At 67.5% G+C, this 49,509-nt stretch carries 37 protein-coding genes, 4 pseudogenes and 1 riboswitch; of the genes and pseudogenes, 17 read left to right on the top strand and 24 right to left on the bottom strand.

Annotated elements, in window-relative coordinates; genetic code table 11:
- The 3 genes from AWC27_RS15750 to AWC27_RS15740 all read right to left on the bottom strand — a co-directional run.
- Nucleotides 1-464 (bottom strand): PE family protein (locus tag AWC27_RS15750; protein WP_139837034.1); only part of this gene is annotated, 464 nt, incomplete at its 3' end.
- Nucleotides 465-794: 330 nt separating this feature from the next.
- Complete coding sequence (locus tag AWC27_RS15745; protein ID WP_085671333.1) at nucleotides 795-2,969, bottom strand: VIT domain-containing protein; 2,175 nt, start codon at nucleotides 2,967-2,969, stop codon at nucleotides 795-797.
- Nucleotides 2,966-3,526: a helix-turn-helix domain-containing protein gene (locus AWC27_RS15740; protein WP_211281638.1), complete on the bottom strand. Its 561-nt coding sequence runs from the start codon at nucleotides 3,524-3,526 to the stop codon at nucleotides 2,966-2,968. The genes AWC27_RS15745 and AWC27_RS15740 overlap by 4 nt, the downstream gene beginning before the upstream one ends.
- Before the next feature lie 121 nt (nucleotides 3,527-3,647).
- On the opposite strand from AWC27_RS15740, the gene dacB1 reads away from it, so the two are divergent.
- Genes dacB1 through nagA form a run of 4 tightly spaced genes read left to right on the top strand, consistent with a single transcriptional unit; the run spans nucleotide 3,648 to nucleotide 7,710 of the window.
- Nucleotides 3,648-4,880: a D-alanyl-D-alanine carboxypeptidase DacB1 gene (gene dacB1 / locus AWC27_RS15735; RefSeq protein WP_085671332.1), complete on the top strand. Its 1,233-nt coding sequence runs from the start codon at nucleotides 3,648-3,650 to the stop codon at nucleotides 4,878-4,880.
- Between the two features lie 9 nt (nucleotides 4,881-4,889).
- Complete coding sequence (locus AWC27_RS15730) at nucleotides 4,890-5,216, top strand: PH domain-containing protein (RefSeq protein WP_085671331.1); 327 nt, start codon at nucleotides 4,890-4,892, stop codon at nucleotides 5,214-5,216.
- The gene (locus tag AWC27_RS15725) at nucleotides 5,186-6,589 is read left to right on the top strand and encodes a sugar porter family MFS transporter (protein WP_425437482.1); all 1,404 of its coding nucleotides are present in this window, start codon (nucleotides 5,186-5,188) and stop codon (nucleotides 6,587-6,589) included. Before AWC27_RS15730 ends, AWC27_RS15725 begins: the two co-directional genes overlap by 31 nt.
- On the top strand, nucleotides 6,586-7,710 hold the full coding sequence (gene nagA, locus AWC27_RS15720) for an N-acetylglucosamine-6-phosphate deacetylase (RefSeq protein WP_085671330.1): 1,125 nt from the start codon (nucleotides 6,586-6,588) through the stop codon (nucleotides 7,708-7,710). Before AWC27_RS15725 ends, nagA begins: the two co-directional genes overlap by 4 nt.
- Here nagA and yhjD read toward each other — a convergent pair.
- Nucleotides 7,694-8,722 (bottom strand): inner membrane protein YhjD, encoded by a 1,029-nt coding sequence (yhjD, locus tag AWC27_RS15715; protein WP_085671329.1) that lies wholly within the window; start codon nucleotides 8,720-8,722, stop codon nucleotides 7,694-7,696. The genes nagA and yhjD overlap by 17 nt on opposite strands.
- A gap of 7 nt (nucleotides 8,723-8,729) precedes the next feature.
- Entirely contained in the window at nucleotides 8,730-9,758 is a 1,029-nt protein-coding gene (gene trpS, locus AWC27_RS15710) for a tryptophan--tRNA ligase (RefSeq protein ID WP_085671328.1), read from the bottom strand.
- A 139-nt stretch (nucleotides 9,759-9,897) separates the two neighbouring features.
- Here trpS and AWC27_RS15705 point away from each other — a divergent pair, with 139 nt between their 5' ends.
- Nucleotides 9,898-10,695 carry an alpha/beta fold hydrolase gene (locus tag AWC27_RS15705; RefSeq protein ID WP_211281639.1) on the top strand — a complete coding sequence of 266 codons (798 nt, stop codon included), beginning with the start codon at nucleotides 9,898-9,900 and terminating at the stop codon, nucleotides 10,693-10,695.
- Here AWC27_RS15705 and AWC27_RS15700 read toward each other — a convergent pair.
- Nucleotides 10,688-11,917, bottom strand: a complete 1,230-nt coding sequence (locus AWC27_RS15700) for an NADP-dependent isocitrate dehydrogenase (RefSeq protein WP_085671327.1) — start codon at nucleotides 11,915-11,917, stop codon at nucleotides 10,688-10,690. The genes AWC27_RS15705 and AWC27_RS15700 overlap by 8 nt on opposite strands.
- Nucleotides 11,918-11,982: 65 nt before the next feature.
- A riboswitch (SAM riboswitch) is annotated at nucleotides 11,983-12,103 on the top strand.
- A gap of 36 nt (nucleotides 12,104-12,139) precedes the next feature.
- On the opposite strand from AWC27_RS15700, the gene AWC27_RS15695 reads away from it, so the two are divergent.
- The 3 genes from AWC27_RS15695 to AWC27_RS15685 are packed head-to-tail and all read left to right on the top strand — an operon-like array spanning nucleotide 12,140 to nucleotide 15,391.
- Nucleotides 12,140-13,504 (top strand): bifunctional o-acetylhomoserine/o-acetylserine sulfhydrylase, encoded by a 1,365-nt coding sequence (locus tag AWC27_RS15695; RefSeq protein WP_085671326.1) that lies wholly within the window; start codon nucleotides 12,140-12,142, stop codon nucleotides 13,502-13,504.
- A 13-nt stretch (nucleotides 13,505-13,517) separates the two neighbouring features.
- Nucleotides 13,518-14,660: a homoserine O-acetyltransferase MetX gene (metX, locus tag AWC27_RS15690; RefSeq protein ID WP_085671325.1), complete on the top strand. Its 1,143-nt coding sequence runs from the start codon at nucleotides 13,518-13,520 to the stop codon at nucleotides 14,658-14,660.
- Complete coding sequence (locus tag AWC27_RS15685) at nucleotides 14,657-15,391, top strand: class I SAM-dependent methyltransferase (protein WP_085671337.1); 735 nt, start codon at nucleotides 14,657-14,659, stop codon at nucleotides 15,389-15,391. Before metX ends, AWC27_RS15685 begins: the two co-directional genes overlap by 4 nt.
- A 32-nt stretch (nucleotides 15,392-15,423) precedes the next feature.
- Here the strand turns inward: AWC27_RS15685 and AWC27_RS33215 are convergent.
- The 3 genes and pseudogenes from AWC27_RS33215 to AWC27_RS32790 all read right to left on the bottom strand — a co-directional run.
- Nucleotides 15,424-17,814, bottom strand: a pseudogene (locus tag AWC27_RS33215) (PE family protein); the annotation flags it as partial.
- Between the two features lie 80 nt (nucleotides 17,815-17,894).
- Nucleotides 17,895-18,278 (bottom strand): BBE domain-containing protein, encoded by a 384-nt coding sequence (locus tag AWC27_RS32150; RefSeq protein WP_245847166.1) that lies wholly within the window; start codon nucleotides 18,276-18,278, stop codon nucleotides 17,895-17,897.
- Nucleotides 18,279-18,740: 462 nt separating this feature from the next.
- Nucleotides 18,741-19,340 (bottom strand): annotated as a pseudogene (locus AWC27_RS32790) (FAD-binding oxidoreductase); the annotation flags it as partial.
- Nucleotides 19,341-19,454: 114 nt separating this feature from the next.
- Here AWC27_RS32790 and AWC27_RS15670 point away from each other — a divergent pair.
- On the top strand, nucleotides 19,455-19,868 hold the full coding sequence (locus tag AWC27_RS15670; RefSeq protein WP_085671323.1) for a DUF732 domain-containing protein: 414 nt from the start codon (nucleotides 19,455-19,457) through the stop codon (nucleotides 19,866-19,868).
- On the opposite strand, the gene AWC27_RS15665 is transcribed toward AWC27_RS15670, so the two are convergent.
- Both AWC27_RS15665 and AWC27_RS15660 read right to left on the bottom strand, forming a co-directional pair.
- Nucleotides 19,865-20,158, bottom strand: coding sequence for a DUF3017 domain-containing protein (locus AWC27_RS15665; protein ID WP_085671322.1), 294 nt, complete (start codon nucleotides 20,156-20,158; stop codon nucleotides 19,865-19,867). The two genes, AWC27_RS15670 and AWC27_RS15665, sit on opposite strands and share 4 nt — an antisense overlap.
- The gene (locus AWC27_RS15660) at nucleotides 20,155-21,009 is read right to left on the bottom strand and encodes a bifunctional methylenetetrahydrofolate dehydrogenase/methenyltetrahydrofolate cyclohydrolase (RefSeq protein ID WP_085671321.1); all 855 of its coding nucleotides are present in this window, start codon (nucleotides 21,007-21,009) and stop codon (nucleotides 20,155-20,157) included. Before AWC27_RS15660 ends, AWC27_RS15665 begins: the two co-directional genes overlap by 4 nt.
- Before the next feature lie 39 nt (nucleotides 21,010-21,048).
- Here AWC27_RS15660 and AWC27_RS15655 point away from each other — a divergent pair, with 39 nt between their 5' ends.
- Nucleotides 21,049-22,254: an NADH:flavin oxidoreductase gene (locus AWC27_RS15655; RefSeq protein WP_085671320.1), complete on the top strand. Its 1,206-nt coding sequence runs from the start codon at nucleotides 21,049-21,051 to the stop codon at nucleotides 22,252-22,254.
- Here AWC27_RS15655 and AWC27_RS15650 read toward each other — a convergent pair.
- The gene (locus AWC27_RS15650; protein WP_085671319.1) at nucleotides 22,217-23,674 is read right to left on the bottom strand and encodes a TfuA-like protein; all 1,458 of its coding nucleotides are present in this window, start codon (nucleotides 23,672-23,674) and stop codon (nucleotides 22,217-22,219) included. The two genes, AWC27_RS15655 and AWC27_RS15650, sit on opposite strands and share 38 nt — an antisense overlap.
- Nucleotides 23,671-24,909 (bottom strand): YcaO-like family protein, encoded by a 1,239-nt coding sequence (locus tag AWC27_RS15645; RefSeq protein ID WP_085671318.1) that lies wholly within the window; start codon nucleotides 24,907-24,909, stop codon nucleotides 23,671-23,673. The genes AWC27_RS15650 and AWC27_RS15645 overlap by 4 nt, the downstream gene beginning before the upstream one ends.
- Nucleotides 24,910-25,514: 605 nt before the next feature.
- Between AWC27_RS15645 and AWC27_RS15640 the strand changes: the two genes are divergently transcribed.
- From AWC27_RS15640 to AWC27_RS15630, 3 genes are all read left to right on the top strand, one after another.
- The gene (locus tag AWC27_RS15640) at nucleotides 25,515-28,127 is read left to right on the top strand and encodes an FHA domain-containing protein (protein WP_085671317.1); all 2,613 of its coding nucleotides are present in this window, start codon (nucleotides 25,515-25,517) and stop codon (nucleotides 28,125-28,127) included.
- Nucleotides 28,128-28,145: 18 nt separating this feature from the next.
- Nucleotides 28,146-30,587, top strand: coding sequence for an ATP-binding cassette domain-containing protein (locus AWC27_RS15635; protein WP_085671316.1), 2,442 nt, complete (start codon nucleotides 28,146-28,148; stop codon nucleotides 30,585-30,587).
- Between the two features lie 75 nt (nucleotides 30,588-30,662).
- Entirely contained in the window at nucleotides 30,663-32,960 is a 2,298-nt protein-coding gene (locus AWC27_RS15630; RefSeq protein ID WP_085671315.1) for an ATP-binding cassette domain-containing protein, read from the top strand.
- Nucleotides 32,961-32,964: 4 nt separating this feature from the next.
- On the opposite strand, the gene AWC27_RS15625 is transcribed toward AWC27_RS15630, so the two are convergent.
- The 6 genes and pseudogenes from AWC27_RS15625 to AWC27_RS15600 all read right to left on the bottom strand — a co-directional run bounded on the left by AWC27_RS15625 (nucleotide 32,965) and on the right by AWC27_RS15600 (nucleotide 38,164).
- On the bottom strand, nucleotides 32,965-33,510 hold the full coding sequence (locus AWC27_RS15625) for a pentapeptide repeat-containing protein (RefSeq protein WP_085671314.1): 546 nt from the start codon (nucleotides 33,508-33,510) through the stop codon (nucleotides 32,965-32,967).
- 4 nt (nucleotides 33,511-33,514) lie between these two features.
- Nucleotides 33,515-34,105, bottom strand: coding sequence for a GTP-binding protein (locus tag AWC27_RS15620; protein WP_085671313.1), 591 nt, complete (start codon nucleotides 34,103-34,105; stop codon nucleotides 33,515-33,517).
- Nucleotides 34,086-34,451, bottom strand: a complete 366-nt coding sequence (locus tag AWC27_RS15615) for a DUF742 domain-containing protein (RefSeq protein WP_085671336.1) — start codon at nucleotides 34,449-34,451, stop codon at nucleotides 34,086-34,088. Before AWC27_RS15615 ends, AWC27_RS15620 begins: the two co-directional genes overlap by 20 nt.
- Complete coding sequence (locus AWC27_RS15610) at nucleotides 34,429-34,812, bottom strand: serine protease inhibitor (RefSeq protein ID WP_085671312.1); 384 nt, start codon at nucleotides 34,810-34,812, stop codon at nucleotides 34,429-34,431. Before AWC27_RS15610 ends, AWC27_RS15615 begins: the two co-directional genes overlap by 23 nt.
- Before the next feature lie 8 nt (nucleotides 34,813-34,820).
- A pseudogene (locus AWC27_RS15605) lies at nucleotides 34,821-37,364 on the bottom strand (sensor histidine kinase); the annotation flags it as partial.
- Nucleotides 37,365-37,558: 194 nt separating this feature from the next.
- Nucleotides 37,559-38,164, bottom strand: coding sequence for a class I SAM-dependent methyltransferase (locus AWC27_RS15600; RefSeq protein ID WP_085671311.1), 606 nt, complete (start codon nucleotides 38,162-38,164; stop codon nucleotides 37,559-37,561).
- Between the two features lie 67 nt (nucleotides 38,165-38,231).
- Here AWC27_RS15600 and AWC27_RS15595 point away from each other — a divergent pair, with 67 nt between their 5' ends.
- Nucleotides 38,232-38,696 (top strand): tRNA (cytidine(34)-2'-O)-methyltransferase, encoded by a 465-nt coding sequence (locus tag AWC27_RS15595; RefSeq protein WP_085671310.1) that lies wholly within the window; start codon nucleotides 38,232-38,234, stop codon nucleotides 38,694-38,696.
- A gap of 550 nt (nucleotides 38,697-39,246) precedes the next feature.
- Here AWC27_RS15595 and AWC27_RS31180 read toward each other — a convergent pair.
- The 5 genes and pseudogenes from AWC27_RS31180 to AWC27_RS15575 all read right to left on the bottom strand — a co-directional run bounded on the left by AWC27_RS31180 (nucleotide 39,247) and on the right by AWC27_RS15575 (nucleotide 45,886).
- Nucleotides 39,247-39,423 carry a hypothetical protein gene (locus AWC27_RS31180; RefSeq protein WP_169726804.1) on the bottom strand — a complete coding sequence of 59 codons (177 nt, stop codon included), beginning with the start codon at nucleotides 39,421-39,423 and terminating at the stop codon, nucleotides 39,247-39,249.
- 59 nt (nucleotides 39,424-39,482) lie between these two features.
- Nucleotides 39,483-41,048 (bottom strand): FAD-dependent monooxygenase, encoded by a 1,566-nt coding sequence (locus AWC27_RS15590; RefSeq protein ID WP_085671309.1) that lies wholly within the window; start codon nucleotides 41,046-41,048, stop codon nucleotides 39,483-39,485.
- Between the two features lie 5 nt (nucleotides 41,049-41,053).
- Nucleotides 41,054-41,697 (bottom strand): annotated as a pseudogene (locus AWC27_RS15585) (nitroreductase family protein).
- A gap of 37 nt (nucleotides 41,698-41,734) precedes the next feature.
- Nucleotides 41,735-42,571 (bottom strand): oxidoreductase, encoded by an 837-nt coding sequence (locus AWC27_RS15580; RefSeq protein ID WP_085671308.1) that lies wholly within the window; start codon nucleotides 42,569-42,571, stop codon nucleotides 41,735-41,737.
- 18 nt (nucleotides 42,572-42,589) lie between these two features.
- Complete coding sequence (locus tag AWC27_RS15575; protein WP_085671307.1) at nucleotides 42,590-45,886, bottom strand: error-prone DNA polymerase; 3,297 nt, start codon at nucleotides 45,884-45,886, stop codon at nucleotides 42,590-42,592.
- A gap of 151 nt (nucleotides 45,887-46,037) precedes the next feature.
- On the opposite strand from AWC27_RS15575, the gene AWC27_RS15570 reads away from it, so the two are divergent.
- The 3 genes from AWC27_RS15570 to AWC27_RS15560 form a co-directional block, all read left to right on the top strand.
- Entirely contained in the window at nucleotides 46,038-47,267 is a 1,230-nt protein-coding gene (locus AWC27_RS15570) for a wax ester/triacylglycerol synthase domain-containing protein (RefSeq protein ID WP_085671306.1), read from the top strand.
- 37 nt (nucleotides 47,268-47,304) lie between these two features.
- Complete coding sequence (gene otsB, locus AWC27_RS15565; RefSeq protein WP_085671305.1) at nucleotides 47,305-48,528, top strand: trehalose-phosphatase; 1,224 nt, start codon at nucleotides 47,305-47,307, stop codon at nucleotides 48,526-48,528.
- A gap of 59 nt (nucleotides 48,529-48,587) precedes the next feature.
- A partial coding sequence (locus AWC27_RS15560; RefSeq protein ID WP_085671334.1) for a PE family protein occupies nucleotides 48,588-49,509 on the top strand: 922 nt, incomplete at its 3' end.

The following is a 49,509-nucleotide window of genomic DNA, read 5'->3' as shown; positions in this document are numbered from 1 at the left end:
CCCGCAAACCCGCCGCCGGCCCCGTTACCGCCGTTGCCGATCAACAACCCGCCGGCCCCGCCGGCCTGTCCGGGCAACGTCCCATTCGCACCATTGCCAATCAACGGTCGTCCCAGCAGAAGCTGTGTCGGAGCATTGATCACCGCCAACACGTCACGCTCGAGCGTTTGCAGCGGCGTGGCCGCCACCGCTTCGGCCGAGGCATACGCTTTGGCGCCCACGGCCAACGACTGCGCAAACCGCTCGTGGAACGCCGCCATCTGCTCGCTGAGCTCCTGATACTGGCGCCCATGGGTACCGAACAACGCCGCAACGGCTACCGAAATCTCATCGTTACCTGCAGCGGCCACCACCGTCGTTGAAGCCGCCGCCGCGGCCCTCGCCTCATCCAACGACCTCCCCACAGCGGCAACATCCCCCGCCGCCTGCACCACCCACTCCGGGGCCACCGTTAAAAACGACATGACTACCAACCTCCGCTAAACCCGAATAAGACCCAGAAAATGCACAAATAACCCACCAAAAGCCTGCACTCGGCATTCAATATCGTCCAGACAGAAAATATGAAACAAACCCATCGACTCGACGGAATACCACGACAAGCGACTACCCGTAAATGCGTCAAATGCGCACTACAACAGAGAGCCTAGGCGTGCATCCAACGCAAGGAATCCTTGCAAGTTGTAAATTCCCGACCGCAAGGCAGTTGTTTATCGACCGACCCGCAATCGCTTATCAAAATCTGCAAATACCCTTGCAGCCGACGACGCAATTACGATCAGAATAGTTGTGACTTACCGCCAAAAACGCCGTTTCCGAACAAGACGCTGCACGGCGTCGACGGCCTGCATCACCTGCTGGGCCAGCTCCTCCGTCGAATTGCACAGGTAGCGGTTGAGCACGTCGCACAACACCGCCAAGGCGGCATTCAAGGCGGGATCCGAAGCCGCGTCGCGATGCATGACCAGCTCGGCCCACACCGCGGCGAGCCCCGTGTCAGCGCCGCCGATCCCCTGCCGCACCAGCTTGAGCAGGTCTTTGACGGATCGCTTCGGGACGGCCTGAGCACTGGCCGGGCGAATGGCGCCAACGACACTGCCCATCGCCATCGGGGCCGGCATCGCCGACGCAAAGGTCTGCGCCGGAGCCCAGCCCGACGGCATTTCGACCGGCTGCAGCACTTCTGTCAACGGGCCGGCATCTACACGCTCGGGGTCGATGGCGACGAACGCGGTGAACCTGGACATCACCCCGAACCGGATGGAATGCGCGACCAGCCGCGCGGCCAGCTCCTCGTCCGGGTAACCCGAGGCGTATTCGTCTTCCAGGTCGCGAACCACCGAGCGCGCCCAAATAGTCTGCACTGCAATAGCTTTCGGCGCTTCATAGGCTGGCACGGCGGCGGCGAAGGAATCGTTGGCAGCGACGTGGAACGTCACCGCACCATCCCGCCCGCGGTAGCGCCCGCAGATCACGCAGGGCACCCCGGCGAAGGCATCGGGTGATCGGTCGGGTGTAACAGTGCCTTCGATGATTTCGGCGCCCTCGGCACTCACCCGGATGTCGGTCAGCGCCGGGCGCCCGATGGTTCGCGCCAACCGGGTCATCGCCTCGTCGAGACGCTCCTCGGATTCGACGAGCTCGCTTCGTCCGTTTCCCAGCCGTGCGAGCCGGTCCAGAAAGCCGGCGTTGACGGCACGATCGATGCCCACGCAGTACACGCGGGTTCGGCCCAGCACCGGCGCCAACGTCGTCAGCAGGTGGTCCTCGCCGGTGATCTGGCCGTCGGTCACCAAAACCACACTGGCCAACCGGTTTTCATCCGAGGCGGCCAGCAGCTCGGCAGCCATGCGCAGCGGCTCGGCCATCGCGGTGCCGCCGCGGCTGTGCAGCGAACCCAGCCAGGACGCCGCAGCGAACCGATTTCGGTCGGTGGCCTCGACCAGCCCGGCGGGCAGGCTGGCGGGCGTATCAATCCGGTCGTCGAAGCCCAGCACGCTGAACCGGTCGACGGTGTCGAGCATGTCCACGATCCGCCCCGCGGCACGGCGCGCGGCAACCATCTTCCAGCCGTTCATCGACCCGGACCGGTCCAGCAACACGACGACGTCGCGCGGAGTCGTGACCGGCTCGGCGGGCGCCAGCACCGTCACCGACCAGGTGCCCTCGTCTCCCTCGGCGTCCGGAACCAGCAGCGCAGACGACGAAAGTTGTTGGTGCTCAATGCCGAAGCGCAGCACGAAATCCTGGTCGGCCCGGGCGCCCGGCTCGACGTTCAGCCGGGTCAGCCCGTCGGCCGCAGCGATCGTGACGGGCAACGACGCCCGCAACTGCGACACCGCCAGACCAGCACCATCTACCGTCACCGCGATCTCGAGGTCGGGTCGCTCGTCGCCGTCTTCGAGGCGAGGCGGGGTCACCCGCGAAGCGTCCGGTACGGCGTCGGTGTCGGCCGCCAACCCGGGCCCGGTCTGGTCGCCGGGCACCGGAGTTCCCGTGGTGTAGCGCGGGGCGACCACGAGCGGGAACCGGAAGGTGGCCTCGCCGTCCTCGAACGCCAGCGGGCCGGTGAGGCGCATTTCGATGGTGGCTTCCTCGCCGGGCCCGAGGTTGCCTACCCGCACCGAGAACACGTCGGGGCGGTCCTCTTCCACGATCGCGGCGCGCTGACCGGCGACCAAGGCCTGCTCGTAGTCGGCGCGGGCCTGGCCACGCTCCTTGAGCACGCCGACCACCCGCCGCCCGGCCAGGTCGGCAGCGAAGTCGGTGACGCCCGCGCGTGCGGGCAACGGGAACACATAGGTGGCCTCGATGGCGGTATCCCCGCTGTTGGCGAAGCGCTGATGCACCAGCGAGGTTGCCGTCATGCCGACGATGACGGTGTCCACCCGCAACGCCCGCAGCGGCAGCCGCACCCCGTCGGCCGAACGCAGTTCGCCGCAGGTCGGCTTGTCCAGCTCAGTGCTCATTGCGATTCCTTTCCCGAAGCGGCAAGTAGGTCCAGCAGCGGCGCGGCGGCGCGGCACAGGGTGTCGAGGTCGGGCAGCGGCCCCCCGTCGAACAACAAGGTGACAGTGTCGGAAAGCCGGACCGCCTGCAAAGCGGTGACCTCGGGAACCTCGGCAGCGACGACCGGCGGGATCTGCCAGAACCGGCTCGCCGCGCGCGAGGGCGCCGGGAACTCCGGGTCGCCCAGGCCGGGCGGCATGGCCTCACCCGGGATGGCGGCCAGCGACTCCAATTCCGCCGGCGACAGGGCGTCAAGCCGTTCGGCGATTTCGTCCAGCGACAGACCCTCGCCCTGCAGCCGTTTGATGGCGACCAACCGCAGCAGGTGGGTGCGGCCGTAGGTGAGTGCGCGCCCGCGGTTGCCGGGCCGGGGCAGCAGGCCGCGGGCGGTGTAGTAGCGGATCATCCGTTCGGCCGGAATCGGCTTGGCCTGGCGGTTGTCGGGCACGACGCCGCAGGCCTGCACCGCATCGGCGGCGACGGCAGCGAACTCAGCGAGGGTCAGCAGCGTGTTCATATCTATTTGACAGTGTCAATCACTCCCAGCGACAGTGTCAAATAGACATTGGCAACTTCTGTCCCACTAGTCACAGCGTGCCGACCTGCGATCCGAGCGCCGATCACCTAATCTGCACACGATGCTCACTTCTCGGACCTTCAGGCGTGCGGCATCATGCCTGGCCGCAGCGGCTTTCGTGACGACTCTCGGGATGCCGGCCGCCTTCGCCGACCCCAACCCGGAGGCCAACGGCGGCGCCGGGAATTGCCCATACAAGATCTCGACTCCCCCGGCGGTGGACTCCTCGGAGGTGCCCAGTGCCGGTGAACCGCCGCTACCCCTGGCGGTGCCCGCCACACCGGTGGGCGGCAACGCGCTCTCCGGCTGCGGCATCATCACCGCCCCCGACACCCCGCCGGTGCCCAACGACGTCTCAGCCGAAGCCTGGCTGGTGGCCGACCTGGACAGCGGCGCCATTGTCGCCGCGCGCGACCCGCACGGCCGGCACCGCCCGGCCAGCATCATCAAGGTGCTGGTCGCGATGGCCTCCATCAACGCGTTCAACCAGAACAAGACGGTGCCCGGAACCGACGACGACGCGGCCGCCGAAGGCACCAAGGTCGGCGTGGACAACGGCGGCGTCTACACCATTAACCAGCTGCTGCACGGCCTGCTGATGCACTCGGGCAACGACGCCGCGCACGCCCTGGCCATGCAACTCGGCGGCATGCAGCAAGCGCTGGAAAAACTCAACGTGCTGGCCACCAAGCTCGGCGGCCACGACACCCGCGTCGCCACACCGTCGGGACTCGACGGGCCCGGCATGAGCACCTCGGCCTACGACATCGGCCTGTTCTATCGCTACGCCTGGCAGAACCCGGTGTTCGCCGACATCGTGGCAACCCGCACCTTCGACTTCCCCGGCCACGGGGACCATCCCGGCTACGAGCTGGAGAACGACAACCAGCTGCTCTATCACTACCCCGGCGCGATGGGCGGCAAGACCGGCTACACCGACGACGCCGGCCAGACGTTCGTGGGCGCGGCCAACCGCAATGGCCGGCGACTGATGGCGGTGCTGCTGCACGGCACCCGCCAGCCGATCGCGCCGTGGGAACAGGCCGCACACCTGCTGGACTACGGGTTCGCCACCCCGCAGGGCACCCAGGTGGGAACACTGGTCGAACCCGACCCCTCGCTGCTGGCCCCCAAAGGCAAACCCGCCGAGCGGGCGAATGACCAGGCCGCCGGCTTGATGCCGTCCGGCGACGCGCTGCCGGTGCGGGTGGGGGTGGCCGTTATCGGCGCCGTGATCGTGTTCGCGTTGATCCTGGCCGCGCGCTCGATGAACCGCAGGCCCCGCACGCTTTAGACTTTCCGGATGACCGCCCTGTATGAGGACGCCGGCCTGTCCCTCGACGAGCACGGAATCACCATTCATCGCTACTACTTTCCATTGGCCGGGCACAAGCGGATCGCCTACAACGACATCCGCGGCGTCAAAGCTCAGCCGATGAGCTGGATTTCCGGCAAGGGGCGGCTCTGGGGGGCATCCGATCCGCGCTACTGGTTCCCGCTGGATTTGCAACGGGGCAACAAGAGCACGCTACTGATCCTGGACGTGGGCGCCCGGGTCAAGCCGTGCATCACCCCCGAAGACCCGGACCGCGTCCTGGAATTACTCAGCTCCCGGGTACCGGTCAGCTGAGGGGCCTATCCAGGCGGGGGCTTCGGGTCGGGCTCACTGCTGCCAGTGTCGGCGTTATCTATGGATACGACCTGTCCATCATCGCGGGCGCGCTGCTGTTCGTCACCAAGGACTTCGGGCTCACCACCCGACAGCAGGAACTGCTGACCACGATGGTGGTGATCGGCCAGGTCGCCGGGGCTTTCGCCGGCGGCGCTCTGGCCGACGCGATCGGGCGAAAGCGATCCCTGGTGCTCATCACCGCCGGCTACGCGATATTCGCTGTCCTGGACGCGGTTTCCCTCTCATTACCGATGCTGCTGGTGGCGCGCCTGCTGCTGGGCGTGGCCATCGGTGTCTCGGTGGTGGTGGCCCCGGTCTACGTCGCGGAATTGGCGCCGCCGGCCGTGCGCGGGGCATTGGTGGCCGCTTATCAGCTGGCGACCGTCAGCGGGATCATCGTGGGCTACTTGACCGGTTATCTGCTTGCCGATGCGCACAGCTGGCGGTGGATGCTGGGACTGGCCGCCGTGCCCGCGACGCTGCTGATGCTGCTACTGCTGCGCATGCCCGATACCGCTCGGTGGTATCTGCTCAAAGGCCGAGCCGACGACGCCCGCCGGGCCGTGCTGCAGGTGGAACCCGAAAAACCGGTTGACGACGTCGATAAACAGCTCGACGAAATCAGCCTCGCGATACGCGAACACAGTGGCTCCCGCAAGGGAAACCTGTCCGAGATGCTGCGGCGCCCGTATCTGCGGGCAACCGTGTTCGTGATCGCGCTCGGCGTGCTCGTCCAGGTCACCGGGGTCAACGGGATCATCTACTACAGCCCCCGGCTGTTTGAAGCAATGGGTTTTGAGGGCAACTTCGCGCTGCTGGCTTTGCCGGCGATGGTGCAGGTCGCGGGGTTGGGTGCGGTGGCCACTTCGCTGCTCCTCGTCGACCGGCTGGGCCGGCGTCCAATCCTGTTGTCCGGCATAGCGATGATGGTCGTCGCCGATGCCGTGCTCATCGCCGTCTTCGCCCATGGGCTCGGCCTGTTGTTCGGGTTTGTGGGCGTGTTGCTGTTCATCGTCGGCTTCAACCTCGGCTTCGGGTCGTTGGTGTGGGTTTATGCCGCCGAAGCGTTCCCCACTCACCTGCGGTCGCTGGGCTCGAGCACGATGCTCACCTTCAACCTGACCGCCAATGCGCTCATCGCCGGCTTTTTCCTCACGATGCTGCACTGGCTGGGCGGCACCGGCGTTTTCGCGGTGTTCGGCGCGCTGGCCGTCATTTCCCTCGTCGTGATCTATCGGTACGCACCGGAGACCAAAGGCCGTGAGCTCGAAGAGATTCGCCACTTCTGGGAGAACGGCGGCCGCTGGCCGGCCAGCTGTCCGGAAACCTGATGATCCTTAGGGCGGGCACGGCGGTCATCGACGGGCGGATCTGCCGGCCCGGTTGGGTGCAGACAGCGGGCGCGCGAATCGTGGATTGCGGGACGGGCGCGGCGCCCGGGCCGGTCGACCTCGATCTTCCGGATTGTGTTGTGGTGCCCGGATTTATCGATATGCACGTGCATGGCGGCGGCGGCGCGTCGTTCATCGACGGAGAATGCAGCGACGCCGCGGAGTTTCACCTGCGACATGGCACCACAACCATGCTGGCCAGCCTGGTCACCGCGGCCCCCGACGAGCTGCTTTCGGCCGTCGCCGCGATTGCCGCGGCCACCCGCAGCGGCGTCGTCGCGGGCATCCACCTGGAGGGACCGTGGCTGAGCCCGGCACGGTGCGGCGCACACGACCACACCCGAATGCGAGTTCCGGATCCCGCGGAGATCGACGCCGTTCTCGCCGCCGCCGGCGGCACCATCCGGATGGTAACGCTGGCACCCGAACTGGCCGGCAGCGCCGACGCCATCCGGCGCTTGCGGCACGCCAATATCGTTGTGGCAGTGGGACATACGAATGCAAACTATCAGCAGACCCGGGATGCCATCGCGCTGGGCGCAACCGTCGGCACCCATCTGTTCAATGCGATGCCGATGCTGGACCACCGTGACCCCGGCCCGGTGCTGGCTTTGCTGACCGATCCGCGCGTGACAGTCGAACTGATCGCCGACGGGGTGCACGTCCATCCCGAGATGGTGCGCGCTGTGCTGCGGTGGCTCGGCCCGGACCGGGTTGCGCTGGTCACCGATGCGATCGCGGCCGCGGGCTACGGCGATGGAGCCTATCGGCTAGGCGCGGTACCGATCGACGTGGAGTCCGGTGTGGCGCGGGTGCGTGGCACACCGACGATCGCGGGCAGCACCGCCACCATGGATCAGATGTTCCGGCTGATGGCCGGGCTCGGCACACTTGCCGACGCGGTCCAGGTGACCTCGGCGACACCGGCCCGAGCGCTCGGCCTGGATCGACTGGGCCGGCTACAGGCGGACTACCACGCCAATCTTGTTGTGCTGGACCGGGATTTGCACGTGCACAAAGTCATGCACAACGGGATATGGCACCCTAGCGCCGCGTCCTGAACAACCGCGAAAGCGTCAGCGCCCCAATGGCGCCCGCGGCCGCGGCGGCCATCGTCTGGCGCGCGCTCAGCCCCTCATCGACCTGTATCCGCGGGCTGATGATCGCCGGCCCGGGCGCGTCCACAGGCTCGTCGCGCGGATCCTTTTCGGCCGCCGTGGCGGCCCACGCCGTGGCGAACAGGACGAGGTAGGAGGTGATATATGCGAACACCATCAGGCCCAGCACCGGCCCGAATGCCGCGCCCGCCGGGCTGCGCAGCACCGCACCCAGATAAATCGAGCCCACCTGCTTGAACACCTCGTAGCCGATGGCGGCCATCAAGCCGGCGCGCAGCGAGGTGACAATGCTGGCCGGCTGCCGCGGCAGCCGGGCGATCATCCAGCTGAACAGCAGCCAGGACACCAGGAACGAGATCAACAGCGAAACGGCCCGGAAGATCGGATCGAAAACCGAAAACTCGGGAATGCCAAGCCATCTCAACACCGCGTGCATCGGCGCGGCATGGCCCAGTGCACTGAGCGCAAGTGTGGCCACGATCACTACGAAGGTGCCCACCATCGCCGCCAGATCGGACAGCTTGGTACGCACGTAGCCCGTCGTATCGACCGGCTGGTCCCACATCTCACTCAAGGCCTGGCGCAAATGAGACATCCAGCCCAAGCCCGCCCAGGCCGCGGTCACCAGGCCGATCGCACCGACCGACGCCCGCGCGTCGATCGCCGAATCCATCAAGTCCACCAGCTGCTGACTCAACGCGCTGGACAGCGAAGTCTTTATCCGGTCGTGGATCGCGTCGATCAGCTTCGGGTTGCGCGACAACGCGAATCCGACCACCGAGAAGCTGACCATCAGCAACGGAAACAAGGCGAAGATCGTGTAATACGTCAGGCCCGCGGCAAAAAAGCCACCCCTGCGCTGGCTGAACCGGCTGTAGGCGCGAAACACATGGTCCAGCCGGCCGAACCGGGACCGCATCCGATCGAAGATCCCTGGCTTGGCCGGATCGGTCATGAACGCCCTATTCCCGTTGCGGAAGGAACCCTAACCGATCGTAGACCCGCTGTACGGTTTTGCTGGCGACATCGTTGGCGCGCTGCGCACCGGCCGCCAAGACCGCCTCCAGCTCGGCCACATCGGCGATCAATTCGTCCACTCGCGCCTTGATCGGGCTGACGTACTCGACGACCGCTTCGGCGGTCTCTTTCTTCAGGTCACCGTAGCCGCGGCCCGCGTAGCCCTCGACGAGGGTGTCGATACCGATCCCGGTGACCGCCGACTGGATGCTGAGCAAATTCGACACGCCGGGTTTGGCGTCGGGGTCATATCGGATCTCGCGTTCGCTGTCGGTCACCGCCGAGCGAATCTTCTTGGCGGACTTGGCCGGATCGTCGAGCAGGCTGATCAATCCGGCGTCGGTGCTCGCCGACTTGCTCATCTTCGACGTCGGGTCCTGCAGGTCGTAGATCTTGGCCGTGATCTTGGGGATGAGCACGTCGGGAACCACGAAGGTGTCCGGGAAGCGGCTGTTGAACCGCTGCGCGATGTCGCGCGCCAGCTCCAAATGCTGGCGCTGGTCCTCCCCCACCGGCACCAGATCGGTGTCATATGCCAGCACGTCGGCGGCCTGCAACACCGGGTAGGTGAATAGGCCGACGGTGGTCGAATCGGTGCCCTGACGCGCGGACTTGTCTTTGAACTGGGTCATCCGCGACGCCTGACCGAAGCCGGTGAAGCAGCCCAGCACCCAGGCCAGCTGGCTGTGCGCCGGCACCTGGCTTTGCACGAAGATGGTGGCGCGATTGGGGTCGATGCCCAGCGCCAGGTATTGCGCGGCGGTGACCAGAGTTCTGTGCCGCAACGCCGCCGGATCCTGCGGGATGGTGATCGCGTGCAGGTCGACCACGCAGAAGAACGCTTGATATTCCGGGTGATCGTCTTGCAGGCCGACCCACTGGGCGACCGCGCCCAGCGCGTTACCCAGGTGAAGCGAGTCAGAAGTTGGCTGCACGCCGGAGAAGATCCGGCCGGATCCGGTAGGGGTGCTCATGATGCCTCGATCTTTTCACGGGTGCACCGCCATGTTTGGGGCCGCTTGCGATACCGCCGGTACCGCATTTAGTGTCGGGTAGGTGAGTACTCGCACACCGATCCACTTGGGCGCCAACGACGGCTCCGCGGAACCCATTCTGTTGCTGCACCCATTCCTGCTTTCCCAGGCGGTGTGGGAGACGGTGGCCCAGCAACTGGCCGACACCGGGCGGTATGAGGTTTTCGCCCCCACCATGGCCGGGCACAACGGCGGCCCGTCGGCCGGTACCTGGTTCCTGTCGTCTGCGGTGCTGGCCGACCATGTCGAGCGCCAGATGGACGAGCTGGGCTGGGAAACCGCCCACATCGTCGGCAATTCCCTGGGCGGTTGGGTCGCGTTCGAACTCGAACGGCGCGGGCGGGCGCGCAGCGTCACCGGCATCGCCCCGGCCGGCGGTTGGACCCGCTGGAGCCCGGCCAAGTTCGAGGTCATCACCAAATTCGTGCTGGGAATTCCGCTGATGGCGCTGGCGTGGCTATTCGGCCAGCGCGTGTTGCGGCTGCCGTTCAGCCGGCCGCTGGCCACCTATGCGATCAGCGCGTCGCCAGACGGGGTCAGCGAACGCCAGCTCAGCACCATCATCGACGACGTCGCACACTGCCCGGCCTACCTGCAGCTGCTGGTGAAGGCGGTGCAGCTGCACGGCCTGCGGGAACTCGCCGAGAACGCCGTTCCGGCGCACCTGGTGATCTGCGAGAAGGACCGGGTTGTGCCGGCGCCGAGGTACACCCGTCACTTCACCACCCACCTGCCCGACGACCACAAAGTCACCAAACTGGACGGCGTGGGCCACGTGCCGATGTACGAGGCGCCCGAGCGCATCACCAGGGTCATCGACGGCTTCATCCAGGAGTGCTGCCCGCACGTGCGGGCGATCGAGCCGCCCGCTAGTTAGCCAGCTCTTTTTCCAGGTTCTCGGCGATGGCCTCGAGAAAGTCCTCGCTATTGAGCCAGGCCTGATCGGGGCCGATCAGGATGGCCAGGTCCTTGGTCATCTTGCCGCTCTCCACGGTGCCCACCACGACTTCTTCCAGCGTTTGAGCGAACTGCCGGACCTGGGGCGTGCCGTCCAGCTTGCCGCGATGCTGCAAGCCACGGGTCCAGGCGAAGATCGAGGCGATCGGGTTGGTGGAGGTGGGCTGACCGGCCTGATATTGCCGGTAATGGCGGGTGACGGTGCCGTGGGCGGCCTCGGCCTCCACCGTCTTGCCGTCGGCCGTCATCAGCACCGACGTCATCAAGCCCAGCGACCCGTAGCCCTGTGCCACGGTGTCCGACTGGACGTCGCCGTCGTAGTTCTTGCACGCCCAGACGTAGCCGCCCTCCCACTTGAGGCAGGCCGCGACCATATCGTCGATCAGCCGGTGCTCGTAGGTCAGCCCTTCGGCGTCGAACCTTTCCTTGAACTCCTGGTCGAACACCCGCTGGAATTCGTCTTTGAACATGCCGTCATAGGACTTGAGAATGGTGTTCTTGGTCGACAGGTACACCGGCCATTTCGCTTGCAGGCCATAGGAAAACGACGCGCGCGCAAAGTCGCGGATCGACGATTTGAAGTTGTACATGCCCATCGCCACACCGCCGTCCTCGGGGAAGGACACCATCTCGTGCACGATCGGCTCGCTGCCGTCGGACGGGGTGAACGTCAGTGTGACGGTGCCCGGCCGGTCGACTTTAAAGTTCGTCGCCCGGTATTGGTCGCCGAATGCGTGGCGGCCGATGACGATCGGCTTGGTCCAGCCCGGAACCAGCCGCGGCACATTGGAGATCACGATCGGCTCACGAAAAATGGTTCCGCCCAAAATGTTTCGGATGGTTCCGTTGGGCGAAAGCCACATCTTCTTGAGATTGAATTCCTGAACCCTGGCCTCGTCGGGGGTTATCGTCGCGCACTTGACGCCCACGCCGTGCTTCTTGATTGCATACGCCGCGTCGATCGTCACCTGATCGTCGGTGGCATCGCGGTGCTCGATACCCAGGTCGTAGTAGTCGAGATTGATGTCCAGATGCGGGAGGATGAGCGTCTGTTTGATCAGTTTCCAGATGACCCGGGTCATCTCGTCCCCGTCGAGCTCTACTACCGGGCCTTTTACCTTGATCTTGGGTTCGCTGGACATTGTCAGACCAGCCTACGGCCAGCCGAATTGGCATCGGGTACCCGCCATGCGCTAATCTTCGAAGCGGTCATGAGTGCCAGCGTTTAGCCCCGGCTTGCTGGCCGGCAACCCTCCAACCGCGGTGGGGTGCCCCGGGTGAAAGACCAGGTTGAGTAGCCAAACCCGGCTACACGGCAAGCGCGGGTCCGCCAAGACGGGCCCCTGGCCAGACAGGGATACTCGATGGGCACCTCCGAAAGCAACTCCGAAACCGATCCGACGGCGCATTGGTCGTTCGAGACCAAACAGATTCATGCAGGTCAGAGCCCGGATCCGAGCACAAATGCGCGGGCCCTGCCGATCTACCAGACCACCTCGTACACCTTCGACAGCACCGCGCACGCCGCCGCGCTGTTCTCCCTTGCCGAACCGGGCAACATCTACACCCGGATCGGCAATCCGACCACCGACGTGGTCGAGCAGCGCATCGCCGCGCTCGAGGGCGGGGTGGCCGCGCTGTTCCTGTCCTCCGGGCAGGCCGCTGAGACGTTCGCGATCCTCAATGTCGCCGGTGCCGGCGATCACGTCGTATCCAGCCCGCGGCTGTACGGCGGCACTTATAACCTGTTCCACTATTCGCTGGCCAAGCTCGGCATCGAGGTCAGCTTCGTGGAAGACCCAGACGATCCCGATTGCTGGCAGGCCGAGGTCCGGCCCAACACCAAGGCGTTCTTCGGCGAGACGATCTCCAACCCGCAGATCGACATCCTGGACACCCCGGCGATCGCCGAGGTCGCCCACCGCAACGGCGTGCCACTGATCGTCGACAACACCATCGCCACGCCATACCTGATCCAGCCGCTGAGCCAGGGCGCCGACGTCGTCGTGCACTCGGCCACCAAGTATCTGGGCGGGCACGGCGCCGCGATCGCCGGAGTGATCGTCGACGGCGGCACCTTCGACTGGACGCAGGGCCGCTTCCCGGGATTCACCACGCCCGACCCGAGCTATCACGGCGTGGTGTACGCCGAGCTGGGACCGCCGGCGTATGCGCTCAAAGCGCGCGTGCAGTTGCTGCGCGACCTCGGCTCAGCCGCTTCGCCGTTCAACGCATTTCTGGTGGCCCAGGGCCTGGAAACGCTGAGCCTGCGGGTGGAGCGCCATGTCGCCAACGCCCGGCGGGTCGCCGAATTCCTGGAAGCCCGCGACGACGTGCTGTCGGTCAACTATGCGGGACTGCCCAGTTCACCGTGGTACGAGCGGGGAAAGAAGCTGGCGCCCAAGGGAACCGGCGCGGTCCTCGCCTTCGAGCTGGCCGGTGGTGTGGAAGCGGGCAAGGCGTTCGTGGACGCGCTGCGGCTACACAGTCACGTCGCCAACATCGGCGACGTGCGCTCGCTGGTGATTCACCCCGCATCGACCACTCACGCCCAACTGAGCCCCGCAGAGCAGCTGTCCACCGGAGTGAGTCCCGGGCTGGTGCGCTTAGCTGTGGGCATCGAGGGTATCGACGACATCCTGGCCGACCTGGAGCTTGGTTTCGCCGCCGCCGGGGTATATGCCACCACTGATAACAGCAGCGACCCGCAGGCTGTGGCGGCGTTCTGAGGACTTCTGACAGATGACGATCTCCGAGGTGCCTACGCAGAGGCTGCCCGCTGAAGGCGAGCTGGGGCTGGTCCACATCGGCTCGCTGACGCTGGAAAGCGGTGTGGTGCTTGACGATGTCTGTATCGCCATCCAGCGCTGGGGCGAGCTGTCGCCGAGGCGCGACAACGTGGTGATGGTCCAGCACGCACTGACCGGCGATTCGCACATCACCGGACCGGCAGGCCCCGGACACCCGACCCCCGGCTGGTGGGACGGGGTGGCCGGGCCGGGGGCGCCGATCGACACCGACCGCTGGTGCGCGGTGGCCACCAATGTGCTGGGCGGCTGCCGCGGCTCGACCGGGCCCAGCTCGCTGGCCCGCAACGGAAAACCTTGGGGCTCAAGGTTTCCGCTGATATCGGTGCGCGATCAGGTGGAGGCCGACGTGGCCGCGCTGGCCGCGCTGGGCATTACCGAGGTGGCCGCCGTCGTCGGCGGATCGATGGGCGGGGCCCGGGCGCTGGAATGGGCCGTCGGCTACCCGGATCGGGTCCGCGCGGCGCTGCTGCTGGCAGTCGGCGCCCGGGCCACCGCAGACCAGATCGGCACCCAGACCACCCAGATCGCGGCCATCAAGGCCGACCCCAACTGGCAGAACGGCGACTACTACGAGACCGGACGGTCACCGGATGCCGGGCTGAAGATCGCACGCCGCTTCGCGCACCTGACCTACCGTGGCGAGGTCGAGCTGGACACCCGATTCGCCAACGACAGCCAGGGCGCCGACGAGCCGGGGCGCGGCGGCCGCTACGCCGTGCAGAGTTACCTGGAACACCAGGGCGACAAGCTGTTGTCGCGATTCGACGCCGGCAGCTACGTGACCTTGACCGAGGCGCTGAACCGGCACGACGTCGGCCGCGGCCGCGGCGGGGTGGCGGCGGCACTGCGCGGTTGCCCGGTGCCGGTGGTGGTCGGCGGTATCAGCTCCGACCGGCTCTACCCACTGCGCCTGCAGGAGGAGCTGGCCGAGCTGCTGCCCGGCTGCGCCGGCCTGAACGTCGTCGAATCCATCTGCGGCCACGACGGTTTCCTGGTGGAGTCCGATGCCGTCGGCGAATTGATCCGCGACACCCTCAAGCTGGCCGACAACGCGTGTCGTGGGTTTTCCAGGTGACCCGCTCGCGGCACGACCGCTCCCGGTCGTTCGGTTCGGCCGCCGCTGCCTACGAGCGGGGTCGCCCGTCGTACCCGCCCGAGGCGATCGATTGGCTGCTCCCGGCCACCGCGCGCGACGTTCTTGACCTGGGTGCCGGAACCGGCAAGCTGACCACCCGGCTGGTCGAGCGCGGCCTGGATGTCGTTGCAGTAGACCCGATTCCGGAGATGCTCGAGGTGCTGAGCGCCTCGCTACCGGAAACCGTTGCGCTGCTCGGCACCGCGGAGGAAATACCGTTGGCGGACAACAGCGTTGACGCGGTGCTGGTGGCCCAGGCTTGGCACTGGGTTGATCCCGCGCGGGCGATTCCGGAAGTGGCCCGGGTGCTGCGGCCGGGCGGGCGGTTGGGCCTGGTGTGGAACGTTCGCGACGAACGACTCGGCTGGGTGCGCGAGCTGGGTGACATCATCGGCCGAGACGGCGATCCGGTGCGCGACAAGGTGACGCTGCCAGAGCCGTTCACCGAGGTGGAACGGTGTCAAGTCGAGTGGACGAATTACCTTACGCCACAAGCACTTATCGACCTGGTCGCGTCTCGCACCTACTGCATCGCCTCGCCGGCGGAAGTTCGGACGAAAACGCTCGACCAGGTGCGCCAGCTACTGGCCACCCATTCGGCGCTGGCGAATTCGGCCGGACTGGCGCTGCCGTACGTCACAGTAAGCGTGCGGGCGACGCTGGCCAAGTAACCCGGGGGTAGATCGCTCACGTTAGCTGGGCTGCCGGCGACACCGGACGTTCCCGCCGCGCCGGCGCCACCCAGTGTTCCGTCTCCGCCACGATCGCCGACTGCCCCGGCGGTGGACCCGGAACCACCCGAGCCGCCGAAGCCGCCGGCACCGCCGGCCGCGCCGCTGCCGCCCGCCCCGCCGATACCGGCGCTGCCCGGGTGGCCGCTGAACATGCCGCTGGCCCCGCCGTCGCCGCCATTGCCGCCGCCACCCCCCTGACCGCCGTTGCCGCCCGCGCCACCGGCGCCGCCCTTGCCACCGGCGCCCTGAACAGCGCCCCCACCGCCCATGCCGCCGGAACCGCCGTCAGCGCCGGAGCCGCCCATCCCCGCGTCGCCGCCGATGCCGCCGGCTCCGCCTTTGCCGCCATCACCGACGAACACGCCGCCGTGCCCGCCGTTGCCGCCCGCACCACCCGCGACACCATTGCCGCCGGCCCCACCCGCGACTCCGTCGCCACCCGCGCCGCCGGCACCGCCGGCCGCACCAGAGCCGCCTTGTCCGCCGTTTCCGCCCGCGGCTCCGGTGCCGCCGGTCCCGCCGGCACCACCGACACCGCCGCTGCCATCGGCACCACTGCCGTTGGCACCGCCGCCGCCTTCGCCACCTGAGCCGCCGGAACCGCCATTACCGCCGGGCGCGCCGGCGCCACCGGTACCGCCTTGACCCCCGGCCCCACCGGTACCGCCATTGCCGCCGGCTCCATTGCCTGCCGAAATGCCCGCCCCACCATTGCCGCCGTTGCCGCCGTTTCCGCCGGCGCCGCCGTCACCGCCAGGCGCGCCAACGCCGCCAGTGCCCCCAGATCCACCGGCGCCGCCGTTACCCCCTGGGTCGCCATCACCACCCTGTTTGTGGTCGGCGCCATCGCCCCCACCGCCGCCCGCGCCACCGGTACCGCCCGCCATCCCGGCTTGGGTGCCATTGCCGCCCGGGGTGCCCGGGCTTCCCGATTGCCCGCTGCCGCCACCGCTGCCTTGATTGCCGTCAGCCGCAGGGTCGACCTGGCCGGCCACGCCGGGGTTGACGCCGGTTGCGCCGTTAATTCCGGCTACGCCCTGGCCACCCTGGCCGCCGGCACCCCCGGAGCCGAACAGGTTGGCACTGCCGCCGTTACCACCGTTTCCGGCGGCGACGCTGGGCACCGTCAAGCTTCCAAAGGTGAAGCCCGTTACCCCATTTCCACCTGACCCGCCGTCACCGCCGTTGCCGTACAGCTGTCCACCGTTACCCCCGGCACCGCCGGCCGCGCCCGCACCGCCCGCCCCGCCGGTTCCCCCGTTGCCGATCCAACCGGCGGCCGCGCCGTTACCGCCAAGCCCGCCGGGCCCGATGGCCCCGCCGTCGGCGCCGGCCCCACCGGCTCCGCCGGCACCGCCATTGCCGTACAGCGTTCCGCCGGCACCGCCGGCACCGCCGGCGCCACCGGCTCCGACGCTGAACCCCCCGGCGCCGGACCCGCCGTTGCCGCCGGTGCCGCCGTTGCCGATAAGCCCGGCGGCGCCGCCATGTCCGCCGAGTGCGCCGGCGCCGCCGCCCAGGCCGCCCCCGCCGTCACCTGCGGCTCCGCCGACCCCGCCGTTGCCGTAGAACATCCCGCCGGCACCGCCGTCGCCGCCGGCGCCCGCGTTGGCACCGGAACTGCCGCCAACACCTCCGTTCCCGCCGACCCCGCCGGCCCCGCCAGACCCGATGAGCCCGGCGGCGCCACCGTTACCGGCCGCACCGCCGGCGCCACCGAAGCCGGTGAAGAACTCGCCTTGGCCGGCCCCGCCGGTACCGCCGTTGCCCCCCGCGCCACCGGCACCGATGAGGCCGGCCCGCCCGCCGGCACCGCCGATTCCACCGGCACCCCCGTGGCCGCCGATGCTGGTGTTGTTCACGCCCGCGCCGCCGTCCCCGCCGGCCCCGCCGTTACCGAACAGCCACCCGCCGGCTCCGCCGTTACCTCCGGCCTGACCCGGGCGCCCGGCCGCGCCGGCCCCGCCGTTGCCGTACAGCAGCCCGCCGGGCGCCCCGTTGCCACCGGGCGTTGTCGCATCTGCGCCGTTGCCGATCAACGGCCGGCCCAGCAAAGCCATGGTTTGCGCGTTGACCGCGTTCAGGGTATCGGTGGCCGCATACGAGCCGCCGGCAGCCGACAACGCGCGCACAAACCGGTCGTGAAAATTCGCCAGTTGGGTGCCGAGATCCTGATATTGCAGAGCGTGCGCGCCGAAGAACGTCGCCAGGGCGGCCGACACCTCGTCGGCCGCAGCCGCTTGCAGGTTGGTGGTCAGGGTCGCCGCTGCGGTGTTGGCGGCGGTGATCTTCGCCCCGATACCCGCCAAATCCGATGCCGCCACGGACAACATTTCCGGCGCAACCGTCAATTGCGACATCGCCGACCTCCCAACGCTCGCACTTTGTCCCAAACCGTGCCGGGGCAGGCTTGAGCAAACGTTGGCTAACGATTGAATCCTCAGAAATCGAGGCCGGAATACATCAACTTGCCGGGGTCGTAGGTTTGCCGCACGGTGGTCAGCCGTGCCAAGTTCGAGCCGAAATAGCGGGCGGCAGGGGTGTTGGGCTCCAAGTAGTTGACATAGCCGCCGACCGAAAACTGTTGCACCGCTTGGTGTGCCGCACTCAACCAGGTGTTGGCGGTCGACACCTGGGCGCTGCTGGGGGTGTTGACGTACCACTGCACCACAGCGGATTGCCGGCGCCACGGGAAAGCCGAGCCGGCCGGGTCGACGTCGCCGACTGCGCCGCCGAGGGAGTCGATGAGCGCCGACGCCCGGCCGGCGGCGGGCGGCCACTTGCCGATGGCGGCGACGACGGCCTGGGCGGCGGCGGAATTCATCGTGCCGATCACATCGGATCCGGCTACGAAGCCCTCCGGCGGATAGGTGGTGTTGCCGCCGGCCAGATACATCACCAGGTTCATGTGGCTGAGCGTCTTGTGCTCGACTGCGCTGGGCGCTACTGCAACGGCCGACTTGATCGCCTCGGCGACCGACGGGCCGGACCCGGCCGGGCATGTCGCCAGCACATGGCAATTTGCTCCGCTATCCCCTCGGGCCCCACCACCTACCGCCAGATCGACCAGCCCCCACACGTTGCGGTCGGCTCCGGCCAGCCAGGTCTGCCAGCCGACGAGCACCTGGGCGGCCGACGCGGGCGGGAAATCGACGCGGACGACGTCGGAGTCGGCAGTGGCGAACGTCTGGAACGTCAATGACGTCGTCACCCCGAAGTTGCCGCCCCCGCCACCGCGCAGGGCCCAGAACAGATCGGCATGGTCGTCGGCCGAGGCGGTTACCGACTCGCCGCTGGGCAACACCACCGTCGCCGACCGCAGCGCATCACAGGTCAAGCCGGCGTGGCGGGTGTCGGCGCCGATCCCGCCGCCCAGCGCCAAGCCGGCGACGCCGACGGTTGGGCAGCTGCCGGTGGCGATGGCCCGGCCGGCGCCGGCCAATGCCTGGTGCACGGCATACAGGTCGGTGGCCGGCGGCACCGTGACGTTACCGGTGGCGGCGTCGAAGTTCACCCCGCCGGGCAGGCCACGCAGGTCGAGCACCATGGCGCCGCTGGCCGTCGACGCGCCGATGTAGGAATGTCCGCCGCCGCGCGGGGCGAGCTTCAGCTTGTTGGCGGCGGCGAACGTGACCGCCTTCTGGACGTCTGCCGGCGAGGTGACCGTCACCACCGCCGCCGGGCTCAGGCCGTTGTAGTTGGCGTTGAAGATCTGCTTTCCGCTGGTGAACGAGCCGCCGTTGGCCGGAAGCAGCACCTGTCCGCCGATTGAGGAAGCCAGGCTCGCCCACCCGGGGCCCGGATCCGCGCGCGCCCACGCCGCTGGAAACACCGCCGAAGTCGCCAACGCTCCGAGTGCGCCGCGCAAGAACTTCTGGCGAGAGATCATGGGCCGCAGCGTGCCGTGATCGCGCCGGTTCGAGGCTGCAAAACGCCGTCGAACGCAAACCTTTACATCATCGTGTTCTCAATGTGACGGGCGTGTAGCAGGGTTCTCCAGATGAATCTATGGCGCCATCAGCCCCTGTCTGTCCGTCTGCTGGCGACGTGCGCAGGCGTTCTCACCGCCGCGGCGGCATTAGCGGCACCAGCCGAGGCGAACCCAGTCGACGACGCATTCATCTCCGCGTTGACCAACGCCGGCGTCAACTACGGCGACCCGATCAACGCCGAAGCGTTAGGCCAATCCGTGTGCCCGATGCTGGCCGAGTCCGGCGGGTCGTTCAATTCGGCGGCGGCCAGTGTCGTCGCGCGCACCCAGGGCATGTCCCAGGAGATGGCCGAGACCTTCACCAGCATCGCGATTTCGATGTACTGCCCTTCGGTGATGGCCGACGTCGCCGCGGGAAAGCTGCCCGGCGCCTTACAACAGATACCTGGCCTGTCACAGATACCAGGCCTGCCGGGGTCCTAGCCCGTCCCCAGCGGGTCGATCGTTGAGGCGATGTAGACCATCGCGGCCCCCACTGCCGCCGTTGTCAGAAAGTCAGTTCCCCGGCTGCGCACCACCAGCAGCCCAGCCCGCTCGTCGGGCAGCGCCAACCGCAGGACCGCGGCCACCCCGACACCGATACCGATGAGCAGCGCGCCGCGACGCCAGAAGTTGGCCCCGGCCAGCGCGAAGCCCACCACGAAGATCAGCCCGACGACCAACACCGGCCATTGGGCGCGCACCGCGCGCCCGAGGATGGCGCGTACCGTCATCGGTGTTGGGGCCGTTCGGCCAGCTCAACCACGTTGGTCAGCAAAAACGCCCGGGTCAGCGGGCCGACGCCACCGGGATTGGGTGACACATGACCGGCCACCTCCCATACGCCGGGATGCACGTCTCCGGTGAGCTTGCCGTCCACCCGGCTCACGCCGACGTCGACGACGGCGGCCCCCGGGCGCACCATGCCGGGCGTCAGCATGTGTGGCACCCCGACGGCGGCCACGATGATGTCGGCCTGCCTGGTCAGCGCCGCGAGGTTGCGAGTTCCGGTGTGGCACAACGTAACCGTGGCGTTCTCGGAGCGGCGGGTGAGCAACAGCCCCAGCGGGCGGCCCACCGTCACCCCGCGGCCGATCACCACCACATGCGCCCCGGCGATCGGTACGTCGTAGCGGCGCAGCAGGTGCACGATGCCGCGTGCGGTGCACGGCAGCGGTGCGGGCATGCTCAGCACCAGCCGGCCCAAGTTGGTCGGGTGCAGACCGTCGGCGTCCTTGTCCGGGTCGACGCGCTCGAGCGCCGCGTTTTCGTCCAGATGCTTGGGCAGCGGCAGCTGCACGATATAGCCGGTGCACTCGGGGTTGGCGTTGAGCTCGTCGATGGTGTCGTTGAGCGTTTCGGCGCTGATATCGGCGGGCAGGTCGCGGCGGATCGAGGTGATGCCGACCTTCGCGCAGTCGGCGTGCTTGCCGCGGACGTAGGCGTGCGACCCGGGGTCGTCGCCGACCAGGATGGTGCCCAGTCCGGGCGTGCGGCCCACCGCGGTCAATGCGGCGACCCGCTCTTTCAGGTCGACGAAGATCTCGTCGCGGGTGGCCTTGCCGTCCAGCGTTATTGCGCCCACGGCAGACAGTCTGGCACGCCGCGAGCGTACGCTCCCGTTATGTCCACCACTCCGGACGTGTTCAGCCCGGCCAAACTCGGCCCGGTCACCCTGCGCAACCGGATCATCAAGTCGGCGACGTTCGAGGCGCGCACGCCGAACGCGCTGGTGACCGACGACCTGATCGAGTACCACCGGTTGCCGGCCGCCGGCGGGGTCGGCATGACCACCGTCGCCTATTGCGCCGTCTCCCCCGGCGGCCGCACCGAGGGCAACGGGCTGTGGATGCGCCCGGAGGCGGTCCCCGGGTTGCGCCGGCTCACCGACGCGATCCACGCTGAAGGCGCGGCGATCAGCGCGCAGATCGGCCACGCCGGTCCGGTCGCCAACGCCAAGACCAACAAAGCCACGGCCTTGGCGCCGGTGCGGTTCTTCAATCCGATCGGGATGAGGTTTGCCAGGAAAGCGAGCCGCCGCGACATCGACGACGTCCTGGCCGCCCACGCCAATGCCGCCCGGCTGGCCGTCGAGGCCGGGTTCGACGCCGTCGAGATCCACCTCGGCCACAACTACCTGGCAAGCTCGTTTCTCAGCCCGCTGATCAACCGGCGCGACGACGAGTTCGGCGGATCGCTGGAAAACCGGGCCAAAGTCGCCCGGGGGCTGGTGCACGCGGTTCGTGGCGCGGTTAAAAACCAGATCGCCGTCACCGCCAAACTCAACATGGCCGACGGTATCCGCGGCGGTATCAGCACCGAGGAGGCGTTGATCACCGCCAAGTGGCTGGAGGAAGACGGCGGGCTGGACGCCATCGAACTGACTGCGGGCAGCTCGCTGGTCAACCCGATGTATCTGTTCCGCGGCGACGCCCCGATCAAGGAGTTTGCCGGTGCGTTCAAGCCGCCACTGCGCTGGGGCATGCGCATGACCGGGAAGAAGTTCCTGCGCGAATACCCCTACCGTGAGGCCTATCTATTGCGTGACGCCAAGCTGTTCCGGGCCGAGCTCAAGATGCCGCTGATTTTGCTGGGCGGCATCACCAACCGGGACACGATGGACCTGGCGATGGCCGAGGGATTCCAGTTCGTCGCGATGGCGCGGGCACTGCTCGCCGAGCCCGACCTGATCAATCGGATCAAGGCCGACGAGGCCGGGCACACCGTGAAATCGGCCTGCACACACTGCAACCTGTGCATGCCCACCATCTACAGCCGCACCCGATGCGTGGTCACCGGCGCGCCGGACCCAGGGCGCCCACTTCGATAGCGGGCAGCCGGTCGTCGGCTGCCGCGACGGCGAACACAGTGGCGGCGGTGTAGAAGGCCTCCTCGCTCATCAGGCCGCGTTGAGCCAGCTCGATGCAGTCCACCTCGGTGCGCCATCGCTTGGCAAACAGACTCTTCAGTTGCTTCGGGTCGGGGCGGTGCAGGTTCAAATGCGGCTTTTGGCAGGCTAATTCGTCGCGTCTGGCCAGCGCTTGGGCCGCCGCTGTCCGCCACCGCGGCAGCCGCGGGTCCGCACGCAGCAGGTCGAGAAAGTGCTCGATTGCCGGCAGCGCGCGGGTAATGAACAAAGTGCGGGTGAGCAGCCGCGCCGAGACGGCAACCGGGTCATCGCAAAGGGTTTCGTTCTCGTGCGCGGTCAACCACTGCGTCCTGACCGGCTCCGGGAAGCCCGACTCGTCGGCAAGTCCAACGGCCACGGCATATCTGTGGGCGACGATCTCCAACGCACGCTGGTAGCTCTCGGCGCCGACCTGCCCAACGGCGAGGGACGCCTGTTCGCGAACGTCGCCGTCATGGCCGAGGTGGGTCAGCCGCCAGTGCCAAGCGGCGATCTGTTCGAGGGCGGGCAGGTAGGCCCAGCGGTCGGTGGCGCAGACGCTCAGCAACGAGAGGACATCGGTGTCGCGGACCTCGGCGGTGGTCTGGGTTTGGCCGTCGGTGGTGACAGCAACCGGAATCGTTGGCGCCCAACGCTGTTGCCAGCGCTGCGACCAGATGGTTTGTGGTGGACGAGGGCGGGCCGCGACACCGCCACGGTGGCCTTCGGCGACGCTGCGCAATGCGACCAGGGCATCGGCGTGTTTGACGTCGACCCGCAGTGCCGCTAATTGCTTTGCCGTACAACGCCTTTCGGGAATACCAGTGACGGTCAGCAGATGGTGCCAGGTGCGCGCCGTGAACGGCATGCGGCGCGCCGTTGCGACGAGTTCGGCCGCCAATCGAGCCGACAGCAATCCGGTCTCGACGGCACGCCTGAGCGTTTGGCGAATGTTTACCAGCGCGTCGACGAACACCGGATAGCCGTCTTCCGGCTCGCCGTGGACCATGCCGACTTCGTCGTCGGCGTCCAAATATCCGTCCCGGTAGCTTTCGAATACCCAACCGTAGCCTTGCATTCCGAAGGGATGGAGCTCCGCGGCGCGCAGTGCGCCCATGCTGGACGAGCCGACCACGCGAATGCCGCCGTCCAGCAAGGTCAATAACTCTTTGTGCCGTACCGGCGCGTGCTGAAAGAATAGCCCGTCAACAATCAGCAGCGTGTCGCCCGGCTGCAGCCCGTAGCACAGGGCCTCGCCGAACGAAATAGGCGGCACCACTTCGGCATCGGGCACGACGGCGTGGATATCGCCGGCGCTGATGGTGGGCCCGGCGGTTACCACGATTCGGCCGGCGCGCGTCATGTCAACTCTTGCAAGGGGGTGCGCATCGGGGAACCGTGTGCCGCCGTCAGGCCCGGCGCGAGGACCTTCACCACCGGGACACAGCTGCCGGCAAGATTGCACACCACCGCCAGCGGCTCGGTTCCCGACACGGCGGCCACCGCCGTTGCCGCCGTAGCCAACAGGTCACTGAGCGAGCCGGTGCCGGAAACGTGCCATGGTGTGGGTTCGGCGGCAGGCAACTGGCGCATGGTCGGCCGCAGCGGGCCGTAGGCGTGCACTCGGGCGAAGCGGTGGTACAACGCCGGCGACAGATCCTCGCGGGCTCCGCTGATCGCCGTGAGCCTCGATTGCGCGGCTTCGGTGATCGCCCGGGACAACGCCACGTTGGGATCGTGGTGCAGACCGAAGCCGCTGAACGGCACGCCGAGCATGCGCGAACACAGTTCGGCGGTAAAGCAATAGAAGCCGTCCCACGTGTCGGTCCGCGCTATCTTCAGTTCGCTTCCGGCCTGGTGAATCAGGTCGATCAGCTCGGCGCACCGGGAGCCGGCGACGTCGTCCAGAGGCACCTCGAATAGCGTGGTTCCGGGTACGCCGGCGGCCATGGCGTGGCGTTCCATTACTTCGTACAGCGCATGCAGACTTGCCTCCCAGTAGCTGTTGCCGGAGGCCAGCCCTGTGGTGTCCATCGAGAACAGCGGTGGGTCCCAACGGTTTTCGACCGCGGCATTGACCAGAACGGCCTCCCACGGCACCCAGGTCTGGCGGCCGGTCAACAGGGTCGTCGCGGTCATCCAGTGCAGCCTGGCGCCGGGATGGTAGAAGCTGCGCGCCGGCCGCAGCAGCTGCGCGGGATCGTAGGTCAGTGCGTGCGCGATCTCGGTTGCGCTCATGGAAAACAGTTCGGGTGTGACGTTTTCGGCGTGCCAGATTTCCAACGATTCCATGACCGCAGAAACTTGGGCGGCGCGGTAGGTTGCTGCCTTGCCCTGGCTGACCGACAGCGTCAGGGAGGCGGGCCGCACCGCCTGCACGGTGGGAATCCCGAGATCATCGAGCCAGGTGAGGTCGGCAACGCGGGTGATCCCCGCCGGCCGCAGCATCGGCTGCACTGCCTGCCAGGTCTGCTCGGGAGAGATGATGCGATAGGTCCCCGCCCGGTGGGCGATGGTGGTGGGGTCGGCGTGGCCCAGTACCCGCGTCGGCCACTGCGACCAATCCGGGCCCACGGTGGCCAAGGCACATTCAGACATGAGAGCACGTCCTCGAGTTTCGGGCGATTGAGGTCGGGTTGACGCGACGTGGACTCCGTCGTTACTTACCGCGCGAGAACCTTGATGCGAGAACAAAATTGGAGGGTGCAGATGGGGGTTCGTTGCCTGACAACAAGCCCCCACCAGCGCCATCCTTGGACTACATCGCAGCTTTAGTCGATGCAGTCCCCGTTGAACCAGTAGCAGACATAGTGGAGCCGGTACGTTGCCTCGTCTTCGATGAACAGAAGTTCGTGGGACATGGAATCACCTCCTTTCCTGCCGATGAGCGGTTACCGCATATCGCACCGCACTCAATCGACCACAGTGTCTACCGTGAAAGCGGTTACGCAGACTGCCAACGCATACGAGGACTCGTTCTCGGCGAACAGGGCTTCGTGGGACACGTCGTGATCCTTCCGTCAGTTCCGATGCGGTGGCGAGACAAAGGATGCCTGCGGCCAGCGCCAGGCGTCTAACACTTATTGGCTTAAGTCCCATAACAAAGATTTATCGAGCCAGGTCATCGGCGATGGATCGGCCCTCCGCCGGGCCGAACCCGGCGGAGGGCAACACAAACCCCAGCCTTAGATACAGTTAATTCGATGCCCCCAACAGCCCCGCCAGCGCTGACCGTTCGTTATGACGGGTCGGAACGAACCTTCGCGGCGGGCCATGACGTTGTCGTCGGCCGCGACCTGCGTGCCGACCTGCGGATCACCCATCCGCTGATCTCGCGCGCGCACCTGCTGCTGCGCTTCGATCAGGGCCGCTGGCTGGCCATCGACAACAACTCGCTGAACGGGACATTCGCCAACGGTCGGCGGGTGCCGGTCGTCGACATCCAGGACGGCCAGTCCATCAACATCGGAAATCCCGACGGGCCGCTGCTGAGCTTCGAAGTCGGGCGGCACCGCGGCATGGCCGGGCGGCCACCGCAGACCGAATCGATGCCCATTGTGCAGCCGGCCGCGGCGGGGCCCGCGGCGCCCTCGGCCCCTTGGCCGCCGGGTCCGCCCGGGCCGCCCGGACCGCCGCCATCCGGCCGGCAACCGAATAACTGGGGCCCGCCGCCCACCCGCACCCATCCCGGCGCCGGCCCCCCGCCACCGGCGGGCAAAACGGGTCAACCGATGTATCCCAGCAGCTCGGCGCCGTGGCCGTCCGGACAGCCCCCGGCGCCGTCGCGTCCCGGGCCGCATGCCCACATATCGCCGAACGCCGTCAAGCCGCCCGACTCGGGCAACATCGCCACGAAGATGATTCAGGCCCTGCTGACCCGCACCGGCTCGCACGAGAAGCCGCCGGGTTCGGTCACCATCGGACGCTCCACCGACAACGACATCGTCATCCAGGACGTCCTGGCCTCGCGCCACCACGCATTCTTGAACCTGACCCCGCTGGGCGCCGAGATCCGCGACGCCCAAAGCGTCAACGGCACCTTCGTCAACGGCGTCCGGGTGGGGTCGGCGATCCTCAGCGAAGGCGACGTCGTCACCATCGGCAACGTCGACCTGGTCTTCAGCCGGGGCACCCTGGTCCGCCGCACCGAAGCCGCCACGCGCACCGGTGGGCTGGAGGTCAATGCGGTCACGTTCACCGTCGAGGGCGGAAAGCAACTGCTCGACCACATCACGCTGACGGCCCGCCCCGGCACTCTGACGGCAATCATCGGCGGCTCGGGCGCGGGTAAGACCACGCTGTCGCGGCTGATTGCCGGTTACACCAGCCCCACCTCCGGCACCGTGACCTTCGAGGGCCACAACATCCACGCCGAGTACGCGTCGATGCGCAGCAGAATCGGCATGGTCCCCCAGGACGACGTGGTGCACCGCCAGCTGACCGTGAACCAGGCGCTGGGGTATGCCGCCGAGCTGCGCCTGCCGCCCGACACCAGCAAAGCCGACCGGGCCCAGGTGGTCGCCCAAGTGCTGGAGGAACTCGAGCTGACCAAGCATGCCGACACCCGCGTCGACAAGCTGTCCGGCGGCCAGCGCAAACGCGCATCGGTGGCACTGGAACTGCTCACCGGACCATCGCTGCTGATCCTCGACGAGCCGACCACCGGCCTGGACCCCGCGCTGGACCGCCAGGTGATGATGATGCTGCGGCAGCTGGCCGATGCCGGCCGCGTGGTGCTCGTCGTCACCCACTCGGTGTCCTACCTCGACGTGTGCGATCAGCTGCTGCTGGTGGCCCCCGGCGGCAAAACCGCCTTCCTCGGCCCGCCCAGCCAGATCGGTGCGGCCATGGGCACTACCAACTGGGCCGACATTTTCACCAAGGTCGGTGCCGACCCCGATGAAGCCAACCGCCGCTTCCTCGCCGAAAACCAGCCCCCACCGGTCGCCGCGGCCGAATCCAGCCCCGCTGACCTCGGCGAACCGGTGCACACCGACGTCGTCCGGCAGTTCTCCACGGTGGCCCGCCGCCAGATTCGGCTGGTGGTCTCCGACCGCGGTTACACGGTGTTCCTGGCTCTCTTGCCCTTCCTCATCGGCATCCTGACGCTGACCGTTCGCGGCAAAACCGGGTACGGCATGTCAGATCCGATGGGCAACAATCCCGCCCAGCCCGACCAGATTCTGGTCATGCTCAACGTCGGCGCGGTGTTCATGGGTACCGCGCTGACCATCCGCGACCTGATCGGCGAACGTCCCATCTTCAAGCGCGAACAAGCCGTCGGCCTGTCGACCGCGGCCTATATGGGCGCCAAGATCGTGGTGTTCTGTGCCTTCGCGGTGGTTCAGGCAGCGATCGCCACCATCATCTCGGTGGTCGGCTGGGGCAAGCCGCTTTCCGACGCCGTGCTGCTGGGCGACGTCAGGTTCGAGCTGTTCGTCACCGTGGCAGCGACCTGTGTGGCGTCGGCGATGCTCGGCATGGCACTGTCGTCGCTCGCCCAATCTCAAGACCAGATCATGCCGATGCTGGTGGTGTCGATCATGTCGCAACTGGTGTTCTCCGGCGGCATGATCTGGGTGACCGACCGGTTCCTGCTCGACCAGTTGTCGTGGACCACGCCCGCGCGGTGGGGCTTCGCGGCGTCGGCATCCACGATCGACACCCACCGCCTGGTGCCGGGCCCAACCGACCCGAAAGACCAGCACTGGGATCACAAGGCCAGCGCCTGGCTGTTCGACATGGCGATGCTGGGGGTACTGAGCGTCGTGTACGGCGCGATCGTGTGGTGGAAGATCCGACTCAAGCGACGCTGACACGCCTAGGGTGAACTGATGACTCGAGCCCAGCGGCCGGTGCTGACTGTTCGATCTGACCATCTACAGCGCAGTTTCGCGGCTGGACCCGACGTGGTTATCGGTAGCGACCTGCGCGCCGACCTGCGCGTGGCGCATCCGCTGATCGCGCGTGCGCACCTGCTGCTGCGGTTCGAGCGGGACGGCTGGATCGCGATCGACAACAACTCGGCGAACGGGATTTTCGTCAACGGCCGCCGGGTACCGCAGGTCGACATCCACGATGGCCTGACCATCAACCTCGGACGGGCCGACGGGCCGCGCATCACCTTCGAGGTCGGACATCACCGGGGCATCGTCGGGCTGCTGCCGCCGACGGAGCGCATACCGCTCAAGCCGCCGCCCAGCGGGCCCCCGGGACAGGCTGAGCCGCCGCATCCCACCGACCTCGCGCAGCGCACCGAGCAAATTCCGATCATCGCGCCGACGGTCAAGTCCCCGGACATCACCGTGTCGCAGCTGCCCACCGGGAAAATCAACGTCCTGGGCGCCGAGACGGGACTTGCGCCGGCCACCGGGGAAGCGGCCTGGATCGGCCGCGCGGACGACAACGCCATCGTGATCGCCGACGTGCTGGCGTCGCGCCGGCACGCGTACCTGATCCCGACGTCGATCGGCACCGAGATCCGCGACGCCCACAGCATCAACGGGACTTTCGTCAACGGGATCCGGGTCGGCTCGGCCATCCTCAAAGAGGGCGACGTGGTCACCATCGGCAACGTCGACCTGGTGTTCACGGCCGGCAATCTGGTCCGCCGCACCGAAGCGGCCACCCGCGCTGGCGGCCTGGAGGTCAACGCGGTCACCTACAGCGTCGACGGGAAGAACCTGCTCGACAAGGTCTCGATGACCGCTCGTCCCGGCACCCTGACCGCGGTCATCGGCGGCTCCGGTGCCGGGAAAACCACACTGGCGCGCCTGATCGCCGGATACACCACGCCAAGTTCGGGCACGGTGACCTTCGAAGGCCACAACATCCATACCGAATACGCATCGCTGCGCAGCCGGATCGGCATGGTCCCCCAAGACGACGTCGTGCACCGCCAGCTGACCATCAACCAGGCACTGGGCTACGCAGCCGAATTGCGGCTGCCGCCCGACACGAGCAAGGAGGACCGGGCCCGGGTCATCGCCCAGGTCCTCGACGAACTCGGGCTGACCCAGCACGCCGACACCCGCGTCGACAAGCTGTCCGGCGGCCAGCGCAAACGGGCATCGGTGGCCCTGGAACTGCTCACCGGACCGTCGTTGTTGATCCTCGACGAGCCGACCTCGGGCCTGGATCCGGCCTTGGACCTGCAGGTGATGAATATGCTGCGCCAACTCGCCGATGCCGGGCGGGTGGTGCTGGTGGTGACGCACTCGTTGACCTACCTCGACGTCTGCGATCAGGTGCTACTGATGGCACCCGGCGGCAAGACCGCCTTCCTGGGCCCACCCGATCAGATCGGCGAGGCCATGGGCACCACCAACTGGGCCCAGATTTTCGCGAAGGTGGGCGCCGACCCCGACGAGGCCAATCGCCGCTTTCTGGCCCAGAACCAGCCGCCACCACAGTCCCAAACCCAAACGCCGGGCGATTTGGGCACACCGGCGCACACCAGCGTGCGCCGGCAGTTCAGCACGATCGCCCGCCGGCAGGTCCGTCTGGTGGTGGCCGACCGCGCCTACTTCGTGTTCCTGGCGATCCTGCCGTTCATCCTGGGTGTGCTGTCGCTGACGGTTCCGGGCAACCGGGGGTTCGGCATGGGCGAAGCCGGCAGCAACACGCCCGACGAAGCCGCCCAGATACTCACGCTGCTGTCCATTGCCGCGGTGTTCATGGGCACCGCGCTGACGATCCGCGATCTCATCGGCGAACGCGCCATCTTCCGTCGCGAGCAGGCGGTCGGCCTATCGACCTGGGCTTACCTCGGGGCGAAGATCACCGTGTTCTGTTTCTTCGCGATCATCCAGGCAGCCATCGCGACCACCATCGTGCTGGTGGGCAAGGGCGCCCCCAAGCAAAAGGCCGTATTGCTGGGTAATCCCAGTTTCGAACTGTTCGTCAGCGTCGCGGCGACGTGTGTGGCCTGCGCGATCCTTGGACTGCTGTTGTCGTCAGCGGCCCGCTCGAACGAGCAGATCATGCCGCTGCTGGTGGTATCGCTGATGCTGCAGCTGGTGCTCGCCGGCGGCATGGTCCCGGTGACCAACCGGATCTTCCTCGATCAGCTGTCCTGGGCGGTGCCCTCGCGGTGGGGTTATTCGGCGTCGGCGGCCACGGTCAACCTGCGCCAGCTGGTCCCGGGTTCCATCAGCCCCGAAGACAGCCACTGGACGCATTCTCGTGCCGCGTGGGGATTCGACATGGCGATGCTGGCCGCGCTTTCGGTGCTGTACACGGTCATCGTGTGGTGGCGGATCCGGCTCAAGCGCTGATCAAGCAGACCGGCGGCGGCCAGGTGGGCCTGATCATAGTTTGGAAGCCGTGATCAGCGGCTACAGCTAGTCGGCATGAACACGGTGGCGCCACCAATGCTCACCGTACGGGGCAATGGGTCCGAGCGCAGCTTCTCAGCGGGTCACGACATAGTGGTCGGCAGCAGCTTGCACGCTGACATACCGATAGCGCATCCGCTGATCTCGCGGGCGCACTTGTTACTGCGTTTCGATCGCGGCCGGTGGTTGGCGATCGACAACCGCTCCCGCAACGGCACGTATCTCAACAAGCGTCACGTCCGGACGATCGATATCCGCGACGGCCAACGGCTCAACATCGGCGATCCCGACGGGCCATGCCTGACGTTCGAGGTCGGACCACCCGGTTGGCCGGACCAACGCGTGCGCACAACTCCCCTACCCGCCCTGCCGACGGTGACGCTGCCGTCGGCAACCGACCGGCAAGCCGGCTCGACGAGGATCGGTCGCGCCGCCGACAACGACATCGTCGTGGCCGACGTGCTGGCGTCCCGACACCACGCCTGCCTGGTGCAGACATCCATCGGCACCGAAATCCGGGATGCGCGCAGCATCAACGGCACGTATGTGAACGGGATCCGGGTCGGATCAGCGGTACTCAGCGAGGGCGACGTCGTCACCATCGGCAATGTCGACCTGATGTTCAGCCAGGGCCGGCTGATCGACCACACCGACACCGCGGCGCGTGCCGGCGGCCTGCAGGTCAGCGGTGTGAATTTCAACGTCGACGGCAAGGAGCTGCTCGACAACGTCTCGCTGACCGCACGGCCGGGCACCCTGACGGCCATTATCGGCGGGTCGGGCGCCGGCAAGACCACACTGGCCAGGCTGATCGCCGGCTACACCTGCCCCAGTGCCGGCGCGGTGAGCTTCGAGGGGCATGACATCCACGCCGAGTACCCGACGTTGCGCAGCAGAATCGGCATGGTCCCCCAGGACGACGTCGTACACCGCCAGCTGACCGTCAACCAAGCGCTCGGCTACGCCGCCGAACTGCGGCTGCCACCCGACACCAGCGCGGCCGACCGGTCGCAGGTGGTGGCGCGGGTGCTCCACGAGCTCGATCTGACCGACCACGCCGACACCCGGGTGGACAAGCTGTCCGGCGGCCAGCGCAAACGCGCATCGGTGGCCCTGGAACTGCTCACCGGACCGTCACTGCTGATCCTGGACGAGCCGACCACCGGTCTGGATCCGGCGCTGGATTCGCAGGTCATGGTGATGCTACGCAGGCTGGCCGATGCCGGGCGCACTGTGCTGGTGGTGACGCACTCGGTGTCCTATCTCGACCTCTGCGACCAGTTGCTGCTGATGGCGCCGGGCGGCAAGGTGGCATTCTGCGGACCGCCCGACCGGATCGGCTCGGTCATGAGAACGACCAACTGGGCCCGCATTTTCATCGAGGTGGGCGCCGATCCCGACGAGGCCAAGCGGCGCTATCTGGCCCAGCAGCGCTCCGAGCCCAAGCTGCCGCGCGAGGCGCAACCGACCGACCTCGGCGATCCGATACGCATCGACGTGTCGCGTCAGTTCTTCACACTCGCACGCCGACAGGTGCGGCTGGTGGTTTCCGATCGCTGGTACACCGCGTTCCTGGCAGTGTTGCCGTTCATTCTGGGGGCGCTTGCACTGACCGTCCCGGGGACCACCGGGTTCGGTCTGGCCGATCCCAACGGCAAGACGCCCGCCGAACCGGCGCAGATCTTGGTGTTGCTGATTGTCGGCGCCGTCTTCATGGGCAACGCGCTGACCATCCGCGACCTGGTCGGCGAGCGCGCCATCTTCCACCGCGAGCAGGCCTTCGGGGTGTCCACCCGGGCGTATTTGCTGGCCAAAGTCGCGGTGTTCTGCATATTCGCGACGGTGCAGGCCGCGATCGAAACCGTCATCGTCCTGCTCGGCAAAGGCGCGCCGAAGCACGGGGCGGTGCTGCTCGGCAGTCCGGTGCTCGAGTTGTTCGTCGCCGTCGCCCTCACCTGCATCGCCTCGGCGATGCTGGGGCTGGGCCTGGCAGCGGTGGCCCGCACGACCGAGCAGATCCTGCCGCTGCTGGTGGTGGCGATCATGGTGCAGCTGGTGCTGTCCAGCGGATTGATCCCGGTGACCGACCGCGCGGTGCTCGATCAGCTGTCCTGGCTGACCCCGGCGCGCTGGGGTTTTGCCGCCTCGGCTGCGACGGTGGATTTGAACACGGTGGAACCGAGCCCGTTCAGCCCGAAGGACAGCCACTGGGACCACAACGCGGGCGCGTGGCTGCTCGACATGGGAATGCTGCTGGTGCTCTCCGGCGTGTACGCGGGCTTCGTGCTGTGGCGTATTCGGCTGCGGCGCTGAGGGTTCACGCGTCCAGGCGCAGCCCGTGGGCCACGGCGTACGCCAATGCTTGCGGGACGTCAATGCGCGCTCCGGTCAGAGACGCGGTCTTCCACAACGAGGCGTCGATCATCGCGCCCCGCAGGTCGGCGTCGTCCAGCTTGGTGGCGGTGGTCCGGGCGCCGCGCAGGTCTGCGCCGTTGAGGACGCACTTGCGCAGGTCGGCCTCGACCAGGCTGGTCTCGCGCAGCCGGCAGCCGCTCAAGTCGGCACCGCGCAGGTCGTTGCCGCCGAGCACGGCCAGCGTGAAATCCACCTCCTCGAAGGTCACCGGCCGCAGCCGGCACTGCGAAAACACCGAGCCCAGCATGCTGCATTGCGCAAAACTACTGTGCCACAAGGTTGTTCGCTGAAAGGTGCAGTTTCTGAACGCCGAGCCGCGATGCTGCGATTCGCTGAGGTTGGCGCCGCTGAAATCGCATTCGGTGAACACCACTCGTTCGGTGTGCAAGCGGCTCAGGTCGTCGTCGACGAACTCCCGGCCGGTGAACTCGCAGTCAGCCCACTGCACGCGGTCAGTTGGGGCTCAGGCCGGCGAGGGCGTATTCGCTCACCGCGATCAGCGCATCGGTGGCCGACTTGCGATCGCGAGCATCCACACTGATCACCGGAATGTGCGCGGGCAGTGTCAGCGCCGTGCGCACCTCGTCAATGGGATACCTTGGGGCGCCGTCGAATTCGTTGACCGCGATGAGGAACGGCAGGTTGCGGTGTTCGAAAAAGTCGACCGCGGCGAAGCTGTCCTCCAGACGGCGGCAGTCGACCAGGACGATCGCGCCGATGGCGCCGCGCACCAAGTCGTCCCACATGAACCAGAACCGGCGCTGGCCCGGCGTGCCGAACAGATAGAGCACCAGGTCATCGGCCAGGGTGATGCGGCCGAAGTCCATCGCGACCGTGGTGGTCCGCTTGTCCGGGGTGGCCTCGAGCATGTCCACGCCGGCCGAGGCATCGGTGACCATCGCTTCGGTGCGCAGCGGCATGATTTCCGAGACCGCGCCGACGAAGGTGGTCTTGCCGGCACCGAACCCGCCCGCGATGACGATCTTCGTCGACGCGTGAGCCGCGGTGTCGTGTTTATCTGCCTCATAGGGCCTTAAGGCCACGCAGGGTCCTTCCTATGAGTTCGCGGCGCTCGTCGCGGCTGGAACGGTCGGTCAAGGTCCTGTGCACCCGAAGGTAACCGGAGTTGACCAGATCGCCGACCAAGACGCGCGCGACACCCACCGGCAAATCCAGCCGAGCCGAGATTTCGGCCACCGAGGGGCTGTCGGCGCACTGCTCGATGATCCTGCCGCGCACGTCATTGGTCGGCCATTCGGGCTCCGTATGCACCGTCTGCACCGGCGCTTCCAGCGGAAGGTCGACATCGGTGTCGGTCCGTCCCGCCGTCAGCGTATACGGGCGGACCAGATTCGCCTGCTCGTCACTACCGCCGGGAAGACTGGACAACGCCGCCCACCCGTTCCGCCAACTGGGCCATCTCGTAGCCGATCTGGCCGATGTCGCATCCGTTGACGGCCAGCGTCGCCAGATTCGAGCCGTCACCGACCCGCATCAGCAGCAGAAACCCGTTCTGCATCTCCACCACCGACTGCAGCACCGGCCCGCCCTCGAACAGCTGGGCCGCGCCGGAGGCCAGACTGGCCAACCCGGAGGCCACCGCGGCCAACTGGTCGGCGCGCTCACGCGGCAGGTACTCGCTGGCCGCCACGGGCAGCCCGTCGACCGACACCAGCAGGGCATGGGCCACGCCGGGCACCTCGCGGGCGAACTTGGACACCAGCCAGTCCAGCGGGCTGTTCGAACTCATTGCTGATCCGCCGTTCCTGGGATCAGCCGAGCTCCGGGTGTGCGCACCGGCAGGCCATGATCGGTGTGGGTTTCGACGGGCTTCTCCTCGGCCTGGGCGGCAGCCGACCAGCCGCGGTCCCACACCGACTTCCAGTCCAGATCGGCGCTTTGCGCCAGGTCGTGCGGGTCGCCCATCATCTCCGAGAGCATGCGCTGGTAAATCACGTCGTCATCGGCCGGATCCGACGACTTCGCGGCCGGCTTCGGCTGTGGCTCGGGCTTCGGCTTTGGCTTTGGCTTCGGCTCTGGCGGTGGTTGCCTGGGCTCGGCCTGGATGGGCGCCGACGGGCGGCGCGCGAAGAACGCAGAGGTATTCGAGGCCTCTTTCGGCTTCGAAGCCGCCTGCGAAACCGGCGTTGCCGCGGGGTGCTGCGGCTGCTGTGTCTCCCACCACGGCGTCTTGAGTTCTCGCTTGGCTTTGCGCTGTGTCTCTGGCTGCTCGGGCTGTGGCTTCGCCGGCTGGTCCGGCACTGCTGCGATTCCAGTGGACCCCGGGCTGCGCCGCGGCAACAGGGTCACCGGCGGCGCTTCGGCACCATTCTGGTTGGCAGCTCGAGCGGGTGTTTCGGCGGGCTGGGCGGGCTGGGTTCGCGGCGGCGAAACCATGAACACCCCGCCTCGCGGCTTGGGTGCGGCGCCCTCGACCAGCACGGACAGCGGCAGGTAAACCTCGGCGGTGGTGCCGGTGCCCGATTCGCCGGAGGCCGGGCCGCGCAGCCCCACCCGGATGCCGTGCCGGCTCGCCAGCCGGCCGACCACGAATAGACCCATGTGCCGGGCGTTGTCGGGGGTCACCTCGCCGCCGGCCTGCAGCCGCATGTTGGCCATTCGCCGATCCGAGTCGGTCATCCCCAGTCCGGCGTCGGCGACACGCAGCAGCACCCCGCCCTCGCTGCCGCGCACGGCCGAAACCCGAACCGAGGTGTTGGGCGGTGAGTAGCTCAGCGCGTTGTCGATCAACTCGGCCAGCAAATGGATGACGCCGCCGGCCGCCGAGCCGATCACCGTGCAGTCGGGCACCCCGCCGGTTTCGACCCGGCGATAGTCTTCGACGCCGGATACCGCGGCGCTGATCACCGTCGACAATGGCACCGGCTCCCGATTGTCGCGAGTGATCTGAGCACCGGCCAGTACCAGCAGATTCGCACTGTTGCGGCGCAACCGGGCGGCCAGGTGATCCAGCCGGAACAGGCTGTCGAGCCGCTCGGGATCCTCCTCGTTGCGCTCCAGTGCATCGATGAGTTTGAGCTGCTGGTCCACCAGCGACCGGCTGCGGCGCGACATGGTTTCGAACATGTCATTGAGCAGCAAACGCAAGCGCGCCTCGTCGCCGGCCAGCAGCAGAGCTTGGGTGTGCAGTTCGTCGACTGCGTGGGCAACCTGGCCGATCTCCTCGGTGGTGTATACCGGCAGCGGCTCGGGGATCGGCTCTTCGCCGGCCCGCACCCGGGCGATCTCGCCGTCGAGGTCGATGTGGGCGACCTTGAGCGCGCCGTCGCGCAGCGCTCGCAGCGGCGCGATCAACGCGCGGGCCATCAACAGCACCACGACCAGCGCAATCGCGATGGCGGCCAGCACCAGCACGGCGTCGCGGATGGCGGCGTCGCGCCGCGCGGTGGCCTGGGCCTGCACCGACTTCGTCACCGACCCGGTGCTGTCGTTGATCACCTGTTCGGCGATGCCCTGGGTCACCTGGATCGAACGCAGCAGCTCGGGATTGTCGACCAGGTTGCTGGCCGGGTCGGACATGATCGCCATCCGGGCAACCATCTGCTGCTGCAGGTTCCGGGCATCCGGCGAGCCCACGCCGAGCACCTCACTCATCCCGAACAGCGTCGACGGTTCGGTGCCGGCCAAGGTGATCATCGAGGTGCGCAGTTGTGGTTCGGGCAGGTCGGCGCCGCGGGTCACCAGGATCTCCTGCAGCGTCATCTGCCCGCGGGCCCCGACGGCCCGGCTCAGGCCCTGCACCTGGGCCCGGATCTGCTCATTGTCGACGTGTACCGACGCGTTGATCGCGTCCTCGGCCGTCAGCAACAGCGGTGCGTAGGTGGTGATCCGGTCACGCAGCCCGATGCTGTTGTCCAGCACCTTATCCAGCAGCCCCTGCCCGCCGTTGAGCAGCGTGTTGACCCCGGACCGGACATCGGGGACCACGTCGGTGTCGGCCAGTCGCGTCTGCAACTCGTATCTGCGGGCTACGAAGTTCTTCTTCGCCCCCTCGACGTCGCGTCCGGTGGAGCCGGCCAGCAACGCGACGTCCAGCGCCGACATGTATTTGGTGATCGCCGGGATCACGTTGGCGCGGGCCGCGACCAGCCGCAGCTCACCGGAACGGGCCCACGCGGCGTCAACGCGCAAGGCACCGAAGGCGGTGGCCAGGATCAGCGGCACCAACGCGATCGCGAAGACCTTCCAGCGGACCGGCCAGTTGCGCACCGACCAGGCGGGTGGGCGCTTCTGCGGCTTTTCCGCCGCGACGGCCGCGGGCGGGCGGGCGAACATGGTCACGAGGCCGCAACCTTATGCAGCGCTCCGGCAAACGAGAGGCTCATGAAACTTCCTGCTTTATTCCGCCAACCCATGGGCGCGTACATAACCGCCTGGCAATCCGACGAGTATGACAGTCAGTTCAGTGCGCGAGACCACGGTCACCACAATTGTTACTGAGCAGATAACATCCGCCGCAACGGGGCTGGGCGAAACTAGGCCGGCCGCAGGACCGCGACCAGAAAGTCGGAGTCATCGGTGAACGGCCGCACGTCCCACGTCGACAGCAGCAGATCCGGCGCCAAGCCAGCAGCCGCGGCGTCGCCGAGAAACTGGCCGAAATCGTAGCCACGACCAGCACCGAAGCCGATCACCGCACGGCCGTCACCAGCGAGGTGGGCGCGCAGCCTGCCCAGCACTTGCCCGCGGGTACTCGGCGCAAGGAATGTCATGACGTTTCCGGCCGACACGATGACGTCGAACGGCTCGGTGATGCCGCGCGCCGGTAGGTCGAGTTCGGCCAGGTCGCCGACCAGCCAGCGCGGGCCGGGGTGGTCGTGCTCGGCCGCCTCGATGAGCGCCGGATCGACGTCGACACCCACCACGTGATGGCCGGCCGCGGCCAGATACCCGCCGAGGCGGCCCGGGCCGCAGCCGGCATCCAGAATGCGGGCGGCACGGGGTGCCATCGCGTCGACGAGGCGAGCCTCGCCTGCCAGATCGTCACCGGCGCGCGCCATGGACCGGAAGCGTTCGATATACCAGTGCGAATGTCCGGGATCGGCCGCGACCTTCTGCATCCAGATGCTCTGCTCGACCATATGACCATTCTCGCAAGAGCAGAGTTGTCCAGCGGGCCGCCCGCCCGGACAGGGAGGATGACGAGTTGTGTTCCGGCTGCTGTTCTATTCGCCGCGCATAGCGCCCAACACGGGCAATGCCATTCGGACCGCGGCGGCGACGGGTTGTGAGTTGCATCTGGTCGAGCCGCTGGGCTTCGACTTGTCCGAACCCAAGCTGCGCCGGGCCGGGCTGGACTATCACGACCTGGCGTCGGTGAGCGTGCATGCATCTTTGGCACGGGCCTGGGACGCGCTGATGCCTGCGCGGGTGTTCGCGTTCACCGCGCAGGCGTCTGCGTCGTTTTCCGACGTCGGTTACCGGGCCGACGACGTGCTGATGTTCGGGCCCGAACCCACCGGGCTGGACGCGGCGACCCTGGCCGATGAACACATCACCGCGCAGCTGCGTATCCCGATGCTGGCGGGCCGGCGCTCATTGAACTTGGCCAATGCCGCCGCCGTCGCCGTGTATGAGGCGTGGCGGCAGCATGGCTACTCCGGGGCGGTTTAATCCTTAGGACGGCAGGTTGTCGATGCCGAAACCGGGCCAGCTGTAAACGGCTTCGATCTCTTCGAACAGGATCTCGTGGTTCACCGGAATCTCCGTAGTGGTAGACACGCAGCGATTACGCCGCGATGTCACCGGTTCCGAACGCGGGCCAGGTGTACACGGTCTCGACCTCTTGGAACAGGACCTCGTGGTTCATGTGAATCTCCTCATCGATCAGAGGCGCACTGCGCCTGAACGTGGCGCAGATGACCCTGCCCGACCCTGTGCCGTAAGCACAGCCCACCAATCGGGGGAACTGCCAGCGGATTTTCGGGTCCTACGATCGGCGGACAAGGAGCCCGCCTTCCGACGCGGCGTTACTAAGCGGCCGTAAGCGGCCTTCCTAAGCGGCGATGTCGCCGGTTCCGAACGCGGGCCAGGTGTACACGGTCTCGACCTCTTGGAACAGGACCTCGTGGTTCATGGGAATCTCCTTCGATAGTGGGGCGTGTGGGCGATGGTGACGCGGCCCGCGGTAGCGGCGGCGCGTGTGGTTGGGGCGATCTAGGCCTTAGGCCGCGAGGTCGTCAGCCTGAAAAACCGTCTTGCTGTAGGTGGTCTCGGCCTCTTGGAACAGGATCTCGTGGTTCACCGGAATCTCCTCATGGGTGGTGGGCGCCGTGCTTTGGCCCGCAACATTTGGCGATTCCGATGTTGCCGAACGGAACGGGCGAACACAGCCGGTCACTTGAGGGGCCTGGGTGGGGAAATCTCGGTCCTACAAATGGGGGGCCGCGGCTCCCCCAATCAGTGCTCGCTTACGGCAATGCCGAACCAACGGGCGAGCACGCGACGCAGCTCACCGGCATCGGGCTCCGGCTCTGAGGACGCCCACGCGACGTAACCGTCCGGCCGTACCAGCATTGCCGTAGCCGACACCGAACCGATCGGGCGTCCGTGGGCGATGGTGACGCGACCCGCGGCCGCGGCCGCTGCCGTCGCCAGCCCGCCGCCGTCGGTGAGGTCGATGAGCAATGGCTTTCCATCGCGAGCAAGCTGCGCGACGCGACTGGTTCCGGTGCCGGTTGCCACCGCGAAATCGGGCACCCAGCGCCCGACGAGCGGATGCTCGTCGGAGCCCGCCGCATAGCAGACGTCGGCGCCGGAAAGCAGGTCACCGAAGTGGCCGACGGCGCCGGGCTGTGCCAGCAGTTCGGCGAAGAGCTCTCGTAGGGCTGCGACCTCGGGCCCGGGCCGCAGCAGAGCCAGCTGGGCGCGACTGTGCATGATCACCCGCTCGGCGGCGGGCCGGCGCTCGGTCTCATAGGTGTCGAGCAGGTCCGGCCCGACTCGGCCGGCCAGCACGGCCGCCAATTTCCAGCCCAGGTTCACCGCATCCTGCAAGCTGAGATTCATTCCCGGCCCACCCAGCGGGGATTGCACGTGCGCGGCGTCGCCGACCAGCAGCACCCGGCCGCTGCGATAGCGCGACGCCAGCCTGGAGTTGACCCCACAGATGCGGCGCAGATCGGGTGGCCGGTCGGGCGATTCGATCTGAAGGGGCACCTCAGCGCCGAGCACCCGCTTGATGCTCGCCTGCTGTTCGGCCAGGTTCATCGGTTCGGCGTTGTCGTCTGGGCCGGCGTCTGCGCGGGGCAGGCTGTCCAATTCGATGGTGAACACGCCGGGCCGGTCCGCCAGCTGACCCCAGCCGAAGATGCCCCGGTCGGTGTAGAAGAACCGCCGCGGCGCGACGGCGCCCAGCCCCGGTACGTGCAGAGCCCCGCTGACCGGATCGACCCACTCCGGCGGCGGCAACACGCCGAAGGCCACCCGATCGGTCACGTCGTGCGACGACATCCCGGGAAAGTCGATGCCGGCCAGCTTGCGGGTCAGGCTGGCGCCGCCGTCGGCACCTACCAGATAGTCCGCGGTCAGTTCGTATGGGCCGTCGGGACCGGCGACTCGTACCGTGACGCCGTCCGTGCCCTGGTCGAAGTCCGTCAGCGCATGACCCCAGCGGATATCGGCGTGGTATTCGTGTGCCCGCGCCAGCAACACCGCGGCGAGTTTGGGCTGCGGGACCAGCAAAGTGAACAGCTGGGGATCCGGCACCCCGGTGAAATTCAACGGGAAGCCGGCGAACAGTGCACCGGCAGCGGGTTGCGGGGGTTGGGTCGTGCGTGCCAGCGTTTCGTACAGACCGCGATGGTCGAAGATCCGAACCCCTTGTCCGACAACGCCTTCGGCACGTCTTTCCTGACTGGGGCCGGGGCCGGCGTCCAGCACCACCGGGGTGATGCCCGCCAGCCCCAGTTCGCACGCCAGCATCAGCCCATTCGGTCCAGCTCCGGTGATGACGACCTGGACCACCGTTGCTACCAGCTGTTCCAGTGAGTGAGGCTGGCGGCGGGCAGCCGCTTGGCCGGCCGGAAGTCGGTGCCCTTGGTGTAGGCGATGGGGAACAGTCCGCCCTGGCTGTACTCGGCGTAGGGAATGCCGAGCACCTCGGCCACCTGCTGCTCGCCGTCGCCGAGCAGATGCAGCGTCGTCCAGCACGAACCGAGCCCTCGGGAACGCAACGCCAGGCAGAAGCTCCAGACGGCCGGAAACAGCGATGCCCAGAACGACACGGGGCCCAGCGGCGACTGGTCTTCGCGGCCTTGGATGCAGGGCAGCATCAGCACCGGGGCTTCGTGCATGTGCTCGGCGAGGTAGGTCGCCGAGTCGCGTACTCGCCCCATCCGCTCCCTGCGGGTGTCACCTTCTTCGTATTCAGTTGGCGGTGAGCTGAGATAACCCCGGGCATTGGCCAGGTACACATCGGCGATCGCCTGCTTTTTCGCGGGGTCCTCGACGAAAACCCATTGCCACCCTTGGGAATTGGAGCCGGTGGGCGCTTGCAGCGCCAGATCGAGGCACTCCATCAGCACGTCGCGGGGCACCGGCTTGTCGAGGCGAGGCGTTTACGGACCGAGCGGGTGGTACTCAGGACTTCGTCGACGGACAGGTTGAGGGTCATGGGTGGAGACTAGCGACTTGGCCGGTTGCAATTGGGCCTAGTCGTGGTCGGTCGATATGGAGACGTTGCGCCATGCGTCGATGTCGGCTTGCAGTTCACCGATCTTGGCTTCCACCGCGGCGACGCAGTCGCTGCCCAGCAGCAGGTGCACCGGCGGCTCGGCGGCTGCCGCAATGCCGACGATTGCCGCGGCCGCCTTGATCGGGTCGCCGGGCTGGGTGTGGTTGACATCCACGGCGTGGGCTCGCATCGCCCCAGCGGTGGATTCGTAGTCATCGATGATGGTGTGTTCTGTCCCGAGACTGGAGGCATCGAGGAAATCGGTGCGGAAATAGCCCGGCTCGACAATGGTGACCCAGATCCCCAACGGCTTGAGTTCTTTGGCCAGCGCCTCACTGAACCCTTCCAAGGCGAACTTCGTCGAGTTGTAGATGCCCCACCCCGGCGAGCCGAGCAGTCCACCCACCGAGCTGATGTTGATGACATGACCGGATCGCTGCCGACGCAACACCGGGAGCGCAGCCCGTAGGACAGCAAGTGCGCCAAACACGTTGACGTCGTATACGGCTCGAATCGCTGCGTCGGAAGCCTCCTCGACCGCCCCGAGCAGGCCACGCCCGGCGTTGTTGACAAGGACGTCGATGCGGCCGAATGCGTCAACGGCGGACTGCACCGCTTGGTCCACCTGATCAGCGTTGGTTACATCGAGGTCGACGGCAAGCAGTGCGTCGCCCGCGTTGGGTAGCCGGGCGGGGATCTCGTCGGCGCGGCGCGCCGTCGCTACGACTTGATCCCCCTGACTCAGGATCTTGCGCGCGATCTCGAGTCCGAATCCACGAGAAGCTCCGGTGAGAAACCAAACTTTTCGAGACATGTCTCCCACTTTGCGTCCTCAGCGGAAATCGCGCGACTTGGAGCCGACGGCCAGGCTGATGCGGCCCATCCGCTCGGCCACGACGGTGATCGCGCCGCTGGCGTTTTGGACCTGACCGCGGATCAGCAGCGCCGGGGCCGCATTCGCCAGCTTGCGGTGCCGCGCCCACAGCCCCGGCGTGCAGAGCACGTTGACCATGCCGGTCTCGTCTTCGAGGTTTATGAACGTCACTCCCTGCGCGGTCCCGGGCCGCTGCCGATGGGTCACCGCACCAGCGATCAGCACCCGATCGCCGTCGGGCACCGATCCCAGCGCGCCGGCGGGGACGACGCCCATCGCATCCAGGTCGGCCCGCAGGAACTGGGTGGGGTAACTGTCCGGAGAGACGCCGGTGGCCCATACGTCGGCAGCGGCCAGCTCCAGCTCACTCATCCCGGGCAACTCCGGGATGTGCGAGCTGGAACCCACTCCGGGGAGCCGGTCCGGCCGCTGGGTGGCCGCGGCCCCGGCCGCCCAGAGCGCCTCGCGCCGGGACATGCCGAAGCACCCCAGCGCCCCGGCCGTCGCCAGCGCTTCGGTCTGCGGCACGTTCAGCTGCAGCCGCGATGTCAGGTCCAGCAGAGAAACGAACGGCCCGTTGGCTTTTCGTTCGTCGGCCAGCCGCTCGGCGAGGTCGTCGCCGATGTAGCGGACCGCACCCAAGCCGAGACGAACCTGCGTCCCGCCGTTTTCCAGGGTGGCGTGCGCCAGGCTGGCGTTGACGTCCGGGCCGTGCACAAGCACCCCGTGCCGGCGGGCATCGGCCACCAGCGACTGCGGCGAGTAGAAACCCATCGGCTGCGCCCTTAACAGCGCCGCGCAGAACGCCGCCGGGTGATGCAGCTTGAACCACGACGAGTAGAACACCAGCGACGCGAAGGACAGCGCGTGGCTTTCGGGGAAGCCGAAGTTGGCGAACGCCTCCAGCTTTTCGTAGATCCGGTCGATCACCTCGTCGTCGGCGCCGTGCAGGGTGCGCATACCCTCGTAGAACCGGCCACGCAGCCGTCGCATGCGTTCGGTGGACCGCTTGGACCCCATGGCGCGGCGCAGCTGATCGGCCTCGGCGGCGGAAAAGCCCGCGCAATCGACCGCCAGCTGCATCAGCTGTTCCTGAAACAGCGGCACTCCCAACGTCTTCCGCAATGCCGATTCCATCGATGGGTGGTCATAGACGACCGGGTCGATGCCGTTGCGCCGCCGGATATACGGGTGCACCGATCCGCCCTGGATGGGTCCGGGACGGATCAGCGCGACCTCCACCACCAGGTCGTAGAACACCCGCGGCCGCAGCCGCGGCAGGGTGGCCATCTGCGCACGCGACTCCACCTGGAAGACGCCGACGGAATCCGCGCGGGCCAGCATTTCGTACACCGCGGGCTCGGAGAGGTCGAGGCGGGCCAGGTCCACCTCGATGCCCTTGTGCTCGGCCACCAGGTCGATCGCATAGTGCAGCGCCGAAAGCATGCCCAGCCCCAGCAGATCGAACTTCACCAAACCGATTGCCGCACAGTCGTCTTTGTCCCATTGCAAAACGCTGCGATTCTCCATGCGCGCCCACTCCACCGGGCAGACGTCGGCGATCGGGCGGTCGCAGATCACCATGCCGCCGGAATGAATGCCCATGTGCCGCGGCAGGTTCCGGATCTGGGTGGCCAAGTCGATCACCGGCTCGGGAATGTCCTCGATATCGGGTGAATCGGCCAGCCCGTTCCAGTGGCTGATCTGCTTGCTCCACGCGTCCTGCTGGCCCTGCGAGAAACCAAGCGCGCGGGCCATGTCGCGCACCGCGCTGCGCCCCCGATAGGTGATGACGTTGGCGACCTGAGCGGCGTAGTCGCGGCCGTACTTGTCGTAGACATACTGGATGACCTTTTCCCGTTGATCCGACTCGATGTCGATGTCGATGTCGGGCGGCCCGTCCCGCTCGGGCGATAGAAAGCGCTCGAACAACAGCTCGTTGGCGATCGGATCCACCGCGGTGACACCGAGGGCATAACAGACCGCGGAGTTGGCCGCCGATCCCCTGCCCTGGCACAGAATGTTGTTCTCCCGGCAGAACCTGGTGATGTCGTGCACCACCAGGAAATAGCCTGGAAATGTCAGCTGGGCAATGACTTTCAGCTCATGCTCTATCTGAGCGTACGCTTTTGCGGCTCGCTCCGGCGGCCCGTAGCGGTCGTCGGCGCCGGCCATGACCAACGACCGCAGCCAGCTGTCCTCGGTATGGCCCTCGGGTACGTCGAACGGCGGCAACTGCGGGGCGATGAGCGCCAGCCCGAATGCGCACTGCTCGCCGAGTTCGGCGGCGGCGGTCACCGCTTCGGGGCGCTGCGCGAACAGCCGGGCCATCTCCGCACCCGAGCGCAGGTGCGAGCCACCCAGCGGAGCCAGCCACCCGGCCGCCGAATCCAGCGACTGCCGGGCCCGGACGGCGCCCATCGCCATGGCCAGCCGGCGCCGCGACGGATGGGCGAAATGCGCTCCGGTGGTGGCGACCACGCCGACCCCGAAGCGTGGCGCCAGCGCGGCCAGCGCCGCGTTGTGCTCGTCGTCGAGCGGGTGTCCATGATGGGTCAACTCGATGCTGACCCGCCCGACGCCGAACCGGTCCACCAGATCGGCCAGCGCCCGTTGCGCCGCTTCGGGCCCGCCTTCGGAAAATGCTTGGCGCACATGACCTTTACGGCACCCGGTCAGGATGTGCCAGTGTCCGCCGGCCGCCTCGGTCAGCGCGTCGAAGTCGTAACGCAGCTTCCCCTTCTCGCCGCCGGCCAGATGCGCCGCGGCCAGTTGTCGCGACAACCGTCGGTAACCTTCCGGACCGCGTGCGAGCACCAGCAGATGCGGACCGGGTGGATCCGGCTGCTCGGTGCGGGCCAGCGAAACCGACGAGGCGCCCAGCGACAGCTCAGCGCCGAATACAGTACGCATGTCGAGCTCGCCGGCCGCTTCGGCGAACCGCACCGCCCCGTACAGACCGTTGTGATCGGTCAGCGCCAGCGCGCGCAGATCCAGCCGGGCGGCCTCTTCGACCAATTCCTCCGGCGTGCTGGCCCCGTCCAGAAAGCTGTATGCCGAATGGGCGTGCAGCTCGGCATATGCCACCGAAGAGCGAGCCCGATCCCCGTTCGGCGCCCGATACGTCCCGCGCTTGTGCGACACCGGCGCGTCGTCAACCGGGGCAGCCGGACTCGGAGCACCGGCATGACGCGGCTTGCCGTCCAGCACCCGTTCCATTTCCGCCCAGCTCGGCGGCCCGTTGCCCCAGCCCATGCCGACAGTCTATCGAAAGTTTGTTCGAATCGCTGCCGCCGTTAAAAACAACTTCAACTACACAACACGTTCTTAACTTTGCAGACCTACCGCCGTACCCCGCCAAGATGGATACTGGTACGAATTCCTAAAACAACGGTGGGGACTTCTCATGGCACAACTGACGCCGGGCCCGGCGGTCGGCGCGGTCGCCATAGTCAGCGGCGGCGCTCCCGACTTCGATATGCTGAAAACGCTTCTGGCAGAACGGATTCAGTCGATCCCTCGCTGCGGTGATCATGCGCTCGACCTCACTCGGCAAGTACGGCGATGGGCGCTCCCCCAGCCCGGCGACGAAGGTGAACTCTTCCGCGCCGTCGCCCATGCGCTGGAGCGTCCCCTCGATGCCGGCCATCCCCTCTGGGAGTGCTGGATCATCGAGGGCCTCACCGGCAACCGGTGGGCGATCTTGATGAAGATCAATCACGACATGGCCGACGACATCTCCGCCGCGCGACTGCTTACCCTGCTCTGCGACGATGCCGACCATGACATGTTCGCCAACCACGCTGCCGCGCAACATGTTTCGTCTGCCCACAACCCGGGAAGCTGGGCCGATGCCCTGCGGCGGGCTCCCGTCACGGTCTTGAAGGCGGCGGCGCAGGTCGCCACCCTGCCCTTGGCGTGGACGTCGCCGCCGGCCCCGACCAGCACCAGGCGGCGGTACCGCACGGTGCGCGTCCCCCGCGCCGCCGTAGACGCGGTGTGCCGCAAGTTCGGTGTCACCGCCAACGACGTTGCGCTGGCAGCCGTCACCGAAGGCTTTCGCTCGGTGCTGCTGCGCCGTGGCCAGCAACCGCGCGCCGACTCACTGCCCACCAGCGCGGCAATGCTGCCGCATCTGCCCGTCGAACACCCTGACCCAGTCGCCCGGTTGCACACCGTATCCAGTCAGCTACACCGGCCCGGACGCAGTGACCAGCGACCGGACACCCCATTCGTCCTGTGCACCAAGGCGATTCAAGCGCTGATGCGGATACCGCAGCAAGGCCTTATCGCGCTGGCGACCAACGCGCCCGGCCCACGCCACCGGTTACGGCTCATGGGCCAACGACTCGACCAGCTGCTGCCCATCCCGCCGACCGCGTTGCAGCTGAGCACCGGAGTCGCGGTGCTCAGCTACGGCGACGAGCTGGTGTTCGGCATCACCGCTGCCGACGACGCCGCAGTCGAGATGGAGCAGCTGGCCGCCGGTATCGAGCTGGGCATGGCGCGGCTGGAGGCGTTGAGCCAGGATTCCGTCCTGTTGTTCAGCAGGGACCGCCGCAAGCGTTCCTCGCGCACGTCGCCCGGCGGCGCCGGGCGGCGCGCGACCAGCCCACCGGTGCGAGCGCGACACTGAAACCTACCGGCGTTGACCACCGTGAGAAGGTGGGTCAATGCCGGTCACCATCGATCCGCGCCGCCACGACGCGGTGCTGTTCGACACCGCCCTGGAATCACCGGCCACGCTGATTCGGCAACTGCACGAAGCCGGAGTCGGCATCGGCACTTTCTCGTCGGAAAGCGGCCCGTCGGAAAGCGGCCCGTCAGAAGGCGGCTCGTCAGAAGGCGATCCTTGTGGCGCGCTGATCGCGGCGGCTGACGGGCTGGCGGTTCGTCCCGGCCGTTGCGCCGTCGTGACGGCTGGCGCGACCGGCGTCACGGCCGGACGCGAGGCCGGCTTCGCGCTGGTGATCGGCTTGGACCGATCCGGACACCGCGACGCGCTGCGTCGCTACGGCGCCGACACCGTCGTCGCCGACCTGGACGAGATCAGCGTGCGCACCGGCGACCGTCGCATGTCGGAGCTTCCCGATGCCTTGCAGGCCCTCGGCCTGGCCGACGGCCTGACCGCGCGCCAGCCCGCGGTCTTCTTCGACTTCGACGGCACGCTGTCAGACATCGTCAACGACCCAGGCGCGGCCAAGCCCGCCGCGGGCGCGTCTGAAGCACTGCAGAAGCTGGCCGCAAACTGTCCGGTCGCGGTGCTCAGTGGCCGCGACCTCGCCGATGTCGCCGACCGCGTTGGCCTGCCCGGCATCTGGTATGCCGGCAGTCACGGTTTCGAGCTGACCGCTCCCGACGGCACCCACCACGAGAACGACGCCGCGGCGGCGGCCATCCCGGTACTGGAGCAGGCCGCGGCCCAGCTGCGCGAGCAACTCGGCTCGATCCCCGGTGTTGTGGTGGAACACAAGCGATTTGGTGTGGCCGTGCATTACCGAAACGCGGCCCGCGACCGCGTCGGCGAGGTTACCGCGGCGGTGCACGCCGCCGGCCAGCGCGATGCACTTCGGGTGACCACGGGCCGCGAAGTCATCGAATTGCGCCCAGATATCGACTGGGACAAGGGAAAAACGTTGCGCTGGGTGATCGATCACCTGCACCACACGGGATCGGACCCGCTGGTGCCGATCTATCTCGGCGACGACATCACCGACGAGGATGCATTCGACGCGGTGCGACACGACGGCGTGCCGATCGTGGTGCGCCACACCGACGACGGAGATCGCGCCACCGCCGCACTGTTTGCGCTGGACAGCCCCACGAAAGTTGCCGAATTCACCGACCGGCTGGCGCGTCAGCTCGCCACTGCTCGCGAAATCGCGAACGAGTCATAGGAAACACAAACTTCACGGCCTGTTCGGCGCTAGGCTCCCACCGTCGACGGGAGACAGCCATGTCATTTTTAGTTGCAAACACGGAGTCAGTGGCAGCCGCCGCAACGGACTTGGCTCAGCTCAGATCGATTATCAGCTCCGCGAACGCGGCGGCGGCGGCGTCCACGGCGCAAATCCAGTCCGCTGCCGCCGATGAGATTTCGCTGGCGATCTCGGCGCTGTTCGGCCAGCACGCGCAGGCCTATCAGACGCTGAGCGCGCAGGCGAGTGCCTTCCACGACCAGTTCGCCAGCGCGCTGGCCGGCGCCGGCGGATCCTACGCACTGGCCGAAGCCGCCGCCGCCTCGCCTCTGCAGAGCCTGCTGGACGCCATCAATGCGCCCACCCAGACGCTGCTGGGTCGCCCGCTGATCGGCAACGGCGCCGACGGCACCGCGGCGACCCCGAACGGCGGAGCCGGTGGCCTGCTGTACGGCAATGGCGGCAACGGCTTTTCCCAACCGGCTAACTCCGGGCTGGCCGGCGGTAGCGGCGGTTCGGCCGGCTTGATCGGCAACGGCGGTGCCGGGGGTAGCGGCGGGACCGGCGTGGCCACCGGCGGTGCCGGCGGAAACGGCGGCGCCGGCGGTGCCGGTGGATGGCTCTACGGCAGCGGCGGCGCCGGCGGCAACGGCGCGGCCGGTACTGCGGTCGGCGGCGGCGGTGGTGTCGGTGGAGCCGGTGGCAACGCCTTGTTGTGGGGCTCCGGTGGTAGCGGCGGCGCCGGCGCAGCGGGCGCCGCAGGTAACGCCACCACTGCGGGCGGGTCTGGTGGGGCCGGCGGGGCCGGCGGCAACGGCGGGTGGCTGTTGGGCAATGCCGGGGGCGGCGGAGACGGCGGCAATGCCGGTGCCGGCTTGAACAGTTTGACCAGTTCGGTCGGTGGCGGGGGCGGAACCGGCGGCCACGCCGGACTATTTGGCACGGGCGGGAGCGGCGGGG

The sequence above is a fragment of the Mycobacterium szulgai genome (genome assembly GCF_002116635.1).
GTDB classification, from domain to species: Bacteria; Actinomycetota; Actinomycetes; order Mycobacteriales; family Mycobacteriaceae; genus Mycobacterium; species Mycobacterium szulgai.
This window is presented reverse-complemented; position numbering and strand designations above follow the sequence as displayed.

Coding starts and splice junctions, on each gene's coding strand:
- AWC27_RS15700 (WP_085671327.1), bottom strand. CDS start 11,917: ATGTCCAGCGAACCCAAGATCAAGGTAAAAGGCCCGGTAGTAGAGCTC.
- AWC27_RS15650 (WP_085671319.1), bottom strand. CDS start 23,674: ATGACGCGCGCCGGCCGAATCGTGGTAACCGCCGGGCCCACCATCAGC.
- AWC27_RS15670 (WP_085671323.1), top strand. CDS start 19,455: ATGAATCTATGGCGCCATCAGCCCCTGTCTGTCCGTCTGCTGGCGACG.
- AWC27_RS15645 (WP_085671318.1), bottom strand. CDS start 24,909: ATGTCTGAATGTGCCTTGGCCACCGTGGGCCCGGATTGGTCGCAGTGG.
- AWC27_RS15630 (WP_085671315.1), top strand. CDS start 30,663: ATGAACACGGTGGCGCCACCAATGCTCACCGTACGGGGCAATGGGTCC.
- AWC27_RS15575 (WP_085671307.1), bottom strand. CDS start 45,886: ATGGGCTGGGGCAACGGGCCGCCGAGCTGGGCGGAAATGGAACGGGTG.
- AWC27_RS15745 (WP_085671333.1), bottom strand. CDS start 2,969: ATGAGCACTGAGCTGGACAAGCCGACCTGCGGCGAACTGCGTTCGGCC.
- AWC27_RS15640 (WP_085671317.1), top strand. CDS start 25,515: ATGCCCCCAACAGCCCCGCCAGCGCTGACCGTTCGTTATGACGGGTCG.
- AWC27_RS15610 (WP_085671312.1), bottom strand. CDS start 34,812: ATGAGTTCGAACAGCCCGCTGGACTGGCTGGTGTCCAAGTTCGCCCGC.
- AWC27_RS15695 (WP_085671326.1), top strand. CDS start 12,140: ATGGGCACCTCCGAAAGCAACTCCGAAACCGATCCGACGGCGCATTGG.
- AWC27_RS15730 (WP_085671331.1), top strand. CDS start 4,890: ATGACCGCCCTGTATGAGGACGCCGGCCTGTCCCTCGACGAGCACGGA.
- dacB1 (WP_085671332.1), top strand. CDS start 3,648: ATGCTCACTTCTCGGACCTTCAGGCGTGCGGCATCATGCCTGGCCGCA.
- AWC27_RS15635 (WP_085671316.1), top strand. CDS start 28,146: ATGACTCGAGCCCAGCGGCCGGTGCTGACTGTTCGATCTGACCATCTA.
- AWC27_RS15655 (WP_085671320.1), top strand. CDS start 21,049: ATGTCCACCACTCCGGACGTGTTCAGCCCGGCCAAACTCGGCCCGGTC.
- trpS (WP_085671328.1), bottom strand. CDS start 9,758: ATGAGCACCCCTACCGGATCCGGCCGGATCTTCTCCGGCGTGCAGCCA.
- otsB (WP_085671305.1), top strand. CDS start 47,305: ATGCCGGTCACCATCGATCCGCGCCGCCACGACGCGGTGCTGTTCGAC.
- metX (WP_085671325.1), top strand. CDS start 13,518: ATGACGATCTCCGAGGTGCCTACGCAGAGGCTGCCCGCTGAAGGCGAG.
- AWC27_RS15740 (WP_211281638.1), bottom strand. CDS start 3,526: ATGAACACGCTGCTGACCCTCGCTGAGTTCGCTGCCGTCGCCGCCGAT.
- AWC27_RS15570 (WP_085671306.1), top strand. CDS start 46,038: ATGGCACAACTGACGCCGGGCCCGGCGGTCGGCGCGGTCGCCATAGTC.
- AWC27_RS15580 (WP_085671308.1), bottom strand. CDS start 42,571: ATGTCTCGAAAAGTTTGGTTTCTCACCGGAGCTTCTCGTGGATTCGGA.
- AWC27_RS15600 (WP_085671311.1), bottom strand. CDS start 38,164: ATGGTCGAGCAGAGCATCTGGATGCAGAAGGTCGCGGCCGATCCCGGA.
- AWC27_RS32150 (WP_245847166.1), bottom strand. CDS start 18,278: ATGAATTCCGCCGCCGCCCAGGCCGTCGTCGCCGCCATCGGCAAGTGG.
- AWC27_RS15665 (WP_085671322.1), bottom strand. CDS start 20,158: ATGACGGTACGCGCCATCCTCGGGCGCGCGGTGCGCGCCCAATGGCCG.
- yhjD (WP_085671329.1), bottom strand. CDS start 8,722: ATGACCGATCCGGCCAAGCCAGGGATCTTCGATCGGATGCGGTCCCGG.